This is a genomic window from Aequorivita antarctica, assembly GCF_007997155.1.
GTDB classification, from domain to species: Bacteria; Bacteroidota; Bacteroidia; order Flavobacteriales; family Flavobacteriaceae; genus Aequorivita; species Aequorivita antarctica.
Genome location: NZ_VORT01000009.1, coordinates 1 through 57,671, shown reverse-complemented (window position 1 = coordinate 57,671; position 57,671 = coordinate 1). Strand labels below are relative to the sequence as shown.

55 protein-coding genes (1 of these 55 running past the window's edge) are annotated in these 57,671 nt (G+C 37.2%); 27 read left to right on the top strand and 28 right to left on the bottom strand.

Going from position 1 to position 57,671, the window contains the following annotated elements:
• The 4 genes in view from arsM to ESU54_RS12680 are tightly spaced (at most 51 nt apart) and all read left to right on the top strand, a layout consistent with a single transcriptional unit that may run on beyond the window.
• Positions 1-783: the 3' portion of an arsenosugar biosynthesis arsenite methyltransferase ArsM gene (gene arsM / locus ESU54_RS12695; RefSeq protein ID WP_111844038.1), read on the top strand. It extends 186 nt beyond the left edge of the window; the window shows 783 of its 969 coding nt (coding positions 187-969); its start codon lies off the left edge, out of view; the stop codon is at positions 781-783.
• Between the two features lie 50 nt (positions 784-833).
• Entirely contained in the window at positions 834-1,718 is an 885-nt protein-coding gene (locus tag ESU54_RS12690; RefSeq protein WP_111844160.1) for a sterol desaturase family protein, read from the top strand.
• Positions 1,719-1,747: 29 nt separating this feature from the next.
• Complete coding sequence (locus ESU54_RS12685; protein WP_111844037.1) at positions 1,748-2,551, top strand: DUF547 domain-containing protein; 804 nt, start codon at positions 1,748-1,750, stop codon at positions 2,549-2,551.
• A 51-nt stretch (positions 2,552-2,602) separates the two neighbouring features.
• The gene (locus tag ESU54_RS12680) at positions 2,603-3,331 is read left to right on the top strand and encodes a TIGR04283 family arsenosugar biosynthesis glycosyltransferase (protein WP_111844036.1); all 729 of its coding nucleotides are present in this window, start codon (positions 2,603-2,605) and stop codon (positions 3,329-3,331) included.
• 14 nt (positions 3,332-3,345) lie between these two features.
• Here ESU54_RS12680 and ESU54_RS12675 read toward each other — a convergent pair whose 3' ends face one another.
• On the bottom strand, positions 3,346-4,395 hold the full coding sequence (locus ESU54_RS12675) for a glycoside hydrolase family 113 (RefSeq protein ID WP_235004559.1): 1,050 nt from the start codon (positions 4,393-4,395) through the stop codon (positions 3,346-3,348).
• A 131-nt stretch (positions 4,396-4,526) separates the two neighbouring features.
• On the opposite strand from ESU54_RS12675, the gene ESU54_RS12670 reads away from it, so the two are divergent.
• From ESU54_RS12670 to ESU54_RS12655, 4 genes are all read left to right on the top strand, one after another.
• Positions 4,527-5,828 carry an NAD(P)/FAD-dependent oxidoreductase gene (locus tag ESU54_RS12670; RefSeq protein WP_111844034.1) on the top strand — a complete coding sequence of 434 codons (1,302 nt, stop codon included), beginning with the start codon at positions 4,527-4,529 and terminating at the stop codon, positions 5,826-5,828.
• 3 nt (positions 5,829-5,831) lie between these two features.
• On the top strand, positions 5,832-7,418 hold the full coding sequence (locus ESU54_RS12665; RefSeq protein ID WP_111844033.1) for a 4Fe-4S binding protein: 1,587 nt from the start codon (positions 5,832-5,834) through the stop codon (positions 7,416-7,418).
• A 105-nt stretch (positions 7,419-7,523) separates the two neighbouring features.
• Complete coding sequence (locus ESU54_RS12660) at positions 7,524-8,222, top strand: glycosyltransferase family 2 protein (protein ID WP_394348875.1); 699 nt, start codon at positions 7,524-7,526, stop codon at positions 8,220-8,222.
• Positions 8,219-9,709: a cellulose synthase family protein gene (locus ESU54_RS12655; protein ID WP_111844031.1), complete on the top strand. Its 1,491-nt coding sequence runs from the start codon at positions 8,219-8,221 to the stop codon at positions 9,707-9,709. The genes ESU54_RS12660 and ESU54_RS12655 overlap by 4 nt, the downstream gene beginning before the upstream one ends.
• Position 9,710: 1 nt before the next feature.
• Here ESU54_RS12655 and ESU54_RS12650 read toward each other — a convergent pair whose 3' ends face one another.
• The gene (locus ESU54_RS12650; protein WP_111844030.1) at positions 9,711-10,631 is read right to left on the bottom strand and encodes an AraC family transcriptional regulator; all 921 of its coding nucleotides are present in this window, start codon (positions 10,629-10,631) and stop codon (positions 9,711-9,713) included.
• Positions 10,632-10,779: 148 nt separating this feature from the next.
• Here ESU54_RS12650 and ESU54_RS12645 point away from each other — a divergent pair, with 148 nt between their 5' ends.
• The 3 genes from ESU54_RS12645 (at position 10,780) to ESU54_RS12635 (ending at position 13,426) form a co-directional block, all read left to right on the top strand.
• Positions 10,780-12,303, top strand: a complete 1,524-nt coding sequence (locus tag ESU54_RS12645; RefSeq protein WP_111844029.1) for an aldehyde dehydrogenase family protein — start codon at positions 10,780-10,782, stop codon at positions 12,301-12,303.
• Positions 12,304-12,391: 88 nt separating this feature from the next.
• Positions 12,392-12,763, top strand: a complete 372-nt coding sequence (locus tag ESU54_RS12640) for a DUF779 domain-containing protein (protein WP_111844028.1) — start codon at positions 12,392-12,394, stop codon at positions 12,761-12,763.
• Positions 12,764-12,823: 60 nt separating this feature from the next.
• Positions 12,824-13,426 (top strand): FMN-binding negative transcriptional regulator, encoded by a 603-nt coding sequence (locus tag ESU54_RS12635; protein WP_111844027.1) that lies wholly within the window; start codon positions 12,824-12,826, stop codon positions 13,424-13,426.
• 33 nt (positions 13,427-13,459) lie between these two features.
• Here the strand turns inward: ESU54_RS12635 and ESU54_RS12630 are convergent, their stop codons facing one another.
• From ESU54_RS12630 to ESU54_RS12605, 6 genes are all read right to left on the bottom strand, one after another.
• Positions 13,460-14,815 carry a UDP-N-acetylmuramate--L-alanine ligase gene (locus tag ESU54_RS12630; protein ID WP_111844026.1) on the bottom strand — a complete coding sequence of 452 codons (1,356 nt, stop codon included), beginning with the start codon at positions 14,813-14,815 and terminating at the stop codon, positions 13,460-13,462.
• A gap of 122 nt (positions 14,816-14,937) precedes the next feature.
• Entirely contained in the window at positions 14,938-15,966 is a 1,029-nt protein-coding gene (locus tag ESU54_RS12625) for a tetratricopeptide repeat protein (RefSeq protein ID WP_235004558.1), read from the bottom strand.
• Between the two features lie 27 nt (positions 15,967-15,993).
• On the bottom strand, positions 15,994-16,512 hold the full coding sequence (locus ESU54_RS12620) for a DUF4136 domain-containing protein (protein WP_111844024.1): 519 nt from the start codon (positions 16,510-16,512) through the stop codon (positions 15,994-15,996).
• A 55-nt stretch (positions 16,513-16,567) separates the two neighbouring features.
• Positions 16,568-20,062 carry a T9SS type A sorting domain-containing protein gene (locus ESU54_RS12615; RefSeq protein ID WP_111844023.1) on the bottom strand — a complete coding sequence of 1,165 codons (3,495 nt, stop codon included), beginning with the start codon at positions 20,060-20,062 and terminating at the stop codon, positions 16,568-16,570.
• A gap of 189 nt (positions 20,063-20,251) precedes the next feature.
• Positions 20,252-21,250, bottom strand: coding sequence for a GTPase ObgE (obgE, locus tag ESU54_RS12610; RefSeq protein ID WP_111844022.1), 999 nt, complete (start codon positions 21,248-21,250; stop codon positions 20,252-20,254).
• 140 nt (positions 21,251-21,390) lie between these two features.
• Positions 21,391-21,963 (bottom strand): adenylate kinase, encoded by a 573-nt coding sequence (locus tag ESU54_RS12605; protein ID WP_111844021.1) that lies wholly within the window; start codon positions 21,961-21,963, stop codon positions 21,391-21,393.
• A gap of 268 nt (positions 21,964-22,231) precedes the next feature.
• On the opposite strand from ESU54_RS12605, the gene ESU54_RS12600 reads away from it, so the two are divergent.
• Positions 22,232-23,005 (top strand): GEVED domain-containing protein, encoded by a 774-nt coding sequence (locus ESU54_RS12600; RefSeq protein WP_111844020.1) that lies wholly within the window; start codon positions 22,232-22,234, stop codon positions 23,003-23,005.
• A gap of 132 nt (positions 23,006-23,137) precedes the next feature.
• Here the strand turns inward: ESU54_RS12600 and ESU54_RS12595 are convergent, their stop codons facing one another.
• The 6 genes from ESU54_RS12595 to ESU54_RS12570 all read right to left on the bottom strand — a co-directional run bounded on the left by ESU54_RS12595 (position 23,138) and on the right by ESU54_RS12570 (position 28,133).
• On the bottom strand, positions 23,138-23,452 hold the full coding sequence (locus ESU54_RS12595; protein ID WP_111844019.1) for a hypothetical protein: 315 nt from the start codon (positions 23,450-23,452) through the stop codon (positions 23,138-23,140).
• Between the two features lie 4 nt (positions 23,453-23,456).
• The gene (locus tag ESU54_RS12590) at positions 23,457-23,927 is read right to left on the bottom strand and encodes a hypothetical protein (RefSeq protein WP_146743980.1); all 471 of its coding nucleotides are present in this window, start codon (positions 23,925-23,927) and stop codon (positions 23,457-23,459) included.
• 178 nt (positions 23,928-24,105) lie between these two features.
• Positions 24,106-25,671 (bottom strand): phage tail sheath family protein, encoded by a 1,566-nt coding sequence (locus ESU54_RS12585; RefSeq protein ID WP_111844017.1) that lies wholly within the window; start codon positions 25,669-25,671, stop codon positions 24,106-24,108.
• A gap of 124 nt (positions 25,672-25,795) precedes the next feature.
• Positions 25,796-26,338: a GNAT family N-acetyltransferase gene (locus ESU54_RS12580; protein ID WP_111844016.1), complete on the bottom strand. Its 543-nt coding sequence runs from the start codon at positions 26,336-26,338 to the stop codon at positions 25,796-25,798.
• A 111-nt stretch (positions 26,339-26,449) separates the two neighbouring features.
• Positions 26,450-27,130 (bottom strand): LytR/AlgR family response regulator transcription factor, encoded by a 681-nt coding sequence (locus tag ESU54_RS12575; RefSeq protein ID WP_111844015.1) that lies wholly within the window; start codon positions 27,128-27,130, stop codon positions 26,450-26,452.
• Positions 27,123-28,133, bottom strand: a complete 1,011-nt coding sequence (locus tag ESU54_RS12570) for a sensor histidine kinase (protein ID WP_235004557.1) — start codon at positions 28,131-28,133, stop codon at positions 27,123-27,125. Before ESU54_RS12570 ends, ESU54_RS12575 begins: the two co-directional genes overlap by 8 nt.
• Positions 28,134-28,428: 295 nt before the next feature.
• On the opposite strand from ESU54_RS12570, the gene ESU54_RS12565 reads away from it, so the two are divergent.
• The 5 genes from ESU54_RS12565 (at position 28,429) to ESU54_RS12545 (ending at position 33,374) form a co-directional block, all read left to right on the top strand.
• Positions 28,429-30,696, top strand: a complete 2,268-nt coding sequence (locus ESU54_RS12565) for a CotH kinase family protein (protein ID WP_200830098.1) — start codon at positions 28,429-28,431, stop codon at positions 30,694-30,696.
• Positions 30,697-30,905: 209 nt separating this feature from the next.
• Positions 30,906-31,181, top strand: coding sequence for an EF-hand domain-containing protein (locus ESU54_RS12560; protein WP_146848136.1), 276 nt, complete (start codon positions 30,906-30,908; stop codon positions 31,179-31,181).
• A 140-nt stretch (positions 31,182-31,321) separates the two neighbouring features.
• Positions 31,322-32,083, top strand: coding sequence for a YHYH protein (locus ESU54_RS12555; protein ID WP_111844013.1), 762 nt, complete (start codon positions 31,322-31,324; stop codon positions 32,081-32,083).
• A 6-nt stretch (positions 32,084-32,089) separates the two neighbouring features.
• Positions 32,090-32,716, top strand: coding sequence for a toxin-antitoxin system YwqK family antitoxin (locus tag ESU54_RS12550; RefSeq protein WP_111844012.1), 627 nt, complete (start codon positions 32,090-32,092; stop codon positions 32,714-32,716).
• A complete protein-coding gene (locus ESU54_RS12545; protein ID WP_111844011.1) occupies positions 32,685-33,374 on the top strand; it encodes an SCO family protein in 690 nt (229 codons plus the stop codon). The genes ESU54_RS12550 and ESU54_RS12545 overlap by 32 nt, the downstream gene beginning before the upstream one ends.
• 51 nt (positions 33,375-33,425) lie before the next feature.
• Here ESU54_RS12545 and ESU54_RS12540 read toward each other — a convergent pair whose 3' ends face one another.
• The 3 genes from ESU54_RS12540 to ESU54_RS12530 all read right to left on the bottom strand — a co-directional run bounded on the left by ESU54_RS12540 (position 33,426) and on the right by ESU54_RS12530 (position 36,563).
• Complete coding sequence (locus ESU54_RS12540) at positions 33,426-33,998, bottom strand: DUF3558 domain-containing protein (protein WP_111844010.1); 573 nt, start codon at positions 33,996-33,998, stop codon at positions 33,426-33,428.
• A 233-nt stretch (positions 33,999-34,231) separates the two neighbouring features.
• Complete coding sequence (locus ESU54_RS12535; RefSeq protein WP_111844009.1) at positions 34,232-35,989, bottom strand: serine hydrolase; 1,758 nt, start codon at positions 35,987-35,989, stop codon at positions 34,232-34,234.
• 226 nt (positions 35,990-36,215) lie between these two features.
• Entirely contained in the window at positions 36,216-36,563 is a 348-nt protein-coding gene (locus ESU54_RS12530; RefSeq protein WP_111844007.1) for a DUF6249 domain-containing protein, read from the bottom strand.
• Positions 36,564-36,708: 145 nt separating this feature from the next.
• Between ESU54_RS12530 and ESU54_RS12525 the strand changes: the two genes are divergently transcribed.
• Both ESU54_RS12525 and ESU54_RS12520 read left to right on the top strand, forming a co-directional pair.
• On the top strand, positions 36,709-37,299 hold the full coding sequence (locus ESU54_RS12525) for an RNA polymerase sigma factor (protein WP_111844006.1): 591 nt from the start codon (positions 36,709-36,711) through the stop codon (positions 37,297-37,299).
• Positions 37,280-37,690 carry a hypothetical protein gene (locus ESU54_RS12520; RefSeq protein WP_111844005.1) on the top strand — a complete coding sequence of 137 codons (411 nt, stop codon included), beginning with the start codon at positions 37,280-37,282 and terminating at the stop codon, positions 37,688-37,690. Before ESU54_RS12525 ends, ESU54_RS12520 begins: the two co-directional genes overlap by 20 nt.
• 18 nt (positions 37,691-37,708) lie before the next feature.
• Here ESU54_RS12520 and ESU54_RS12515 read toward each other — a convergent pair whose 3' ends face one another.
• The 3 genes from ESU54_RS12515 to ESU54_RS12505 all read right to left on the bottom strand — a co-directional run bounded on the left by ESU54_RS12515 (position 37,709) and on the right by ESU54_RS12505 (position 40,833).
• Positions 37,709-38,113: an OsmC family protein gene (locus ESU54_RS12515; RefSeq protein WP_111844004.1), complete on the bottom strand. Its 405-nt coding sequence runs from the start codon at positions 38,111-38,113 to the stop codon at positions 37,709-37,711.
• Positions 38,114-38,193: 80 nt separating this feature from the next.
• On the bottom strand, positions 38,194-38,685 hold the full coding sequence (locus ESU54_RS12510) for a cytochrome c (protein ID WP_111844003.1): 492 nt from the start codon (positions 38,683-38,685) through the stop codon (positions 38,194-38,196).
• 66 nt (positions 38,686-38,751) lie between these two features.
• Positions 38,752-40,833 carry an amidohydrolase family protein gene (locus ESU54_RS12505; RefSeq protein WP_111844002.1) on the bottom strand — a complete coding sequence of 694 codons (2,082 nt, stop codon included), beginning with the start codon at positions 40,831-40,833 and terminating at the stop codon, positions 38,752-38,754.
• 249 nt (positions 40,834-41,082) lie between these two features.
• On the opposite strand from ESU54_RS12505, the gene ESU54_RS12500 reads away from it, so the two are divergent.
• On the top strand, positions 41,083-41,586 hold the full coding sequence (locus ESU54_RS12500; RefSeq protein ID WP_111844001.1) for a YybH family protein: 504 nt from the start codon (positions 41,083-41,085) through the stop codon (positions 41,584-41,586).
• Between the two features lie 106 nt (positions 41,587-41,692).
• Here ESU54_RS12500 and ESU54_RS12495 read toward each other — a convergent pair whose 3' ends face one another.
• From ESU54_RS12495 to ESU54_RS12465, 7 genes are all read right to left on the bottom strand, one after another.
• A complete protein-coding gene (locus ESU54_RS12495) occupies positions 41,693-43,003 on the bottom strand; it encodes a DUF2130 domain-containing protein (RefSeq protein ID WP_111844000.1) in 1,311 nt (436 codons plus the stop codon).
• A 59-nt stretch (positions 43,004-43,062) separates the two neighbouring features.
• Positions 43,063-43,944 carry a hypothetical protein gene (locus ESU54_RS12490; protein WP_111843999.1) on the bottom strand — a complete coding sequence of 294 codons (882 nt, stop codon included), beginning with the start codon at positions 43,942-43,944 and terminating at the stop codon, positions 43,063-43,065.
• Positions 43,944-44,660 (bottom strand): hypothetical protein, encoded by a 717-nt coding sequence (locus ESU54_RS12485; RefSeq protein WP_111843998.1) that lies wholly within the window; start codon positions 44,658-44,660, stop codon positions 43,944-43,946. The genes ESU54_RS12490 and ESU54_RS12485 overlap by 1 nt, the downstream gene beginning before the upstream one ends.
• A gap of 236 nt (positions 44,661-44,896) precedes the next feature.
• On the bottom strand, positions 44,897-45,958 hold the full coding sequence (locus ESU54_RS12480) for an RES domain-containing protein (protein WP_146848135.1): 1,062 nt from the start codon (positions 45,956-45,958) through the stop codon (positions 44,897-44,899).
• 2 nt (positions 45,959-45,960) lie between these two features.
• On the bottom strand, positions 45,961-46,896 hold the full coding sequence (locus tag ESU54_RS12475; RefSeq protein ID WP_111843996.1) for a sce7725 family protein: 936 nt from the start codon (positions 46,894-46,896) through the stop codon (positions 45,961-45,963).
• Positions 46,878-47,762 carry a sce7726 family protein gene (locus tag ESU54_RS12470; RefSeq protein WP_111843995.1) on the bottom strand — a complete coding sequence of 295 codons (885 nt, stop codon included), beginning with the start codon at positions 47,760-47,762 and terminating at the stop codon, positions 46,878-46,880. Before ESU54_RS12470 ends, ESU54_RS12475 begins: the two co-directional genes overlap by 19 nt.
• Before the next feature lie 406 nt (positions 47,763-48,168).
• Positions 48,169-49,782, bottom strand: a complete 1,614-nt coding sequence (locus ESU54_RS12465; RefSeq protein WP_111843994.1) for a T9SS type A sorting domain-containing protein — start codon at positions 49,780-49,782, stop codon at positions 48,169-48,171.
• A gap of 371 nt (positions 49,783-50,153) precedes the next feature.
• On the opposite strand from ESU54_RS12465, the gene ESU54_RS12460 reads away from it, so the two are divergent.
• The gene (locus ESU54_RS12460) at positions 50,154-50,834 is read left to right on the top strand and encodes a class I SAM-dependent methyltransferase (protein ID WP_235004556.1); all 681 of its coding nucleotides are present in this window, start codon (positions 50,154-50,156) and stop codon (positions 50,832-50,834) included.
• Here the strand turns inward: ESU54_RS12460 and ESU54_RS12455 are convergent.
• Entirely contained in the window at positions 50,809-51,687 is an 879-nt protein-coding gene (locus ESU54_RS12455) for an RluA family pseudouridine synthase (RefSeq protein ID WP_394348874.1), read from the bottom strand. The genes ESU54_RS12460 and ESU54_RS12455 overlap by 26 nt on opposite strands.
• A 205-nt stretch (positions 51,688-51,892) precedes the next feature.
• On the opposite strand from ESU54_RS12455, the gene ESU54_RS12450 reads away from it, so the two are divergent.
• The 6 genes from ESU54_RS12450 to ESU54_RS12425 all read left to right on the top strand — a co-directional run bounded on the left by ESU54_RS12450 (position 51,893) and on the right by ESU54_RS12425 (position 57,516).
• A complete protein-coding gene (locus ESU54_RS12450; protein WP_146743979.1) occupies positions 51,893-52,276 on the top strand; it encodes a DoxX protein in 384 nt (127 codons plus the stop codon).
• Positions 52,277-52,314: 38 nt separating this feature from the next.
• A complete protein-coding gene (locus ESU54_RS12445) occupies positions 52,315-53,982 on the top strand; it encodes a formate--tetrahydrofolate ligase (RefSeq protein WP_111843992.1) in 1,668 nt (555 codons plus the stop codon).
• Positions 53,983-54,107: 125 nt separating this feature from the next.
• Positions 54,108-54,557, top strand: a complete 450-nt coding sequence (locus tag ESU54_RS12440) for a YybH family protein (RefSeq protein ID WP_111843991.1) — start codon at positions 54,108-54,110, stop codon at positions 54,555-54,557.
• A gap of 286 nt (positions 54,558-54,843) precedes the next feature.
• Positions 54,844-55,998, top strand: a complete 1,155-nt coding sequence (gene purK / locus ESU54_RS12435; protein ID WP_111843990.1) for a 5-(carboxyamino)imidazole ribonucleotide synthase — start codon at positions 54,844-54,846, stop codon at positions 55,996-55,998.
• Between the two features lie 86 nt (positions 55,999-56,084).
• A complete protein-coding gene (gene rhuM, locus ESU54_RS12430; RefSeq protein WP_111843989.1) occupies positions 56,085-57,071 on the top strand; it encodes a virulence protein RhuM/Fic/DOC family protein in 987 nt (328 codons plus the stop codon).
• A gap of 61 nt (positions 57,072-57,132) precedes the next feature.
• On the top strand, positions 57,133-57,516 hold the full coding sequence (locus ESU54_RS12425) for a transposase (protein WP_235004555.1): 384 nt from the start codon (positions 57,133-57,135) through the stop codon (positions 57,514-57,516).
• Positions 57,517-57,671: the final 155 nt, after the last annotated feature.

The following is a 57,671-nucleotide window of genomic DNA, read 5'->3' as shown; positions in this document are numbered from 1 at the left end:
ATACTATATGTAGGTGTTGGCGGTGGCATGGAACTGCTTCAGTTTTCCTATTTCAACAGAAATAAAAGCGGTGTAATTGGTGTTGATACCGTTGATGAAATGTTGGAAGCCTCCCGTAAAAACTTTAAGGAAGCTGAGAATGTAAACCCGTGGTTTAAAAGCGAATTTGTCGACCTAAAAAAAGGCGATGCACTAAACCTTCCCGTGGAAGATAATAGTATAGATGTTGCAGCCCAGAACTGTCTTTTCAATATTTTCAAAGCCGAAGACTTAAAAAAAGCAATTGAGGAAATGTACCGCGTTCTAAAGCCACACGGACGATTAGTAATGAGCGATCCAACTTGTGAGCAGCAGATGAACCAAACGCTTAGAGACGATGCGCGACTGCGTGCCCTATGCCTTAGCGGCAGCTTGCCAATTGCCGAATATGTAAAAGCGCTAACAGATGTTGGCTTTGGAACCATCGAAATCCGCGCGCGTAAACCCTACCGCATCCTCGACCCAAAAAACTACCCTACGAATGAATTGATTTATATTGAATCTATTGAAGTCGCGGCAATAAAAGACCCAATGCCCAAAGATGGTCCTTGCATTTTTACAGGCAAGGCGGCTATCTTTTATGGTACTGAAGATTATTTTGATGATAAAAAGGGTCACGTATTACTTAAAAATCAACCGTTGGCAATTTGCGATAAAACTGCAAAAGCTATAGCCAGCCTGGGTCGTGATGACATATTTATTAGCGAGTCCACCTTTCATTACGACGGTGGCGGCTGCTGCTAATTGGTGTAATTATGATAATGAAACTCCGTCTAACGTTTTAAAACTTGGTGTTGGAAAAGTATTTTGAGATTTTCAAAAATTCCTACTACGGCTACTTTAATTATCTGTGGCAAGAAATTACCCACTTCCATTGGGAAAACTATTTCTATGGATTAATAATCGTTTCTTTGGTAGTTTGGGGCTTGGAATTGTTATTCCCTTGGCGGAAAAACCAAAAAATATTCAGGAAAGATTTTTGGTTGGATACCTTTTATATGTTCTTCAACTTTTTCCTGTTGAATTTAATTGTTCTAATTTTCCTCTCAAATGCAACGGCTGAGTTGTTCAATGATTTATTGCAGTTTGTTGGTCTAAAGATTTCAGATTTTCAACTTTTAGATCTAGATGCACTGCCCTTTGGCCTCGGACTTTTAATTTTTTTTTTGGTTACTGATTTTGTGCAATGGAACACACACCGATTGCTGCACTACTCCCCTTTTCTTTGGAATTTTCATAAACTGCATCATTCTGTAAAAGAAATGGCGTTCGCCGCACACCTTCGCTATCATTGGATGGAACCTGTGGTTTATAAATCTGTGCTTTACATTCCTCTTGCCATAATTGGGGGCTTTGATATAGAATCTGTAGCGATTGTTCATTTTTCAGCCCTTGCTATTGGCCATTTAAACCACGCAAACTTGGGCTGGGACTATGGTTTTTTGAAATATATTTTCAACAACCCAAAAATGCACATTTGGCATCACGCTAAAGTTTTACCAGAACACGCTCAATACGGTGTTAACTTCGGAATAAGTTTAAGTATTTGGGACTACCTTTTTAAAACCAATCATATACCGCATGACGGCAGAGACATTGAGCTAGGCTTTGATGGCGATGAAGAATTTCCATCGAGTTTTATTTCACAGGAATTATATCCCATTAAAACCAAAGAGTGAGTTATTTAAAAATATAAAACAAAACTAAAATGAAAACCATTTTCAATCTTGTCGCAATCCTTTTTATTGCATTTTCTTTACAAAGTTGCAATCTAATTTCAGCCGCAGGCTTTAGTAGTCAAGGGCAACCAACAAAAGAAGTGGGAGCTAATCTAGCTTCAACCACTGCAAATTCAGCAGTAAACGTAGATCATTCAGAATGGAACAACCTTCTAAAAAAATACGTAAACAAAGAAGGTTTGGTAGATTACAAAGGTTTTAAAAGCGATAGCGCCAAACTAAATGCATATTTAAAATTGCTTTCGGAACAAAATCCTACAAACGATTGGAGCGTACAAGAGCTACTAGCTTATTATATCAATCTTTACAATGCGGCAACTGTAAAACTAATAGTAGAAAACTATCCTGTAAAAAGCATCAAAGACATTGACGGCCCTTGGACCAAAGGACGTGTGGCCGTTGGCGATAACAACCTATCACTCGGCGGAATTGAAAACGGAATCCTTCGAAAGATGAATGAACCTAGAATTCACTTTGCCATAAATTGTGCGTCCATTTCCTGCCCAAAACTTTTGGACGAAGCATATACCGCAGCAAAAATCAACGAACAATTGGACCGCGTTACAAAATCATTCATTAATAGTGCTGAAAACGATATTTCTGCCAACAATCCTAAATTGTCCTCCATTTTTGATTGGTACCAAAAAGATTTTACGGTAAATGGAAAGACGGACGTGATTGGCTACATAAACCAATATTCAAAAACCAAAATCAACTCTGGTGTAGCTTTAACCTATAAAAACTACGATTGGAACCTGAACGAACAGAAGTAACCAAAGTATTTTTTAACTTAGAATCTGAAACTTGAAATCTGAAATCTAAAAATGCTCTCCATCGTCATCCCGGTTTTAAATGAAGCTGCAACTATTAAATATCTGTTGACCTTTCTTTCAGAAAATAGCTCTGAGGAAAACGAAGTAGAAATTATTGTGGTAGATGGCGGAAGCAGCGATGGAACACAGAAAATCATCAAAACTTTTATTGAAACGGCAATAGTCTCCGTTCGCTTGCTCACTTCAGCAAAAGGACGCGCAAAGCAAATGAACAAAGGCTCAAGCGAGGCTTCAGGCGAAATACTTTACTTTTTACACGCTGATTCTTTTCCTCCAAAAAATTTCGACAAATACATTATTTCCGAAGTAAAAAAAGGAAACCCCGCAGGCTGTTTCAAGATGAAATTTGACAGTAACCATTGGTGGCTCCAACTTGCGGGATGGCTTACGCAATTCCGCTGGAGGGCCTGTCGTGGGGGCGATCAAAGCCAGTTTATTACAAAAATACTTTTTGATGAAATTGGCGGTTTTGATGAAACCTACACTGTTTACGAAGACAATATTTTAATCAACGAGCTTTACAAACGAAAAAAGTTTGTGGTGATTCAACAATGGATTACAACTTCTGCGAGGCTTTATAGGCAAAAAGGAGTTTGGAATTTACAATACCATTTTTGGACTATATATGTGAAGCGTTGGCTGGGCGCTGATGCAGACAAGTTGCATAATTATTATTTAAAACATATTAAACCTTCAAAGAAAGAAGCGCCTCAAAAATAGAACAGCAGTTTTAATTATTGTTGTGAATAAAACGCTGTAACAACCTTCTGTGCTGGTTTGTTTTGTGGTGTAAACTGATTGTTTTCTAGTCCTCCCACGCTTTTGTGTTCAATAAACCATTTCCAAAGAAAACCTCCCGCAAACCAATCTTCTTGCCACAAAGCTTTGTATAAACCTTCCAAGGAATTGGATTGCGCCTCTAAGTTTACTGAATTCATTGACCTGTCGCTCTTCCAGGGTTCTTTGCCACTAAAATCCACACTGCGATAACCGTATTCCGCAAAGAGAATTTTTTTGTTTTCTTTTTCTGAAACAGATTTCAATTCAACTTTCCATCGCTCCCAGCCAGTTTTTACTTCATCAATTGTTGGAGTTTGACTCTCCGAAACTGGAAAATACGCATCAACGCCTATAAAATCTAGCGCATCCCAAAAGGGTATGCGCTTGTATTCGTCCCAGTTGGCGGCATAAGTCAGTTTTCCTTTATAAACATTTCTCACTTCGGCAATCAACGTTCGCCAATACTCGGGACGGTGTTCAATAAATTTTTCCAGCTCAGTCCCAATACAGAATATTTCTACCTTTTCTTCTTCAGCAACTTTCGCGAAATCTAAAATAAAATTGCGATAGGAATCTTCAAGTTGAAGCCACTCGGCTTCAGAAGCCATCTCTACCAGTCCAGTAAACTCTCCGTTCCAAACCCAGATTTGGGGTTTCATCATTATATTTATTTCGTTTTTGTGAAGCAATTCTACATACTGCCTAACCCCAACAGTAGTCTCTCCAAACCATTGGCGTTGCTGGTTGTATATTATTTCAGGATGGTCTAGACTCTTAATAAAACCGAAGGGCATAATAGTCGCGTAATTTGCTCCAATTTCTTTTAAGGGCATTACATTTTGCTGCAGAAGTGTATCTCCAGAAGCAACAAGGCTTACTCCGTTTATCTTTAGAACTTTCTCCTCTTTCATCACTTTCGCTTTGGAAGCATCCTTCTTTTGTGCACAGGCTGTGATGAAGAAAAAAAGAAAAAAGCAAACCACAAAGCGGTATAGCAACATCATTTTCGGTATATATTATGGATGAATTTAAAGCTTTATTTTAAAATTCATTAAAAAAATAACTGTTTTAAATCTGTCTAAGTCGTAATTGTGTAAATTTATAAACGACTGAAGAAATCAACCACCAAAAAAACATGGAGCACATCGTTATTATAGGCAACGGAATTGCAGGCATAACCGCAGCGCGACACATCCGAAAACTTTCCGACAAAAAGATAACCATAGTTTCCGCTGAAACAGACCACTTTTTCTCTCGTACCGCACTAATGTATGTGTATATGGGCCATATGCGTTGGAGAGATATTGAACCCTATGAAAGTTGGTTTTGGGAAAAGAACCGATTGGAACTAAAAAATGCCTACGTTGAAACAGTGGATACTAATAATAAAACACTTTATTTTAAGAAAGGTGGCTCATTAACTTATGATAAACTTATTATTGCAACAGGCTCAGTAACAAATACATTTGGTTGGGAGGGGTTGGAACTCAACGGCGTGCAAGGCTTGGTCTCTAAACAGGATTTAGAAAAGCTCGAAAAAAATGCACCCAACAACAAAGAATGTCCAAGAGCAGTAATTATTGGAGGTGGATTAATAGGTGTTGAAATGGCCGAAATGCTCCGCACCCGAAACATTGAAGTAACAATGCTCGTACGCGAAAATGCTTTTTGGACCAATGTACTTCCAAAATCGGAGGCTGAAATGCTTTCGCGCCACATAATTTCACACGGCGTAGATCTTCGACATAACTCAGAACTCGATAAAATAATAGGCGATAAAGACGGAAACGTAAAATCGGTTATAACAAAAAGCGGCGAAGAAATTCCCTGTAGCGTTGTAGGTATCACAACAGGTGTAAAACCGCAAATTTCTTTTCTTAAAAATTCAAAAATTGAAACCGACCGAGGCGTTTTGGTGAATAGAAAGCTAGAAACAAACATAGAAGACGTTTATGCCATTGGCGATTGCGCACAACAACGCGAGCCTATTGGCAACAGACCGCCAATAGAAGCTGTTTGGTACACTGGTAGAATGATGGGCGAAGCATTGGCACAGACCATCTGCGGAAAACCCTTTGAATACAATCCAGGAAACTGGTTTAATAGCGCTAAATTTTTTGATATTGAATATCAAACCTACGGTTGGGTTTTTTCAGAAAGCAGAAAAAAGAATTATGAAGGTCAATTTCATTGGAAATGCAAGAGTGATTTGCGTTGTGTGACTATTTCATATAATGAAAATTCAAATGAATTTCTGGGAATAAACACTTTCGGAATCCGTATGGAACAGGAAGTTTTTGATAAATGGCTGAATGAAAAAAGAAGTGTGGATTACGTAATCCAAAACCTAAAACAAGCCAATTTTGATCCTGAATTCTTCAAAAAGTATGAAAAGGAAATTCAAACGGCATATGCCGGTCAATCCATAACTATATAATTTATGAGCACCGTTCAAAGAAATATGTCACTAACTGGCGAGCCGCCAAAAACTATCAATACACAACAAAAAATTGCATCTTTTATCGGATTGTTGGGATTGATGGTATTGGTTCTGGCTTTTTTCAACCTAAATTTTCCAAACAAAGGTTTGTGGCTTACCGCCTCTTTGATTGCCATTGGAGGGGGGACGGTTTGGTTTTCTATTGCTGCTTATACCAACAAGCACGACGGAATTAAAAACGACGGCGTATATTTTAAATCTCTCACCTCTAAAGGATTTTGGGCTTGGATTGTCGGTATGGCCCTAACCTTATTCTATGTATTGCTTTATTGGTTTCCTCAATATTTGGGATTGGCCCAGGATGGAAATAACAAAGGTGTTGTTGCTCTTTTTGATCCGTTGAGCAGATTATTAAATGGTGGCCCAGCTAGTCAATGGTTTGTTTATGGAACTTTGTATACGCTGGCTATTTTGGCTTTCGGAATAAAATTCATTTTAAAATACCGTCATAATAAATACGAAAAACTTCGTACGTTTTCAGTGATGTTTTTTCAGCTGGGTTTCGCTTTTTTGATTCCCGAGCTTATGTCCAGATTGAATAGTGACACTTTTTCACTTCCTTACTACGACTTAAAAAATATATGGCCACTCAATTATTACAATTTTGAACAATATAGAGTAGATGACTTACTTTCCGCAGGGGATGTTGGTTTGGGATTATTAATTTTCGGACTTGCATCTATCTTTATAATTACACCAATTTTAACCTACAAGTACGGTAAACGATGGTATTGCTCATGGGTATGTGGTTGTGGCGGCTTGGCCGAAACTGCTGGCGATCCCTTCCGTCATTTAAGCGATAAAAGCCAAATGGCTTGGAAAGTGGAACGCTGGGTGATTCACAGCGTCTTAGTTTTTGTCGTTTTGATGACCACAGCCGTTGTATATTCCTATTTGGGCGATGATAGTTCAAAATATTGGCTTACAAAAAATACTTTCCTAATATCGGTTGCCCTGCTCTTAACTGTGGTTTTTGCAGGAACTTGGATTTTTAAAAGAGAAGAGTTGAAAAAAGATGCACGCTTGGGAGCAATTGGTTATTTCGTAATTATAATTTCATTAATAGGCTTTCACTACTTTTCAGGAAAAAACTTATTTCTTTTTGAAGCAGAAACCCTTCGTCAGACCTACGGTTTTCTTATTGGCGCTGTATTTAGCGGCGTAATTGGCGTAGGCTTCTACCCTATTTTTGGTAGCCGTGTTTGGTGCCGTTTTGGTTGCCCAATGGCTGCAATTTTAGGTTTTCAACAACGTTTGTTTTCAAAATTTAGAATTACCACCAATGGCGGCCAATGTATTAGCTGTGGCAATTGTTCCACCTACTGCGAAATGGGTATCGACGTGCGCGCTTACGCCCAAAAGGGTGAAAACATTGTGCGCTCCAGTTGTGTGGGTTGCGGAATCTGTTCAGCAGTTTGCCCACGTGGGGTTTTAAAACTAGAAAATGGTCCTTTGGAAAAACGCATCAGTAGCAACGAAATCCTACTTGGGAATGATGTGGATTTGATGAATTACGTGAATAATTAAAACCTAGCAGATCTAGATTTGTTAGGTTTTGAAGTAGGTTTCGTCCAATGGATTGTCATATATTTTTCTGAAATTCGCAGTCCATAAATCCCGAAGTTTTTAATGATAAAAAATATTAAAGTAATCATTCCCGCATATAACGAAGAGGGTTCTATCGGGAAAGTGATTGCCGAAATTCCCGATATCGTTTCAGAAGTCATTGTGGTCAACAACAATTCTACTGACAATACCGCGGCCGTGGCTAAAGAAGCTGGTGCAACCGTGCTTTTTCAACCAAAAGCTGGCTATGGGAACGCTTGCTTGAAAGGAATGGAATATGTAGCTCGTTTCAACTCCACTGAACGACCCGATATAATTGTTTTTCTGGATGGAGATTACAGTGATTATCCTTCGGAATTGACAAAAATCGCAGCGCCAATTATTGAAGATAATATTGACTTTGTAGTAGGCGCACGAGTTAAAGAACTACGTGAAGCTGGGTCAATGACTTTTCCGCAACGCTTCGGCAATGGATTGGCTACCAAATTAATGAAGCTTTTTTTCAATTCAAAATTTACAGATCTCGGGCCTTTTCGCGCCATTAAATATGAAAAGTTGCTCGCTCTGAATATGGAGGACAAAACCTATGGCTGGACAGTAGAAATGCAATTGAAAGTACTGAAAAAGAAATTCACTTACGTTGAAGTGCCAGTAAACTACAAAAACCGCATCGGTGTTTCAAAGGTTTCGGGTACGGTAAAAGGTGCTATCTTTGCAGGCATAAAAATCCTAAGCTGGATATTTAAATATAGTTTCAAAAAATGATTCTTGAATCAATAATCATTACAGTTTATTCCATTGCCCTGCTCCTCATATTTATGTATGCTTTAGCACAGTTGAACCTGCTATTCAACTATTTAAGAGCTAGAAAAAAACATATAAATTCTCCAACTTTCGATTTTTCCAAAGAAGAAGAAATTCCATATGTAACCATCCAACTTCCAGTATATAATGAACTGTATGTGATGGACCGTTTGCTGAACAATATTGCCGAAATTGATTATCCCAAAGAAAAGCTGGAAATACAAGTACTGGATGATAGCACGGACGAGTCTTTTGAAGAAACGGCCAAACATATTCAAGAACTTCAGAAAACAGGTTTAGATATTCAACACCTAACTCGTGAAAACCGTGAAGGTTTCAAAGCTGGTGCGCTAAAGGAAGGCTTAAAAACCGCCAAAGGTGAATACATTGCAATATTTGACGCAGATTTCCTTCCGAAGAAAGACTGGTTGAAAAATACAATTCCATATTTTAAAAATCCTGAAATTGGTGTAGTTCAAACCCGTTGGGGTCATTTAAATCGCGATTATTCAATCCTTACCCGCGTTCAGGCTTTTGCGCTCGATGCACACTTCACTTTGGAACAAGTGGGCCGAAACAGTCAAGGTCATTTCATAAATTTCAACGGAACGGCTGGAGTTTGGAGAAAAGCGTGTATTCTCGATGCAGGTAATTGGGAAGGCGATACGCTCACAGAAGATTTGGACCTCAGCTACCGCGCACAACTTAAAAAGTGGAAATTCAAATATCTGGAAGAAGTAGAAACCCCCGCAGAACTTCCAATTGTTATTAGTGCAGCCCGTTCGCAACAATTTAGATGGAACAAAGGTGGTGCCGAAAACTTTCAGAAAATGGGTTGGCGTGTATTTAAAAGCCGTGATATTTCACTCAAAACTAAAATACACAGCTTTCTGCATTTGCTGAACAGCACTATGTTTTTAAACATTTTTTTAGTGGCTATTCTAAGTATTCCGATGCTTTACATAAAAAATGAGTACGAACATTTGAAAATGTATTTTTATGTAATGAGCTTCTTCGTAATAAGCACTATCATCTTTTTTATATGTTATTGGTTTACATACAAAGTTATTTATGGTGGTGGCTTTAAACATTTTCTGAAATACACCGTAATGTTTTTTACATTTTTTTCAGTGGCGATGGGCTTTTCGCTGCACAATTCCATTGCAGTTTTGGAAGGACATTTCGGGAAGAAAAGTGAATTTATCCGCACTCCAAAATTCAACATTGGTGGTTTGAAGGAGGGTTGGAAAGGCAATAAATACCTCACCAAAAACATTTCTCCCAACGTAATTTTTGAAGGTATATTGATGCTTTATTTCGCTTTTGGAATGTACAGCGCCTTTGTTGTAGGAGATCAAGGAGGTGATTTTGGATTGTTTCCTTTTCACCTAATGCTTTTCTTAGGGTTTGGGTTTGTGTTCTTTTCCTCTTTAAAATCTTCCCATTAACTTATTTTCTTACTGAAAAAATAAATTGTTGGGGCGTCATCAGTTCCAGCTTTTTAAACTGGCGGTTGAAATAGCTCACGTTGTTAAACCCAGACTTAAAAGCAATTTCAGAAATAAGTATGTTTTTGTTTTCTTTCATCAATTTCTTGGCGAACTTTATTTTTTCAGAGTTCATAAAATCAATAGGCGAAATTCCCAAAGTGTTTTTAAACTTTTTGTGAAAACTGGACGAGCTCATATAAGCCTTTTCTGCCAGCTGATCCACACTTATGCTACGGTCCGTTAAATTTTCTTTTATATACTTAACCACCGTTCCGATCCGCGTATCGCTAAAAATATTCAAACTATCATTGAGTATACTTTGCTTTGCTTTTGTTTGCAATAAACGAACAATCAATTCCTGAATCATGAGATCCAGCAGAACATCCTTTGAAGTTGAATTATGGGTAAAGGTTGTAACAAGTCGCTCAATAAGATAATTTACTTCTATTTGGTTGGTTAAATGGGAAGCAGCTCCTTTATCCAAATTCCAATTGTTATTTTCTTCTTCAATTGAAACCAATTGATTGAATTTAGAGGCAACTTCACTGATTTTTTCAGGATCAATGCCCAAGGCCAAACATTGTGTGGGACTGTCTTTGCGCGCAATGGGGAAATCAATTATCATTTCTTCATTGGCTGGCATTACTACAGATTCCCCTGGAAGAAATTCAAAATCGGGCAGGTTTTTTAAATGCATGATTTTCTTTCCGGTAAGCATGCTGGCAATTACTGGAAAATCAAAAGTAAGGGAGACTTTTTCAGCAGGGCGGTGGGTTTCAAAAATATTTAACTCAGCATACTCCGCATTATAGGTCGTCCGGTTTTCCACCAACGTATAAATTTTTCGGCTTTCCCTATGTTTTCGCAATGAGTGCTCCATACTCAATATTACGAAAAAAACACATAATCTGGGCATAAATACTGAAATGTGTTATCCTTTAATAGAATTGTTCAATTGATTGATATAATATCAAAATATCTTTAGGGAAATTATATAATTCACAGTTTAACATTCTAAAATTATTATTATGAGCGATATTCAAACAGATACAGGAAAAACATTTGAAAAACCAAAATTCAAGGATACCTATGACAATTTTATAGGTGGAAAATGGGTGGCACCTAAAAAGGGTGGATATTTTGAAAGCATCTCCCCTGTTGATGGCAAAACTTTTACAAAAGTAGCGTGTTCCACACAAGAAGATATAGATTTAGCGCTGGATGCTGCCTGGGAAGCTGCCGAAAGCTGGAACAATACTTCCGCAACCGAAAGAAGCAATATGCTTCTTAAAATTGCTGATGTAATAGAAAAAAATATAGAGGTGCTTGCAAGAGCCGAAACGTGGGATAATGGAAAACCTATTCGTGAAACTACCGCTGCAGATCTTCCTTTGGCGGTAGATCATTTTAGATATTTTGCAGGTGCTATCAGAGCTGAAGAAGGTGGTGCCAGCGAACTTGATGGCAACACCTTGTCACTTAATATTTGGGAACCTCTAGGAGTTGTTGGACAAATAATTCCGTGGAATTTTCCCCTTTTAATGGCTACTTGGAAACTTGCCCCAGCCCTCGCTGCCGGAAATTGTGTGATACTAAAACCAGCTGAGCAAACTCCAGTAAGCATTATGATTCTTGCAGAATTAATACAGGATATTGTGCCAGCAGGTGTTTTGAATATTGTGAATGGTTTCGGTTTGGAAGCAGGAAAACCATTGGCTTCTAGTTCTAGAATCAATAAGATTGCATTTACGGGTGAAACTACTACTGGTCAACTTATTATGCAATATGCCTCAAAAAATATAATTCCAGTTACTTTGGAACTCGGTGGAAAATCACCTAATATTTTCTTTAAAAGCATTATGGATGCCGATGACGATTTCTTTGACAAAGCAATTGAAGGCGCTGTACTCTTCGCTTTTAATCAAGGTGAGGTTTGTACCTGTCCCTCGCGTATATTGGTAGAGGAAAGCATTTATGATGATTTTATGGCTCGTGTAGTGGAACGCACCAAAGCAATAAAGATAGGTCATCCCTTAGATCCAGAAACTATGATGGGTGCTCAGGCTTCCAATGATCAATATGAAAAAATCCTGAACTACCTAAAAATAGGAAAAGAAGAAGGATGTGAAGTGCTCACAGGTGGTGAGCCAGCATACAATGAAGGCTTGGAAGGTGGTTTCTATATTCAACCCACAATTTTTAAAGGCAATAACAAAATGAGGGTTTTTCAAGAAGAAATTTTTGGACCCGTAGTTTGTGTTACAACATTCAAAGATGAGGAAGAAGCTATTGAAATAGCAAACGATACCCTTTACGGCCTCGGTGCTGGTGTTTGGACTCGCGATATGCACCAAGCCTATCAAGTTGCCAGAAAAGTGAAAGCCGGACGTGTTTGGGTAAACAACTATCATTCCTATCCAGCACACGCTCCTTTTGGAGGCTATAAAAAATCTGGAATCGGTCGTGAAAACCATAAAATGATGCTCGACCATTACAGACAAACTAAAAACATGTTGATTTCTTACGACAAACAGAAACTAGGCTTCTTTTGATTGTTTATTTAATTAAGCAGGGTGCCTTCAACTAATCCCCAAGTTAAGGCACCTTTTTTTAAAATGAAATGGAATCAACTTCAAAAAAATGTCAAATAAAAAAGTGGAAATAACAGAACGAGCAGCTGAAATAGTTAGAAGCTTAAAAGAAAAATACGGCGCATTGATATTTCATCAAAGCGGCGGTTGTTGTGATGGCTCCGCTCCTATGCTATTGGAAAAAGGCGATTTGTATTTAGACGAAAGCGATATCCTTTTAGGCGAAGTGGAAGGCGTGAATTTTTATATGAACAAAGACCAATATGAATATTGGAAACACACCCACTTAACAGTAGATATTACCAAAGGCAGGGGCGCCAGCTTTTCCCTTGAAATTCCTTTGGGACTTCGTTTTATAATTCTTTCCCGGCTTTTTTCAGAAGAAGAACGAAAGCATTTCGCAAGTAATTCAAAAGAATAAATAACGCATTTCAAAATTTGGGGCACAGTTTAGTATCTTAGTGTTTTCAACAAAACACTCATGTATCCACCTCCACATCACCAATCAGATGAAATTGGCAAAATGATTTCTGTAGTCAAACATTTTCCTTTGGGAATGTTAGTTACCGCAAAAGATGGGAAACCATTTGTTACCCACATTCCATTTATTTACAACGAGACCTCCAAAAAACTGGTTGGACATATAGACCGAAACAACCCACAACTGCATACGCTAACTGAAAACGCAGAAGTCACAATCGTCTTTAAAGGGCCAGACACCTATATTTCCCCTAGTATTTATAAAACGCCACAATTACCAACGTGGAATTACATCATTGTTCACGTTACTGGAAACATTCACCTTTTAAATGAACCGCAATCTATTAAAAAAACAATGATTGATATGACGGAGTTTTTGGAAGACGAAGCACAAAAATTTACTCTAAAAAATGACGATCCAAGAATGGATCGGCTCATTAATTACATTCAAGCTTTTGACGTTGAAATCACGGATTGGGAAGGGAAATTTAAACTTTCACAGGATAAAAATGCAACTGATTTTGAAAATGCAAAACAGGAATTAAAAAATAAATCCGAAAACGATATTTCCAGATTTATTGACGAAATTTATAATTCTAACTAAAAGTCTTTTTTTTTGAGCAAAGCGGTGTTAAGTCTATTTCAAATACCCCTTCACCTCCTCAAAATCCAATCCACCATAATTCCCACTACTCATCAACAGCAAACACGTATTGTCGTAATCCTGCGAAAAAAGATAGGTTTTAAAATCTGCGGGATTTGTAAAAACTATCAAATCTTCCCGGTCAAAGGCTTCGTCAATCTGTTCGCCTTTTATTTTTTCCAGTTGCTTTATCAATACTGCATGTGGAGAGTAAAAAACCACTGCACTGTCAGCCGCATCCATTGTTCCTTTGTATTCCTTCAAAAACTCAGGACTTAGACTGCTATAGGTATGAAGTTCCAAACAGGCTATCAGTTTCCTGTCTGGATATTGAGCTTTTACCGCTTCAGTAGTTGCTCTTACTTTGCTAGGGGAATGTGCGTAATCCTTATATGCTACTGCCGTTTTGGTTTCGGCTATCTTTTCCAAACGTTTGCTAGCGCCTTTAAAAGTTGCGATGGCTTCGTAAAAATCATCGGCATCCACGCCCATCAATTGGCAAATCCAGCGTGCACCTTCTAGATTGTTTAAATTGTGTTTTCCAAATATTTCAATTGGCATAGGTCCTTCGGGAGTTTCCAAAAGGGTAGTTCCGTCTTCCACAGCATATTCGGGAGTTTGATACGGATATTTTTTTATGTGATTTGTAGAGGCTTCAACAACGCGTTTTACTTCTGAATCCTCTTCATTGTATATAATTGCTCCGCCGTTTGTTATTTCATTTAGAAATATTTCAAATTGCTCCACGTAATTTTCATAGGTAGGAAAAACGTTGATGTGATCCCAAGCAATACCGCTCAACAATGCAATGTTAGGTTTATAAAGATGAAACTTGGGTCTGCGATCTATAGGTGAGGAAAGATATTCATCGCCCTCAATGACAATAAAGTCATTGCCGTCCGTTATTTTCACCATGGTATCAAACCCCTCCAATTGGGCGCCCACCATATAATCTACATCCTTTCCGTGGTAATTCATCACGTGAAGAATCATCGAGGTTATTGTGGTTTTTCCGTGTGAACCGCCAATTACTACTCGAGTTTTGTTTTTTGACTGTTCGTACAGAAATTCTGGGTAACTGTAGATTTTTAAGCCGAGTTTCTTCGCTTTTAAAAGTTCGGGGTTATCTGCTTTGGCGTGCATTCCGAGAATAACGGCATCAATTTCTGAACTCAATTTTTCAGGAAACCAACCTTCTTTTTCGGGTAAAAGGCCTTTGTTTTTCAGTCTACTTTTAGACGGTTCAAAAACCTCATCGTCGCTTCCTGTTACGATATCTCCTTTTTGGTGTAATGCCAATGCAAGATTGTGCATCGCGCTGCCTCCTATGGCTATGAAGTGGATTCTCATGTGGGATTTAATATTTAACCCTTCGACACTTCGACTGCGCTCAGTGCAGGCATGCTCAGGGTGACATTTAGTTTTGTAAAGATACTTTTTCTAATTCTGAATTTAGAATTCAGAATTCAGAATTAGAGTGCCAAGATGAGTGATTTTTCTTTTCGTGCTTCATCAAAATCATTACGGTCTGCCAAGGCTTTATTTATCCAAGTAAGGGCAATTTCTTTTTTGCCGAGGTTTTTATAAATCTGTGCCAAGCGATAATAGGCCCAGTCCTTTGGCACACCGTCTTTTATAGAATAGTCAGCCAAATATTGGCTAAGGCACTCAATACCGTATTCTGGTTCTAGGTTGTACTGTGCGGAGATTTTTCCTATTTGGTAATTTAGCTGATTGCGTTTATGCTTTTTTAAAGATTCTGCAGTAGTCTTCAAAGCCTCCTTTGGCTGATTGTTTTTTTCGTAGAGACCTGAAAGCTTTTCGTAGGTATGTGGTGAGCCACCCACTTCAATTGCTTTTTTATAAAAGCGTTCCGCATCTTTAGATCTATCTGTATATTCAGCAATGTAGCCATTGGCAAGATAACCGTCCACCTTTGAGATCGTTCCCAATTCATTTGCATAATCAATTGCTTTTTTTTCACTTCCACCAATAATACTAGGCAACTGAATGTAAAATTCCACCAAAGCCCAGCGAGCCTCAATATGCTTTGGTTCAAGCTTAGCAGCACGTTCCAAGTGATGTTTTATATCGCCAATGTATGAAACCGCTCGCAGACGGCTAATGGACAAGGCTTTCATTCCTAGGGCACCTCCATACTTAAAGTTGTAATTGGCATTGGTTTCCTCCTCGTTTACCAAGGCTTCGTAATAAGCCACGGCAATGTCCCAATTTTTCGCATAACCAGCAATATCACCCAAATACTCGCGCGTTTTTTTGTCGCCTGGATGTTTTTTCAGATGATTTTCAAAAACAGGTTTCGCTTTACTGAAGTTTTCTTGTTTAAAATATTCCTCAGCCTGCTGGTAGTTATTTTGAGCACTTAAAAAGAATGGCAAGAATAAAAGGAAAACTTGTACTATAACAAGACCCCCTCTGCCTGCGGCATCTCCTCCGAAGGGAGAGATGTTAGTTATTTTATTATGTCGTGGAATATGCAAATTTGATTATTACTGATTGCTGAACACTTATTTCTTTGGTGGATATTTGGCAAGAATTTTCTGAAGTACAGAAAAGTAATACGCTTCCTTCTGTTGCGGTGTTGTTCGTTCTTTCATTTCGCCTTCTGCCACGGCTTGCCATACAAGATCGTCTTTCTCAGTGTCTATAAAATCCATTGTTAACTGTTGGTTGAGTACATTTCCACCTATAGGAATTCCGCCGCTAACGCCGACGCCAACATTACCACCACCGCTACCAATACCGATACCGATAGTGTTTCGCGAACTTGAAATACTTTCACGCGCATAAAAATTAATGTATAATTGCGGAGTTTCACTCTGTACAAAACCGCGTTGCTGCAAGAGGCTATCCGTAATTTGTATAATGCGGTTGTCGTCAAGTTCGTTAAGGCCAGAGTCTATTGTTGGAAAATAATTGTAAGTAGTGTATTTCGAAAAATCTACTTGCTTGTCATAATCAACGGCCACTGTAGCTCCGCAGGATACAAGGAATATGGAGAGTATAAAAAATGGGAGGGACTTCATTGCATTTTCTTTTCAATAAAAATACGCAAAAAAGCCTCCTTTAGTTTTGGCTTTGCTATTCTTTAACAATTTTCTTTATAACATTACCTTTATTCGTAACAACTTCCACAAAATAAATGCCTGCGGAAAGGGTTTCGAGGTTGATTTGGTTTTCTGAAGTTTCAAGGATTAATTTGCCAAGCGTAGAATAAACGGTTGCTTTTTCGAAAGTAATTATGTTTGATGTTTTTATTTGAAGTATCGAAGTTACGGGATTGGGATATAGTTGAACCATTCCATCCAAATCAAATTCTTCTACGCTAAGATTCTCAACAACAGTTGTAGAAGCAGTATTTGTAACGATGGCTGAATTAAAGTCGAAATAAATGTCTGCTGTGTTCTGTATCACATCACCTAATGCAATGTTTTGAATAGGTTTTATTTGAAAAGCTACAAAGCCATTGCTGGCTTCGGGGTCTGAAACTTCTGGTGGTAAGTTGATGTTGTCAAAAATGAAGGAAACATTGTTGCCGTTAAGAATTTCCACTCTGTATTCGTGGCTCGCAGACAAAGGGCGGAATGTGTTCCAGTCCAATTTACCGCTCAGCACATCTTCAATACGAACATTTATTGCATCAGCCGTTCCAGTGTTTTGAAAACGCACTATATAATCCAAATAATTAGCTGTTTCGCTTTCGTAAATTTCTTCGCCTTGGTTTACTTGTTTGTCGTTGGGATCGTAAGAGTTTATAATTATCTGTTCAAGATTATAGGTATTGTCTTCGGGGTTTGTGTCATTTGAAATAGGATTTATAATGGCTTGGAACGCTAAAATGTCTCCTGAATTATTTATTGGAGGTAATAAAGTGTTGAAATTAACATTTATTGTTTTGGACTGAAATGGCAAAAGGCCTGTATAATCCCAAGTAATTGTGTTTCCGTTTACATTGTCTGCATTTGGAACTGAATTTAGATATGTTTGTCTGGTGTTGTCAAATTGTAATGTGATTTCACTATTTAAAACTGTAGTGCCAATATTTTCATATACTAATTGATATTTCGCATCAAAACCGGGACGTGGTTGATTAATAGCAATTAAAGTAATCTTTAAATCGTCTTGAATACTAATTGGTGTCAAACAAAAATCTGCTATTTCATTATTTCCTAAATCAACAAAAATTGTTTCATAAGACTCCGGATTTACGGTGAAATTATTATTTCCGGACAGTTCAACACGGGTAATAAACTCCCCTTCGTTCATATAATTTACAAAACTCCCATCTTCTCTAGTAAAGGTGGAAACTGTATTCAAACCACTCTCAGAAATTACCATAAGGTTTGAAGCTGCAATATCAAGAGGATCACAACCATCCAGATTTAAATCTAATTTTATAATCCCACTTATGGAATTCTGTGCTCCGCGATTTTCCAACCAAAAAATCTTATTATCATCAGAGTTTAATGCTAACAAATCCAATTGACCATCACCGTTAATATCGCCAGTATTTATAAAATTTCCAGCATTTTCGAGACCACCCAATATAATTGCCGGTCCAAAATCTCCCTGCCCATTTAAGTTTTCATTCCAAGTAAGATTAGCTCCTATAGCAATAATATCATTATCGCCATCATTATCTACATCGCCATAATAAACATCTCCATCAGCATCCACTATTTTTGACGTGGAAAAATTGCCATTGCCATCAAGATTTTCAAACCAAGCAACTCTAGCTTGATACCTTACTAAAACATCATTATCTCCATCTCCGTCTAGATCCACTAAATATGCAGTTTTTGCACCGTAAGTATCGTCAGCGATTATATTTTGAGAGCCAAATGTACCATTGCCGTCCATATTTTTAAACCAAGAAAAAGTTTTATCAAATCTGGAAGAGGTTAGTACATCCAAATCACCGTCGCCATCAATGTCTCCTGCAACTACACTTCCAGCCCCATCTAAATTAGAACTTATAGTCTGTCGGGAACCAAAATTCCCAAGTCCATCAAGGTTTTTATACCAATTAACAGTGTCGTTATAAGGTTCGGCAGATAATACATCCATGTCCCCATCACCGTCTATATCTGCTGCATATACCCATCTGTGATCGCGGAGAGCTTCATCTATTACATTCGCAGAAGAAAAGTCCCCCAAACCATTTATGTTTTTAAACCAATAAATCTTGCCTCCGAATGCTGCTATAAAATCAATTTTATCATCGGAGTCAATATCTACGGGAAAAATTTGCTCAGCACTTACCTCAAGACTTATTTCTTTCTGTTCTCCATAATTGCCTAAACCGTCCAAATTTTCATACCATAAAATTTCGTTATCTCCTTTTGATGAAATAAGTATATCTAAATCCATATCTCCATCAATATCTACTGCATATGAAGTAGTAGGATTGGTTACATTTTTGGTAATATTTTTTCTTAACCCAAAGGAATTTCCGTCAATATTTTCAAACCAAACCAGCGACCCATAATCATAGCCAGCCAAAACATCCTTTTTCCCATCGCCATTTATGTCACCCACAAATAAGCTAGTTGAAGAACCAATATCACCCAACATCTCTTCATAATTTCCAAAAGTACCTTGACCATCTAAATTATTCAGAAATAATATTCTATAACTGGCTGATACTATATCTATATCTCCATCATTGTCAAGATCACTTATTTGGATTTCATCGAGACTTGACAAGGCAGCGTTACCTAACATAATAGGAGCTCCGAATGTTCCCAAACCATCGAGATTTTCATACCAGGAAATACCACCAACTGGTCCAAATGTTCCAAAAACTATATCATTATCCCCATCTCCGTTTATATCAGTAATTTTAATATCGATGATAATACTATAGGTATCTGAAATTATATTTTGAGGTCCGAAATTTCCGAAACCATCTAGATTTTCATACCACGCAATTTTCTTATCTCCTCTAGAACCCGATACTACATCCATATCGCCATCATTGTCAATGTCGCCCAAGGTAACAACCATGGCTTCTAAGGTAGAATTTGTGATAATGTGTTCTTCAGAAAAATTGCCTAGACCATCAGTGTTCTCAAGCCAAGAAATTTTATTATCGGTTCTGGAAGCAAAGAAAAGATCAATATCGCCATCTAAATCTATATCATTTCCGAAAATGTACTCTGGATAATTAGTTTGGATAGGTATTATATTCGCTTCTCCAAAAGTTCCTTGGGAATCGGTATTTTCATACCAAACTATTTGATCCTGCAATTTTAAAACAGCAAATAGATCAAGATCACCATCTCCATCAATATCCAAAACTTCTAATTTAGCTACACTAGTTGCGCTTCCACTTATTAAAATTTGGTCACTAAAATTTCCTAGTCCATCAATATTTTTATACAAGACAATTTTATTCTGTTCTGAAGAACTTGCTATAACATCATTGTCGCCGTCTCCATCAATATCTGCCAATAACGTATCCTTACAGCCAATTACTGAATGGGAACTGTCAACAATAGTATGGGAATCATAAGCTATTTGTGCACTTAAAAAAAGAGTGTTTAATAATAAAAGAAGTAAGACAATATTTTTCATCGAGAACTATATTTTAGTTCTACAAGAACAAAGAAATAAACGACTTATGAAAGATTATTTAAGGAAATTTTAAGAAAAAATGGTTTAATCAAGATATGGTTTGATAGCAGTTGAATTAGAACAAAATAAGAGGTCTCGACCTTAGTTTATCCTGAGCGAGGCCGAAGGGCTCGACCTGACAATTGAGTTTTAATTCAACATCGCCCAAAGTTTATCCTTCAGCTCAGTCAATCCCTGATGGGCTACGGAAGAAATAAACAAATATGAGATTTCCTTAAACTCTTTATCTAAAATTTTCTTCATTTCGGTTTTAAGCTCGTCGTCCAGCATATCGCTTTTGCTGATAGCTACCAAACGTTCTTTATCTAACAATTGTGGATTGTAACGGCGCAATTCATCAACCAACACTTCATATTGTTCTTTAATATCCGGCGCATCGGCAGGAACTAAAAATAACAATGTGGAATTTCGTTCGATATGACGTAGAAAACGGTGACCAATTCCTTTGCCTTCTGCTGCACCTTCAATAATACCGGGAATATCAGCGACTACAAAAGTTTTAAAATCGCGGTATTCTACTATCCCTAAATTGGGTTTTAGGGTGGTAAATTCGTAATTGGCAATCTTCGGTTTGGCTGCAGTGATTACAGAAAGTAAAGTAGATTTTCCAGCATTTGGGAAGCCTACCAAACCTACATCGGCAAGTATCTTAAGTTCAAGAATTATGTCTGCTTCCAAACCTTCTTCACCTGGTTGTGAGTAGCGCGGGGTTTGGTTGGTAGCAGTTTTAAAATGGGCATTCCCAAGTCCACCACGACCGCCTTGAGCAACTATTTTTTCTTCGCCATCTTCGGTGAGTTCAAAAAGTATTTCTTCGGTTTCTTTATCGCGGACTACCGTGCCCAGCGGCACTTCAATATACACATCGGCTCCATCGGCACCGGTACTGGTCTGTTTGCTGCCATGCAGACCGTGTTCGGCTTTAAAGTGTCTTTTAAATTTAAGGTGATAGAGCGTCCAAAGGTTTTTGTTCGCTTTCACAATTACGTGTCCTCCACGGCCACCATCACCCCCATCGGGCCCACCTTTTGGAATATACTTTTCCCGCCGCATGTGCTTGCTACCCTGCCCTCCCTTACCGGAAGTAACATGAACCTTTACGTAATCTACAAAATTGCCTTCAGTCACTGAAAAAAGTTATTAGTTATTGGTTAATCGTTATTAGTTTGGGTTTCGATACATTTTAAAAGCCAAAATATATCTTTCTATTTATAAATAAAATGGTCAAGCTTTCAATATACTCAACCGCCTTACAAAGAAAGTTTCAATTATAAGTTATCTATTACCTTACTCAATCTTTCGGTAATATCCTCAATGCTTCCCACACCATCAACGCCGTAGTATTTATTCTGCTTTTCGTAATAACTTTTCAAAATAGCGGTTTCGTTGTAATAAACCTTAATACGGTTTCGGATAATGCTTTCATCGGCATCGTCTGCTCTTCCACTTGTTTTGCCACGTTCAAGCAAACGTTTCAATAGAACCTCATCGTCTACTTCTAAAGCAACCATTGCGTTAATTTGGGTGTCTTTATCGTCCATTAAGTGACCCAGTGCTTCCGCCTGTGCTTCTGTTCTTGGGAACCCGTCAAATATAAATCCATTGGCATCACTATGTTTGTCAACCTCGTTGCTCAACATATCAATGGTAAGTTCGTCTGGCACCAGTTTCCCTTTCGCCATAAAGGATTTGGCAAGATTGCCAAGTTCAGTTTCATTTTTAATGTTATATCGAAAAACGTCTCCGGTAGAGATATGCACCAAGTTATATTTTTCTTTCAAAAAAGTGGCTTGTGTGCCTTTTCCAGCACCGGGAGGGCCAAAGAGAATTATATTAGTCATGATTATGGTTTAATAAATACAAAAATGAAGGTGCAAATTTACGAAATATAAGGCAGTTGGGCTTAAAACCAATTAGAAATAAATTGGCGCCAATAATGTCGCTATAAAATCCATCCACCAATAATATGGTTTATTTATATTTAATGTTAATCCCAAGATAAATAAGACCTATCTTAAATTTAATCTTAAAGTTAAATTTTATCTATTATTCAAGAATGTTAGTTAAATTTGTATACATATCATTACTAATCTCTAAAACTTATCCATTATGACTAAAAAAACTACTTTTTCTTTTTTTAATCTAAAAACAGTTGCATTACTGGTTGCATTTTTTGGATTTACTGCGGCCAATGCTCAGTATTGCATTCCGGTCGATGACTGTACCGATGGCGATTTAATTCTAAATGTAGAATTTGCGGGCATTGCAAACCCCACTGATTGTAGTCCCGGTGGATATGGCGATTTCACCGCCAGTGTTGATCCCGCTGAAGTGGAAATAGGTGGAGTTTATACAATGTCAGTTGAAGTAGGCGCAGGTTGGTCCGTTGAAACCGTTGGCCTATGGATTGATTTTGACAATAATGAAACTTTTGACCCTAGTGAATTCTATCTTGTAGGAACAGGTTCAGGGAGCGTTGTAGAAGCAGATCTAGCTATCCCTGGAGATGCCCTTGTAGGCACCTATAGAATGAGAATATGTGTAAAGGCAGATTCAGTTCCTTATGATGATCCTTGTAATCCCGCAGCAGGATTTGGTGAATGGGAAGACTACTTAGTGAACGTTACTGATCCGCTAAGCACTCCTGATCTTGACTTTTCAAACAGTGTAACTGTATTTAAATCTGGTGAAAACTTAAATATCACCTCTGGAAGCATTCTTGGAAAAGTTGAAGTTTTTGACCTTAGCGGTAAATTGATTGCTGCGCAAAATAATATTGCCTCAAGTAATGTAACTATTAATCTTTCAGCTGCAAACCAAGTTCTTTTGGTAAAAGTACAATCTGAAGAAGGTTATACAACAACTAAGAAAGTCATTTTCTAAGAACAAATTTTAATGGAAAATAAAAAAGCTTTGGGGTCTCCCAAAGCTTTTTTTATATGCAGTAATTTATTATTTCTCTTTCAATTTTCATGCTAACGGAAATTACAAATATTGTTCTTCTGCAATATTACCTTATAAAACAACCCCTACCGCTTTATAAAGAAAGTTAACCAAAGCATTCCAAAGCTTTTCCAAAGTCACCATTAATATTCCTTTCAACGTATTGACGAAGTTGAGCGCCATGGCTTCCAGTCCGTCCAAAAAGAACTCTCGGAGATCTTCATCAATATCACCGCTGGCCACTCCCTTTTGGATAAGTGCTGTTTGTTTGGCAATGGCTTCCACCTGCCGCTCACTAAAACCACGCACTGTGGAAATATCTTTCTCCAAGATACCAGAGGCAATATCTTTTATATCTGTAATAATTGTTGTTACATCTTCAGCCATAATTTTATCGTTTTAGGAAACTTTCATATGTTATTGCTTGGTCCAGAAAGATTTCAACCTGACCTTTAAAAGCTTGCAGTGCTAAAGGCTTTATCCCTCTTTCACTATCGGTTTGCTTCATTTTTTTAAACGTTGCCGCTATCTGTTCAAAAGCAAAGGCGCTGGGATACTCACCCGAAATGGCGCTGCTTCCCTTGGATTGAAGCAGTTCGTTTATTTTTTCCAAAGCAACATTATTCGGTACGGGCCTGGCTTTGGCCTGTAGTTTTAACGACTCAAAGGCACCAATCAGCGTATTATAAATAGGCTCCCGAACTGCAAAACTCTCACTGTTTGTACCGCCATCAACCTCAGCGAAAAAGCGCATAGCCAAATCGCTGCTTTTTGTTACCTTTTCAACAATGGCTTGGTCGTAGGCAGGTGCCAGCGTAACTTGACAGCCACTAACGACAAGAAGAGCCAATAAAATTGGCAATGGGAAGAAATTCCTTCGTAAAAAACTCAAATACATCATGCTATTAATGAATCAGTTAGCACTAAAGTAATAAATATCTGTGTATAATTTCACAAAAAAGAGAATAGTATAAAGAGTAAAGAATACTGTGCTTTTATATTTTTTCTCTCCTCTCTTATTCTTTTCTCTAATTTATATCTTACGGAGAAACCATTTGCTGGCTAAAAGAGATGATAATAAATTCCGCTGGTCTCGTTACGGCGACACCAATATTTACGATAAGCCGTCCATCTAAAATATCATTGGTGGTCATTGTAGTTCCTAAGCCACATCCAACAAAATATGCATCTTTTGGGACCGCTCCAATCAATCCTCCTTGTCTCCATAGACTGTTCAAAAAGTTTTCAATCATCGAAGTTATTCGCACCCATGTATTGGCATCGTTGGGTTCAAAAACAAAGCTTTTACAGGCATTTTTACAAGATTGGTCAATACAAATCATTGTTCTTCTCACATTAATATACCGCCAATCAAGACTATTGCCGTCCAGCGTTCTAACTCCCCACACCATAACCCCCATTCCCGGAAAGATTCTAAGTGCGTTTATAGATTTTCCACTTAGGGCATCTACATTTAAGGTCTCTTGTGCTCTATTGTCAATTTTTATAGGCAAACTATCTACCCCAGACATAGAAACATTTGCAGGAGCTTTCCACACCCCCTGCATATTATCTACCATCGTAATAACACCAGCCATACCACCGCTCGCAGGCAATGTGTTTGCAACTTGCAAAACAGCCGAAATAATAGCGTTATATGTTGGGTTTATGGAAAGTAGATCACGATGATTTTCATTTACTGACTGCGGATTGCTAGAATTATAAATAGATTTTAATAAATCTAAAACTCTTTCCTCTACCCCAGGTTCCGAACTTATAATTTTAGCTAAAGCCTTTACATCTCCATTAAGTAGATTGGTATAATTCAAATCCCGCTCACCCATAATAGTCGTGCCCACAAAAGGATAATATGCTGCTCCATAATTTAAGCCCACCGTTCCGGTATGACTTCTAAATGCTTCTATGTCCACATTTCTACCAAGCTGGTTTTCTCGATTTCCGCCTATAATATCAAAAATACTTATCGCGGTCTGCATTTCGCTATTCTGCAAAAGCATCTGCTGCATCAGCGTTCCATTCTCAGCAATAGAGAGCAAGGTGGCTTCAGGGCAAATATACATAGTAGGCTCTTCCTCCTTCTTCAATGCCTCCAATCCTTTCAACAAATCTGCAAGCTGAACATTTGGATTCACTAAAGGCGCTCCAAGAAGTAAAGGCACTCCTGAAGCTTTTCCATAACCACCAACCGAAACTATATAAGCGTTCTGCCCACCATTTTGATAAAATAACTTCACGCTGTTATACAGGTAGTAAATAGTATGTGGATCGGGAACTATTGAGTAATAGTCATTTCCAATTAAAAGAAAATCCCCAAGACTAGGCTTTGAACTTTGATGAACCAAATAGTACTGCGGACTATATTGCTGAACAGGGTCAAGACTATTTGGAAAACAAAAAATACGTTCAAATTCTAAAAAGGAACTTATTTTGGTGGGCACAAAAGTACAGTCGTTCCCTCTGTGGTTTGCTTGTGGTGTGTATCCAATAAATGCAGGAATGGCAGTTTCAACTTGAGCCACCGAATTTGGAAAAGCAGAAACTTCTTCAATATAAACTCCTGGTGTTTTGTATGTTTTTTTACTCATTTTGTAATCTTTTTTGCAAACCCTTAATAGCAGTTCAACTTTAATAAATAGCTGATACTAAGATAACAAAAAGATTAACAGTAGTTGCTAAACTAAAAAAACCGGGTTAATAGCCCACAAAAAATTATTTAGCAACATCCAGCCATTCCTCTTTGTTGAGCGAATAGAAATTAAGAAGGATTCCTTCATGAATAAATTCGTTCCTTTTAATTAAACCGATTTTTTGCAAAATAATATTAGAGGCCGTATTTGCTACATCGGCAATACCTACAATTTCGCCATAGTCAAGTTCTGCAAAACCATGATGCAAAGAAGCCACAGCGGTTTCTGTAGCATACCCCTTTCCCCAATATTTTTTTTTCAATCGATAGCCAATATCGTAATAATTTGTTCTGCCGTTTAAAACTTCGGTATTATACTTAAACCCACTCCAACCAATAAAATCGCCACTTTCCTTTTCAACAACCGCCCATCTGCCAATGCCATTTTCAACGTATTGCTGTTTTATAAAGTCAATATACTTTTGGGCTTCAGCTATAGTAGCAATAGGTTTGTTTCCCAAAAATTTATGCACCTCAGCATCAGAATCCATCGCAAACATGCCGTGCACGTCTTCGTCCATTAAATCGCGCATAAGGAGTCGGTCTGTTTCTAGGTGGATTTTCATTTTAGTATTTGTTTAAAAGAAAAAACTTATGGATTAAAAAATAAACCCATAAGCTAATATAACAAATTACAGATCAAGAGTAAGACACTGAAAACAAAAGAAAACCGATGCTTAATTATTGAACAGGTCTTTTTTAACAGCGTTATAGTAACTATCACTCACAGGTATTTTTTCCTTAGAAAGCAACAATTCTCTATTCTTTAAACCAGTTACTTTTTCTTTGTTCACTATATAAGACCTGTGGACTCTTAAAAAGGTATTTGGCAATATAGATTCCAACTTGCCCAACGATTGGTTGGCCATTATTTTTTTTCCGTTTTCAAGATGATAATTTACATATTCACTATCACTTTCTATAAAAATAATATCTTGATATAATACTTTATGAAGGTCATACCCAGATTTTATAATGATGTAATTTTCTTCACTACTTTCTTGTTTTGGCAATCTTTCCACGGCGCTCAAAAACCGTTTGAAGGTTATGGGTTTCACCAAATAATCCAGTGCATTTAATTCAAATCCTTTCAGCGCATATTCTGAATAGGCGGTGGTGAAAATAATACGGGTATCGGTAGTATTTATAAGTTCGGCAAAATCGGTGCCTTTTATGTCTGGCATTTGAATATCCAAAAACAACAGGTCAATCTTGGAAGATTTCAATAGCGAAAGTGCTTCTAGCGGATTTTCAAAGGTTGCCACACATTCAAGGGAATCTACTTTTTGGATATAGGTTTTTATCAACTTTCTCGCTAATTCCTCATCATCAACAACTATACATTTTATTTTATGCATCTGCGTAAAGTTTTAAATCAACTTTAAAAGTCGATCCATTTTCAATATTTAAATCATGTTGGCTTGGATAGCTTATCTCCAAACGCTTCTTTGCGTTTTGTAGCCCGATTCCGCTACTTTTATCCTTAACTATTTTTACTTTAGGCAAACTGTTTTCAACACTAAAGGTAATTGTATTGTTTGATGATTGCAGTTTAATATCCACAAAAGCTTCGCCCCCTTTTTCTATTCCGCTGTGCTTAAAGGCATTTTCAATAAAGATAATGAAAAGCATAGGCGCTACCTCCACAGAAGTGTTTTCCAATTGATTTGTGAAGTTTATATTGAAGGATTTGCTGCTTCTCAACTTAAATAATTCAATAAAATTTTCAATATAATGTATCTCTTTTTCAATAGGCACCTTAGGTCTTTCGCAATCATAAATTACATAACGCAGCATTTCAGAAAGCGAATGTATGCTTTCTGGAGTTTTTTCTGAATTTGAAATTGAAAGCGCATAAATATTGTTTAGTGAATTGAACAGAAAGTGTGGATTGATCTGCATTTTCAAAAATTTAAGTTCACTTTCCGCAAGTGCCGCTGTTTGTTTGGCAATAGCCTCTTCTTTCTTTTGGGCAAAGAGAAAGGTTTCGGCTAAAACACTTAAAATATAACTTACCGAAATAAGCAGCAAGTGTATCAAATAAGCAGAGGGCGGACGAGGTCCATTGGGGCCAAGAGGCCCTCCCCGCCGCGGGGGTGGATTTATGGTTAATTCAGAAGAAAGGTAGGCGCTCAAAGCTACAACCGCCAATGAAACCACCAGGAAAATTGCATATTTCTTCTGAAACAACAATTTTGGAGCTATAAAGTAGGATGCCGCTAATATCAACAAAACCTGAAACCCAAAGGCGCTCAAGTTTGCCATTAAAAACCGAGTGATATTTTGTTGGTTTAAGCCCATAATAAGCCAAACAACAGCCCATAAAAGTATTTGGGCAAGGATGTGATATCGAATTTTCATCTGTATAAAATATTTGATAAAGCGGAAGATGGAATGCCTAAATTATTAATCTTCGGTTGGTTTATAATTGTTAATGGGCATTTCATACCACAAATAAAACACATTTTTTTTCATACTGTTTCAATTTAGCCTGTTTTGGAGAGGCTAAATTGAATGGTTGAACTGTTTAAAAAGCCTATTCGCTGAAAACCGATGGCATTTCACTTAATATTTAAATTCAATATTTGCATTTACAGCACCTTTGTTCCTGAAATTCAATTAATACTCAGGAAAAATGAACCAAAAAAAACTAAGAATGAAACAATTAGGAACACTTATGTTAACCGCGGTTGTTAGCATTTTTGCAAGCCAGAAATCCTTCTCCCAGGATTTATATGACATCAATACCATACAAACTATTGAAATTGTTTTTACACAATCTAATTGGGATGAGCTTTTAGATCTTGAAATGGCAGGCGATAATAATTATACACAAGCCGAATCTGTTACAATCAACGGGGAGCTTTTTGAAACAGTAGGTGTAAAATATAAGGGCAACAGTTCTTATAACCCAAATTATAACAAGAACCCTTTTCACATAGAATTGGATACGTATGTAGACCAAGACTACCAAGGTTATAAAGATTTAAAGTTGGCAAACGTAATTTTTGATCCCTCTTTCGTTCGCGAAACTGTTTCATACAATATTGCTGGACAATATATGGATGCCCCAAAAGCAAATTATGCAAATATATATGTGAACGGTGTATTGATAGGTTTGTACACAAATACCGAAGCCATTACCAAAAGGTTTGTGGATGATACGTTTGGATCAAAAACCAATGCTTTTTTTAGCTGTAGCCCTCCAGATGGAGCTGGCCCGGGCTCAAATGCTTATCCTAGTTTAGAATATTTAGGACCTAACAGCAGCAGCTATGAAATTAAATCTGATGGTGCCGACGATTGGGATGAGTTGATTGAATTAACGAACATACTTAATAACGATGTTACAAACATAGAGACTGTTCTTGATGTTGACAGAGCTCTGTGGATGTTGGCTTTTGATAATGTTATGGTAAATCTAGATAGTTATATTGGGCAGTTTAAGCAAAATTATTACCTATATAAAACTGATGCCGGCGTATTCAACTCCGTTGTTTGGGATTTAAATATGTCATTTGGCGTATTTAGTATGACTGGTGAAGGTCCTCCATTAAATTCAACTACCCAAAAAGCGCAAATAAGTCATTTGTTACACATTAATAATACGAGCTTTCCGCTTATATCAAAGTTATTGGCAATTCCAAGGTACAAAAAAATGTACTTGGCCCATTTCAAAACTATCTTAACTGAGAATATTACCAATTCAAATTACTTGACCTTGGCCAACGACTATCAAGATATTATTGATGCCGCCGTACAAGCCGATAATAACAAGTTTTACACCTACGCACAATTTGTTGGGAACATTAATACAGATTATAATCTTGGCCAGAATACAGCTCCGGGTTTAACCAATTTAATGAACGCACGCGGAAGCTATTTGTCGGCTTTATCAGATTTCACAGTAACCCAGCCTACAATTTCAAACGTAGCTCCATCAAATAATGACCCTGATGTTGGGGATGCCGTTTCATTTACCGCTACCGTAACAAATAGCAATGCCGTATTTCTTGGGTATAGAACAAATCAATACGCCCCTTTCACAAAAATCCAAATGTATGACGATGGCGCCCATAATGACGGAGCGGCAGGTGATAATGTTTTCGGAATTGATTTAACCATTACCAATGATTATACTCACTACTATGTTTATGCAGAAAACACCAACATAGGCGCCTTTTCCCCAGCACGGGCACAGCACGAATTTTACACGCTTAACGCAAACTATATTCCGTTGCCCGTAGGCGCTTTGGTGATAAACGAATTGATGGCCGATAATGAAACCATCGTTACAGACCAAGATGGCGAATATGATGATTGGATAGAATTATACAATAACACTAACGAAACATTAAGCCTTGACGGTCTATATCTTTCTGACGACCCAACTGATTTATTGCAATGGGAATTCCCTGACGGACTTACAATAGCTCCAGATAGTTATTTAATTGTGTGGTGTGATAAAGACTTAGATCAAGATGGATTGCACGCCGATATTAAGTTCTCTGCTGGGGGCGAAAGCGCCATTCTATCCTATGCAGATGGAACCATCATTGAGAATATTGAGTTTGGCCAACAGGAAACAGATTTGAGCTATTCAAGAATACCAAACGGAACGGGCGATTTTATTATTAAACAAGCCACTTTTGGAATTGATAATGAAATAATCCTTGGGACGGATTCTTTTGATGCTGAGTCGGCATTAAATTACTATCCCAATCCAACAAAATCGGTATTAAATATAACCAATTCAGATGGTGGCATAACTTCAGTAAAGGTCATTTCAATATTAGGACAAGTATTGTTTTCTCAAGCCTATAATAACTCCTCATTGGTGGAGGTAGATTTTTCAGACTTTGCAAAAGGAACCTATTTTGTTTCCGTAAATGAAAATACCGTGATTAAGATTCTTAAAGATTAAGTTTTAAAGGTTAAATTAAGAGGAATAAAACGGTTTTGTAAAAAGCTTCACGGGTTATCGTGAAGCTTTTTTGTTCCTCTTTTAAAATTAAAATTGATTAAAAACACTCGTTCACTTAAAAGCGGGGCGAGTTCGCTGAAAACGCGACATTCGCTTTAATCTATTGCAGACCTTTGAGGTCATAAGTATGAATTTAAAACAATTATATTATGAAAAAGATAGTATTCACAGCAGTAATAATGTTCTTCGGAATAACATTTTCAAACGCACAACAAAAAGGTGAAAAACCCCAAAAACCACCAACATTTAGCGAGATGCTAAAAGAGATGGACAAAGATGACGATGGAAAACTTTCTAAAGCCGAATTGAAAGGCCCCTTAAAAGATGACTTCACAAAGATTGACACAGATGAAGACGGATTCCTTTCAAAAGAAGAATTGGAGAAAGCTCCAAAACCAGAAAGGAAAGAACGAAAAAGAGATTAAATAATAAAAGATTTTGTTTGGTTGGTTAGCAGTTTGTTTAGAGAAAGTTTCGTGAGCGATTGCGGGACTTTCTTTAATAACTACCCAAATAAGATAGAAGTGAAGATCACAAAAACGTAATTAATCTAAAAGCAAAAATCATGAAAAGAAAATCAAAATTACCATTTTATTCAATTCCTTCTTTAATCGCGCTGATAGCTGTTTCATACATTTCATGTAGCAGTGACGATTCCAGTACACAGGAAGAAGAAGAAGAAGAAGTTGTAACAGAACTACACGCTGCCTTCGCGGCATTTAATCCCGAAGCGGTAACTATCTATTTGGATGGATCCAATGTGGTTATAGAAACTACAGGACTGCCCAATCACGAAACGGTGTATTGGGGTGAAGGTCATCCATTATATAGAGAAGAGCCAGGTGTTCAAGTAACGCCTTCCATTATGTCCAGCAACAATAATGCAACAACTATTACTGTGGATGCTACACCCAATTTATCGGGAAGTACTGTTTCCACTCAGTTAAATACTATTGGTATTGCGGTTAGCGGCGCCTCCATATTTAATGACCAAGAAGGCGGCGGGCCTTTAAATCAAGCAGCAGCCAGTCTAGATTGGACAGGTGCACACATTGGACCAGGAGTGTATCACTACCATTTAGAGCCAAAAGCATTTACAGATGATGACGATAAACTAGTTGGAATCTTACTCGATGGTGTATTTTTATATGGAAGAAAATGCAATGCTACCGGCACCTATCCTTCGGACTTGGATGCTTCCGGTGGTCACACAACCACCACGCAATATACAAATGGCGCACAGGAATACCATTACCATATTATCAATGAATTATATTCTAATACTGGGTCTTATATAGCATTCTCAGGTCCTTACCAAGGTTATTAATCCAATATGAAAACTCTTTTTCTTATACCCTTTGCGCTTTTCTTATTTACTAATTGCAATGACGCTTTAGTAGATAATAAAGACCATGGCATGGCCGTTGTCGCTGAAAAAGACTTGGCTATTGAAAATGTTGAGGTATTAAAAAAAGAATTGACTCTCAATCAAATAGAAGGAAAATGGTATTATAAAAACGCACCCTTTTCTGGTTATTCTCTTGTGTTTTACCCGAATGATACTTTAGCTGAAAAAATTGGTTTTATCAATGGCAAAAGAGAAGGGATTGCAAGAAAATGGTCAGAAAAAGGTGTGCTTCGGGTAGAATCTTATTATAAACACAACCGATTAAATAGCGTTTATAAAACTTGGTGGGATAATGGTGCACTATCTGCTCAATCCAATTATGTAGACGGTATAAAACAAGGTTTTGAAAAAGAATGGTATCCTAATGGACAGCTTGCAAAAGAAAGGCAACTTGTCAACGGGAGTGAAAATGGCCTGCAAAAAGCCTGGTTAGAAAATGGAAAATTGTATGTTAATTACGAAGCTAAAAACGGACGTATTTTTGGAATGCGCAGAGCAAATTCGTGTTATAAATTGGAAGATGAAAAAGTTATTAGAGATAAAAAGATATAGCCAAGTGTTTTTACTGTTTATACTCTGTACGGGGTGTGAAAATGAAACTAAAAAAGAAAACATTAAAGTTGTTGAAACAAGTAGAACAGAACACCTGCCCTATTACAACGAGGAATCGTTTACCCCAAATTGGTTGACTCCGGGATCTCAGGAAGAAAAGGATTTTCATAAGATTCCAGATTTTAAATTGATTAATCAATTAGGCGATACGGTTACACAGAAGACTTTTGAAGATAAAATCTATGTCACCGATTTCTTCTTTACCATTTGCCCCGGAATTTGTCCGCAGTTGGCCGAAAGTATGATTAAGTTACAGGAAGAATTTAAAAATGATGATGATATTCTTCTGCTATCGCATTCAGTAATGCCGTCGACAGATTCGGTTCCGGTTTTAAAAGAATACGCTGAAACCCATGGGGTAATTGATAACAAATGGCATCTCGTAACTGGTGATAAAAAAGAAATTTATTCGTTGGGCAGAGATCAATATTTTGTTGAAAATGATTTGGGAGTACCAAAAAGTATAGAAGATTTTCTCCACACCGAAAACTTTTTACTCATTGATAAAAACAAACATATTAGAGGTATCTATAACGGCCTAAACAGAGCTTCGATTGCGCAATTGATTACAGATATCAAGAACCTGAAAATAGAGTAAAAAATCTTATTTATACAAAAACGCTAATACAGTCTTTTTTCAAAGTTCCTCTTACAGCTTCTGAATAATTAAAGCTGCCAATGCAAGTGCCTTTGCTTTATTAGCAGCTGCATCGCCAGAAACTTTTACATGTAAATGAATCATCGTGCCTTTTGCCAAAAAGGTAAGTTGCGACCTTGTTGAGCCCCAAATTGCCATGTCGGCAAGTCCTTCTATTGCCTCTCCATCTTTATAAACCTTCGTTGAAGTTTCAAACATTTGTGGCGTAGCATCTTTAACCAATATTATAGCTACTTCTGCGGGAAAATCAAGACTTACTTCTTTGCCCGCAATAGTTCGTTTGGTTGAAAACATAACAGACTCCCATTTGTAAAAACAAGTGGGATAGGTGCGCATCACGTCCCTCATTTCGGTGGTCGCATCAGCTGCTATGCCCAAAACTTCTTTGATTTTTGTTTCAGTAACGAAACCACAGGGCGACGAAGCGCTTTCGGTTGCAGTAGGCTCCACTGCTTTTTCAGTTGCTACAGCTTCAGTTTGTGGGTTTTCACTTTTGGAAGTTTCAGAGTTGCCACAAGCTATTGCTAAAATACAAGCAGTAATTAATAATAATGCTTTCTTCATACTGTTGGGGTTAGTTTTAGGTAGCGTAAGATTTTAAATGATTGGTCACTAATCATTAAATGTACAAAATGACATCCAATTATAAACTACCTATCATCAGAAACAAAATAGCCTACAGATTTCCTTAAGAAACCTATAAGCTATTTTAAAAAGTTATTTGTCAATTTTTAGATTGATAGCATCCTGATTCTATCGGATTCACGACTCACGACTCACTACTCACTACTCACAAACTACTCCATCCGCTTCCCAACAATCTCCTTCCCACGCTGAAAAAGGGTTAAGCTTTCAACAGCTCCAGCACCATTTACATTAAAAACAATTTGTGCTGAAATCGCATTCACATAAAACTCAGTCTCAGATTTTGGAAGGATATCATAAGCTGACTGGCCCGTTGCTTGCGCATTCAGTTGACTTCCAGTTTTCGCAATAGTAAGAACAAACCCTGGCTTTAGTTCATAGCTACCCACATAACTTTCCAAAACAGCATCCGGCACGGTCACTTCTTTCACTATGGCATCAACTTCAACACCCAACTTTTTCAACATATCAATGCCATTTTGGTTTTCAGGATTCATTTCAATAGATTTCTTATAATTGGTAATCGCCAACTCATTCTTGCCCTGCTCCATCAAAGCCTCGGCATAACTGTCATACACATTGAAAGATTTTGGAAACGCTTCTATGTTCAGTTTAAAAACCGCTTCTGCCTCTTGCTTCTTTCCAGCTTGCAGCAAACGATAGCCTATAGCATTCATTTCACTTTCGTCAAAGGAATATTCTTTTGCACCTTTATTCTTTTCATAAAAGGAAAGACCAGCTTTTAAATCCTTATCTATAATTTCGTTGTAAACTGCATCGGCTATTGATTTCTTTGGAAAATCATAGGACTTCCCATAAAGAATTCCGGAGATTGCAATGGTTATCTTATCCAAGGGGGCACTTCCAGTATTGTTCAACAAAATAATGGAAGATTTATCTTGTGGCATACGGGTAATAAGCGTGTTAAACCCATTGATCCCGCCGCCATGACCAATAATTTCTTTTTTGTCTTCAGTATTTCCAATAGGCATGGTGCCAATAGACCATCCATAACCATAATGTTGCCCAAAGGCGGAGACGTACTTTTCAAATAGCATATCCCTGTATTTCTTCGGAAGCAACTTTTCTGTGTACAATGCCTGGTCCCACAAAAACAAGTCTTCCACCGTGGAATAAAGAGAACCCGCCGCATAAGGTGTGGACATATCTATATAGGGTGCGTTTTCAAGGTTACTTCTATTCATTTCGTAACCAGCAGCCCGTTTCTTAAGTATTTTGTTGTGGTGATCAAAGCCTGTACTATTCATTTTCAAAGGGTCGAATATATTCTCCTGCAATACCTCCTCATAAGGTTTTCCAGTAACTTTTTCAATTATGGCACCCAAGGTAATATAACCCGAATTGCTATAAGCAAACCGCTCCCCAGGTGTAAAGGTTAAGGTAGAATCAGCATACAGCTTCATCATCTCCGTTGGCGTGTATGGATCACGGCTCAGCTTCTTAAAAAAGTCTGGAAACGATGTATAATTGGGCGTGCCCGAAGTATGCGTCAATAATTGGTGGATGGTGATTTTATCACCATTCACTTTTGAATAATCCGGTAGATATTTGGAAATAGTTGCCTGTAAGTCCAGCTTCCCTTCAGCCACCAACTGCATAATGAGCATAGACGTAAATTGTTTGGTAATGCTCCCCAAACGATGCTTATTATCTGGCGTGTTGGGAATTTCCCATTCCATATTCGCCGAGCCAAACCCTTTTTTATAGATGATCTTCCCGTGGTCTGCCACCAGTACCGAACCGTTAAATTGGCCGTATTCGGTGTATTTATTTAGAAGCGCATCTAGTTGCTTCGTTTTGGTTTGCGCAAAGCTAACCGTAAGTGTTGCCACAAAGGCAATAACCACAAGATAGGTGGTTCTGCGCAAGCTGTTTTTCTGTAATTTCATGTTTTGATTGATTTTGATTGATGATAATCTTTTTGATTAAAAATAAGACGACACATAAGTGTTTCTGTTACAAAAGAATATTAGCTTTCCTTCGCTTACCCTTGCCAAAATACAACTGGAAAAAGAAAACAGGAAGAGCAATAATCTATTACTATTTAATAACAAAGCGCACCCAATGGAAAAGGAGCGCTTTGCAACTTTAAGTAGAAATAGCAATGTTTCTAACTTACTCTTTATCTAATTTCTTGGTCATGCTAAAGCCAGTAAACAAGCCAATACCCGCCATTAGAAAAATAGTTCCCGGATAGGCCACTTCTTCTTCCACGCCCATATTGTAATGAAGTAAAGAGGCTATAAAAATACCCACACCTATGCCCATTAATAATAGCGCCAAGTTCAAAATAAGGATTTTCCATATAGGTCCTGTTTTCGATTTCCCTTTAACAAAAATACTGGCATCCGCCCCTTTTTCTATAAGCGCCATGCGCTCTTTGTTACGTGTGGAATAATGTAAATAAAAGATTCCGAAGAAGGCTGCGATAAGCAACGGCATGATAACAAATTCTGCTCCCATAATAGTTCGTTTTTAATTGATTGATTGATGAAATTTAATGCGTTCATAGCCTATGACGACATCTTTTTAGTTTAGGTTACACTCTTTGCCATTTTTTTTTCAAACCCCTGTAACCTATCTTTAGTTCCCGTCGTCTTATCATCAAATGACCACTGACCAAGAAACCATTATCATCAATCAAATCATTGGGGGAGATACCCAGGCCTTTGCCGTTTTGGTGGACCGTTATAAGGACTTGGTGTTTACATTGGCAATACGAATGTTGAAAAACCGTGAAGAGGCAGAAGAGGTTTCCCAAGACACTTTTATAAAGGTTTTTAAAGCTTTGCCGAAGTTTAAAGGCGATTCCAAATTGTCAACTTGGGTTTACAAAGTGGCTTACAATACGTGTTTGGACAGAATAAAAAAGAACAAAAAGCATTATAATGATGTAGCCATAGATTCCTTTACGGAACATCAAATAAAAACCGTGGACAATGCGCTGGATGCTTTGGAAGAAAAAGAACAACAACAGACCATTCAAGACTGTTTGCAACAATTAGCGAGCAAGGACAGTTTTTTGCTTAGTTTATTTTATTTTGAAGAACTATCTTTAGAAGAGATTTCACACATTGTGAATATGGAGACAAACACTGTAAAGGTAAATATACACCGAGCCAGAAAAAGACTGGCAATCATATTAAAACAACAGCTGGAACCAGAAACAATACAACGTTATGAAAGAGAACGAAGCTAAACAGTTAGAACATTTGGTAGCCAAGGCGATGCAGAAATCTACTTTGGAAAGCCCTTCCTTACAGTTTACCAACAAGGTAATGGCTGCGATAAACGCTGAACAACATAGTGTCGCAGTGCGTTACAGACCCTTGATCCCGATATATATCTGGATTGCTATTGCTGCGCTTGTTGTTGGCTTCACGAGCTATATCTGGTTCGTGGTACAACCCACGCCCTTAGACTTGCCCACCTTTTCGTTTAATTTCATGGAAAACAATCTCCTTTCCAAGAAAGTTGCGGCAATGAGCATTCCAAAAATAACGGGTTATGCAGTTATGTTATTGGCGCTTATGCTATGCATACAAATCCCAATGCTTAAACGTTATTTTGATAAACGACAGTTTGTTTAAAATGAAATAATAAACTTTTTATTCCGCTATCTTTATAATAGTACCCGTGATAGTGCAGGAAATCTTAACCGTATTGTATATAGTACCAAACTTTTCGATATTCTTTTTTAGCAGATCGAGATTCAAATTACTGTCTTGGCTATAAATCCGCAGCTCATAATTTATTTCATCCATTCGCGGCGGTTTCTCTAATCGGGTAGCATTAATAGTTATTTCGGCACGGGAGTATTCAAAATTCATAAAAGTGGAAAACCGTTCTACGTTTTTAAGAATACAGGACGAAAGGGAACCCAAAAACAGCTCGGCTGGATTTGCCAACGTATCTGCAGTCTCGGGAGTAATGCCAAAACTTATCTCCGATTGCTTAATGTGAATGGAAGCCTTGCTTTTTGAGGATGCTTCCGCTTTTACAGCGTAGTTCATGAATGAATATTGTATTAGGGTTTTAGCCCTTTTGGAAGTGAAGTGTAAAATTTCATTTTTAGATTTTTTCTACACTGTTTTTATTGACGATATGTTGCGTGACATTGCACGCAAAAATTCATTGTATTTGACAATGCTTTTAATGATTTGTTTTTATCGCCACTTTTAAAAACTTCACTCATTTTGTCTGCACTTTCATGGAATTTTAATCCTAAATTTTCAAACTCCTTATCGCCAAAGGATGCACACATTAATTTCATTTCTGTGGTTGAACCTAATCTAGTATAGGCAATTTTTGAAGCTTCATTATATTTTTCTTCAGATAAAAGAGTAACAATATTTTGGACTGCATCTAAATGATCTCTCATATTCATCAATTGATGATTCTTTTGCATTGGGTTTAACTTTAAAGATACTCTATTATCGTCTCCCATAGTGGAATTTTCCATCATTTGAAAATCTACTTCTTTCTTTACTACTTCCTTTTCTTTGGACTTGTGTTCATTGCAAGAAGAAAAAAAACTTGCTGAAATTATTGATAGTAGAAGTACTATTTTTTTTGATGATTTCATATTATAATTATTCGTATTTATCAAAAGCTAGAAGTAGAGTTCCTTTAGGTATAATATATATAGGCTCTAATTCCCTTTAACCACTGGCTTTTCAACAAACGGCGTAATACCAAATTCGGGATATATCTCACTCGGGAAATACAGCACTCCGCCGCGAGACACCATGGAGATTGTTTTTATTGCCTTAATATCTTTTGTTGGATCATTAGGAATAAGAAAAAAATCAGCCAGCATCCCCGGTTCAATGGCACCTCTATCTTTTTGTCCAAGATATTGGGCCATATCATAACTACCCAATTTCAATAATTCTGCTGGAGTGTAACCAATTTGTTGGTAGAGTTCCAATTCCCTATGTAGGGTAAAAGCGCCACCCAAATCGGTGCCTGGCACGATTAAAAGACCACGCGCTTTCATCATTTTTAAAGTTTCTACAATTTTATCATACGCCCCTCGGTAAGCCTTATCTTCCTTGTCATCGGCTATACTTGCCATAGCCTCTTTAGCATCCCGTTGTCTACTAGCGGGCATATGGTCTATATAGTCTAAAGTACCCACCTGCGTCTCCCCATTGCGGGAAAGCAATAAAAGCTCGTGAATGGCCAGCGTTGGATCCATCGCTACTTTATTTTTCACCATTAAATCCAAGGTTTTTTGAACGGGTGCACTGTTCAAGTCTAAATCTGGCAAACGTTGCAAGGCCGTTAATCGCAATAAAGAACGGGTATCTTCCCCAGGTTCCAGCACCCAACCCAACATCGTTTGGTTAATGTGGGTCAATTCATCAAAACCCGCATTCAGCATATCGTTTGCAGTGGAAAAAGCAGGCACGTGACCCATAACAGGCATATTCAATTCGTGCGCTTTTTTAACAATGGCAGGCGCCCAAGCCCCAGTCATACTGTTGTATAATTTTATCCCGTAAAACCCTTTATCGGCATAGGTCTGAACCGCTGCAATTGCTTCTTCTTCGCTATCCACAAGAATCCCCAGATTGGCGCTAAACGGACTTTTGCCCTCTATAAAGCCCATTCGCGTGATGTTTGGGCCTGCTAAAGTTCCAGATTTTATCTTTTGAACAAGACTATCCAGCACTTCGTTGTTGTTCCCCATATCGCGAACTGAAGTAACCCCCGCCAAAACATTTAGAATGGCATCATCTTCGCCCATATGGCCGTGCATATCATAAAGTCCTGCCACTATGGTTCCACCAGCGCCATCTATTTCAATCTCGTTTTCGCCAGTAGCATCTGCCGCATCTATGCTTACTATCTTGTTGCCACTTACCAATACAGAAGCTAAATCAGTAAGTGCTAAAGTTTTTGGATCGAATATCTTAACGTTGCGAATGCGAATATTTTTATCGTAGTTGTGTGCAAATCGCTTTTGCAAATCTTCAAAACGTTCTGCCGAATACTTCTCGGCAAGCATCCGCATTTCTTTTTCTTCGCTCTCATAACCCTCTCTTATTATGATAAACCGAGCATCAATCATAGCAAAAAACTGGTTGTTAGCATCCAAAATAAAATAAGAAGGATTAAGGTTTACGCCAGACAAAGCATAGGTTTTCAGCTTTAATGGACTATCGCCTGTCTTTGTTTCTATACTTTCCAGCTCCGTCAGCTTCAAATCTCCCGCAGGAAGTGCCGATACAGATTTGTCTTTTGAATTTAACAGCACTCGCGCCGTCATAAACAGCGAATACGGACTGCCTGACTGGTTTACATAAAAGGAAGGTTTTTCCACAGTTGCAGTAGCTTCTCCAGAAGCGTCTTTCCAACTTGCGTTTTTGCCGTCCAGCTTATAATGTTCGTCTATGGTGTTGCCAAAAGTAGAACTCCCTGCAATATCCCATTGCACGGGAAACCCATCGGCGTTAAGCACTACGGTTTCCTTTATAGTTGGGCCCCTGCCATTGTTTTTATAATCATAATCGATAGCAACCGAATCACCAGCACGCGTAACGTTTAAATGCCCCACTTTTATACCCCCAGTAATCACGGAAAAAGTTTCTTTTTCGGGCAAATCTGCTTGCGAAGATACCTTCTCTGTTTTTTCTTTACAGCCTTGGTTTGCTAGTAGGAGTAACGCAAAAAGGAGATAGTACGGTTTTAGTTTTTGGAGGGTTGGGGTTTTGAATGTGAAAGACATACTTGTAGCGATTTTGGTTAGTGTGTTAGTTGTTTAATAGACATAAAACTACACTATAGTTTGTTTATCTACAAGCTTTTATATTTTCGATAAAATAATGAGGTTAGAATCAATCAAAAAACAAGTATGATTGGAATCACGAGCGAGACGTTCGCGATAGCAGGGATACTTCAAATCATAGCTGCGTAATGTGTTGATTATCTGGGTATTTGTTGTACATTTAAAGTTCAAACTAAAACCAATTAATTTATGAAAAAATTCATTCAATTTGCCAGTTTTATAACAATTCTGGCTATTACTCTTTCTGGTTGTAATAACCAGCAAAAAGAAGAATCTACCGAGGTAGAACCGATGGATATGGCCAATCTTAAAGTTGAGATTCAGGCTATGGAAGACGCTTACTCCGCTGGGGAAAAGGCGAAGGATGCCGATGCAGTTGTAGCTTATTACAGCGAAGATGCAGTAAGTTATAGTCGTAATAAACAACCCATTTCGGGTAAAGCTGCCATTCGGGAAAGTGTTGCAAAAAGTATTGCTAATGACACCTTGGGCGAATATAATGTATACAAGGTAGTTGACCTTTTTGCTGATGGCGATCTTGCTACGGAAATTGGTTCCTGGACTCAATTTGATGCCTCTGGCACAGAAACTGAAAATGGATATTATATGTCTGTTTTCGAAAAACGAGACGGTAAATATGTATGCGTTCGTGATATGAGCGTCTCAACAAAGCCTTTGAAGGAAGGGATGTAATCAAACCTAGTACAATAAAAAAAGGGAGCCTACACATTGCAGGCTCCCTTTTTTTGGATGTTTTAGAACAAGCAATTACTTATAGCGATTGTTGTGGTGGTGTTTATTATTCAGATTCATTTTCAAGCTCATCAAACTTAGCCTTCATCGTAGGATTGCCATACGTTAATTTCTGAATGGTTAAATCATCTGCTTTATTATTTGCCAGTCGCAAATTGTTTTCCGAGGATAACAAAGCATCTTTTGTTTTTTGCAGATGACTAATGGTCTTATCTATTTCGTCAATCGCAGTTTTAAACTTACGGCTCGCTAAATCATAATTATATGCAAACCCTTTTCTAAAGGCATCAATCTTATCTTCAAAATTGGTAATATCAATATTTTGGTTCCGCATCAAATTCAGTTCCGCCTTGTATTTCATGGAATTCATCGCTGCGTTTCTAAGAAGCGTGATAATAGGAATAAAAAACTGAGGCCGCACCACGTACATTTTTTGAAACTTATGCGAAACATCAACGATCCCCGTATTGTAAAACTCACTTTCCGACTCCAACAGCGAAACCAAAACAGCGTATTCACATTTCTTGTCTTTCCGGTCCTTGTCCAGTTTGGCAAAGAAATCCTCATTTCTTTTTTTAGTAGCGGTTTCGTCATTTTCGTTTTTCATTTCAAACATGATTGAAATGATTTCATTGCCCGCTTCATCTGTTTCCCTATAAACAAAATCGCCTTTGCTCCCACCGCTTGAGTCGTTGTCTTTTTCAAAATAGGCATTTTGAAAAGCTGTTGCCCGCAGTTTATTAAACTCAGATTCACAATGTTGCTCCAAGGTTTCCCCAACCATTTTTGTGGAGAGTTTTTGCTTATAATCTTTTAGACGCGCAATTTCATCGTCTTTCATTTTAATGGTTTCCTCCTTCACCATCAGGGTATTATTAAATTGCTCTTTTATGGATTTTTCGAGCAACTGCGTTTCAGTCTCTTTTACTCTTAAATTATTTGCAAGCGTATCGCGCTCCTTTTCAATTAGCTTCACCGCCTCTGAGACCGACAGCTTTTTATCCATTTCCGCATTTTGGATTTTGGATTTCATTTCTGCTAGCTCCGCTTCTTTCTTGGATTTTAGTTCAGCAAGTTCCGCTTCTTTTTTTGATAACTTATCGGCAAGATCGGCGGCGCTGTTCGCTTTTAATTGCGTTAGCTCATTATCTTTTTTGGCAAGTTGTTCTTGTAGTGAGTTTCTAATGTTAGCCTCTGCAAGCTTAACGGCACTATCCTTTTCCCGCTCCGCAAGAGTAAGCCTATTGTTAAGCTCTTCCTCAAATTGATGGTCGCGAACTTGCTTAAGTATAGCTGCAAAGCCAGCTTCATCTACTTTAAAGGCTTTTTTGCAGTTTGGACATATTATTTCGTTCATAGTATTTATGTTTTTGCACCTCACCGTTTCAAGTTTAGGCTGTGGCGGCCCGAAGGGTGCTATTGCTTATAGGTTATGCTGTGTGTATTTTTCTTTATAATATAATTAAACTCTAACACTTTTAAATTCCACAATAATAAAGTCTGTTTTGCTGTGATTCTCTCATCTTTGGAGCTAACAACTAGCTCATCTTTAAAAGACCTTATAAATTTAGTCCATAAATTACCTTTAGTATCTTTTAATAAAAAGTAAAAGCCACTATCACCAATTTTTTTACCTGAAGATGTTAAAATGAGTTCTCCATTTTCACCAACACTTGGATTTAAAATAACTGTTGCATTTCCATTTGGAAGAGGAAAGATTGCTTTTAGACAAGTTTGGCCAGAAGGGATTTCGCAACTTTCGTAAACACCTGAATACACAACTTGTTTTGAATCAATAAAAGTTCTTAGCCATATAGTGCGTTTAATTTTATTTGTCTTTTCGTCTATCAGTTGAATTATTTCACTTTTTAATGCTTTGGAATTTTCATTAGTATCCAATGGAATATTTAATTGTTCAATTCGTTTGCTAAACAATACCTTTAGCAAAACACCAAATACTCTAAAGAAAGGATTCCATTTTACTTTTAAATCAAAATTGTAATTGCTTGTATTTTCGTAGAAGTCAATTACCTCCTTAGATAATCTTTTCAATTCTTTTTCTGTGAAGTGAAGCTGACTTATAGATTGCAATAAACCTTTGTTCTTTTCACTTTTGTCTATTACTAAATGTTCTTTTTCTACTAATTGCTTAATGAATTTTTCGCCAATTCCGTTGGTTTCACCGAAAGGGCCTAATAACCATTCCCCTTGCTTTGTATTAATTTTTTCACCAAATAGTATAACCCATTGTTGTGTTAACCAGTCTTGAAAATTTTGTTTTAAAAGTGCTGTTCCCATTATGAGTTGTCTTTTCCATTAATAGGAATAAAGTTCTTTTGTCCTTTCCAAGTGCCAAATTCTGAAATAGGTTTAAAACGTAAAGTTGTGAATTCAAAATGAAAGTCTTTTCTTTCTCTTTCTTTCATTGCATTTGAATGTCTTTTTGGTTTAGGCACAGCACTATGACCGTGAACCATATCAGTCATTTCTTTTTCGGTTTTCCAGATAGAAAAAGTGGAAACTGTGTTTGGCAATCTAATAGATGCTAAGGAGAGTATAGTGCCCGGATGATCACGAACTAATTTCTCAACAGGTCTTCCCCAACGTAAAAACCTTGGCACTGCAAAAGGCTTCATTCTTGCAATCGTTACGGCAACAACTGGAGATAATGGACTTTCTAATTCAGCTTTAAATTCTGGTGTTTTAAAACCACTTATTCTACCCCATTGTCTCATAAACGCTAATCGAACACACCAACCCTTATTTAAAATTTCACCAAATTTTTCATTCTTCAAGTAGTTATCTAGCGCTTCTTCGTTTTCCCATTGTGCAAAAATCGCCACTTGTCGTATTAAAAATCGTGAAGAGGATATAATAGGAGAACCTAATGTCATTGCAGTCATACATTCAGAATAGATAAGACCTTTAGTTTTCTTATTAATTGGGTCTGAGAATAATCCTTTTACTGCCAATAAAAACGGTATTTTGACAAGATGATAAGAGAAAATGCTCATATAGTTTTATTGTAAAATGGTGTTTTAATATATTTCCAAATGTAATAAAAACTAAATTCCATTAAATACGGAAAACCTTAAAGAGCGCAAATTTATGGGTGTTCCGTCGCATATTACTAGCGAAGAGAAATGGGACTATACGAGTTTTTTAAATAATAAAGATGCTGAATGTAGGTGTGTGGTTTTAATGAGGACGTTGGACACGAGCGGGATGCTCACGCCAGCTGGGGCAATAGTTATTTTATTTTTCCATGCGTTAATTTAATATCCTTAATTTCATAAACATTGGTTTTAAAGCATTCCAATTTTTCAGGATTAAAAATGGCAATATTATAACCTTCCGAATTTAAAGAACTTTGATACTCTACACCATCAAAAAACAACTCATCTTCTTTTTTTATTGATTTTATAAATTCAGATATATATTGAGTAGGAATATAGTCCAATTCTTTGTCTCGTTTTCTGATTGGTAAAGACAATTCTTTTTGTAACGTTTGTATGAAAGGAATGTATGTTAAATAATTTTCAACCACTTCGTTTTCAGCCCAAAAAATTGGATCATCTTTTGTATTTCTTAGGTTCAATATTCTAATATCCTCTTTAACCTTAAACTCTCCAACCGTAACATAATCAAATAATGATGCTCTAGTTTCATACAATGAAGTTTCAAGGCTGTCAGCAACGTATAAATAAGAAATTCCTTTAGGGTTTGCTCTTCCACTTGAAGCTAATTCTGGAGTTGGAGGGTTCCCCATATTTTCGCAAGGAAAACCATTTTTATCTGAAACTCTGCATCTAAAAAGAATTCTTCCTTTTTTAATTTCCCTATAAAAACCTTCTTGTAGAAAAAACGACTCTAATTCTTTTAAATCTATTGTATTTTGAATATGATAACGATTGCTAAATTTGATTTCTTTTTTAAAAGCACTCCATACATTATGTAAGTTATTTGACTCAGCTTCTAAAAGTGATTTGTTTTGGAATGAAACATTATTTTTAAATATTTCTTTTAAATCATCCATTTCATCTGAAAAAATTGACTTTAATAATTCCAAAGGATTTTGAACTTGCGCTGTGAATAGATTAAAATCTTTTTCTAATGATTTAACTAATGAAAGATTTGAATTTTCGTCGGTTACATATAATGAGATTATATTCCTGAAAAAATCTGCTAATTCCCTTGCTGAATAAATCGACGTGTTTTTAGTTTTGCAGAAATCACATTTTCCTGTTCTATCATCACCATTAATAATACTAATTAGATAAGAACTAGTAAAGCAATTAATACAACAGTTCATAATTAAATATTATTAATTATTAACTCAATGTGATTCATTATAGAAAGTTTTTTTAGAGTTCCGAGTCCTGGGAAATGCCCTCTTTCTTGTAAATCTCTAAATTCAATTATTGCAGCAGTATTGAGATTTTTTTCGTTACACCAAATGACCAATTTATTTATTGCTTCTGAAAATTTACCCCCAATATCAGAAACATCTTCATTTGAGTCAGAAACGAAATGCTTTATTTTAATTTGATCATTTTCCAAATAACTCAAATGAATGGCTACTGCTCTTGGTAAAAATCCTGATTCTGAATAATTATCACCAATTGTTAAAAAGTCAGAGAATCCAACAAAGCCATCTAGAATATAAAACCTATATTCTTTCGAAAAATCACTTTCTTGGTTCAAATAATCCGCATTTCTAGATTGCTCTTCAAAATAATCATCTAAACTGACAAGGGTATTAGCCTCAAATTCACGATAATATCTACGACTAGTTTTTGAAAAATAAATTACATTATAAACGATGTTCAATTGATTATTTAATAACTCAATATTTTGACTATTTAACTCTGTTTTATGTATTAATGATATTCCTTTATAATTTAAGTCTAAAGCATTTAAAAACTCAATTAAAGCAGCAATGCTTCCTTCAGTTTTAGAATCGACTATAACAGCTAGTTGGTAGTTGCTATAGTCTGCCGGAATTGAAGAAGTAATTATTTGAATAATTTTTTCATATTGTCCTTCTAAATCTCCAACTCTTGGATTTATAATTAAGTTAAAATTTGCATTTCGATTTGCTAATTCAGCTAAAGTAGAATTTAAAGTGCTTGAAGCTTTGACAGGCTCAATTATTGGCGAAATTTTACTTAAATCTTGTGGAAATAAGGCACACAATTCTCTTAAGGCAATTAATTCAAATTGTTTGCCTCTTAAATATGGGAAATACATATTTTGCTGTTTTTATTAAGAAATGAATCTAATTTGGCATACTCATTTTTTGAAAAATCCAATGTGTAACAAATATGTTTTAAACTCTCAGGAATAGATTTTTCTTGGATTTTTTTTGGATTAGAAATATTTCTAGATTTGATTTTGTTAACCACCAATTTTTGAAACAATGAAATTTCAATTTTTTTTGCTAGGGCTAAACATTCTTTGAAAATTCTTGTATTAGAAACATCTGGAACAAAGTGGAAGTGTTCATCAATTATCTCTATATATTCCTGCTTTCTTAAGGTTTTAAATAATTTTTCACAACTAAAAGTAGCAATATTGCTAGTTGCCTCTTTAATTGTTTTCAAGGAGTTCCTTGATGTTAATTCGATAATTCCAATTGTAGAATCATTATAAAGTTCAATTAATTTATTTACGTGTTTTGAACATGTTACAATATAAACTTTGTCTCCAAACTGACAATAATCTACAATTTGCTTATCTAATTTTTCAAGATTGTCAAGTTCAGTTTTTATTTCATAAACTCTTGCTTCTCCATTTAACAATACAAAATCCGCAATAGATTTCCCAATATTAAATTCATTCAAAGCAATTGTATTTTTTAAACTATATTTTTTTAGAAATAATTTATTAGTAAGTATATTTTTATATACATATTCATTTTTATAATTTTTTAAAAGTGAATTGTAAATAAGATTGATTGCATCAAGATTTGTGGTAGAGTCTGAAACTGTTGTATACTTTTTCAACTTGTAAAATGTAGAGTGATAGTCATCTTCTCGCACAATCTTTTTGAAGTTAGAAGGCGAAATAATTTGAGATAAACTACGTATTTTCTTTAAGTCAGTTACAATTTCCATTTAAAACAAAGTTACAAATTTTCAATTACGGCCATATACTAACTTTCTTGTTATTTATTTTGAATTTGCCATAATTATTTCAACAAGCAAATGTGTTTCCAAATGTAACAAAAACTAAACCCCACCACTTACGGAAAACCGTAAAGGGGGTTTATTTAATCGGGGAGAGTTTCAAATATAGGGTTTATTTTTTAATAGCTCTAGGCTGTAGGCTGTAGGCTTTAGGCTTTAGGCTTTTGTGAATGGGTGAATGAGGGAGTTCTCAGTTTTGGGTTCTCAGTTTCTGGGTTGTGGGCGGAACCGTCCGCCCCACGGTTAGTCGCATTGCAAATGCTGGAATTAAATAGACACGCTTTTTAAAAGCGCGCCAGAGGGAGAAATATTTTAGCGATCGTGAACGTCCTTCTTAAATTAGAATCACTTTTTTTGTGACTGTTCCCTTAGTATTTTTAACTTTAATAAAATAAACTCCTCTTGCATAGGATGTAAAATCTATTTCTTTTTTATTAGTTGTTTTTAAAAGCACACCGCTAACATTATAAATCTCAATATTTTCAATAGTTTTACCCTTAACCCTCAATACATCTTTTGTTGGATTAGGGTATAAGACAATAAAATCATCTGAAAATGATTCCGTAGATAATGTGGCATCTGTCATTTCCGCGAATAGCCCATCCCCTCGATCAGGGGTTATTATATTTTGCCCATTATTATAAGTGAAATCATCGTCAATTCTACCTGCATACATTAGTTTACCATAACCATAGGATATACTATTTTGAAAATAACTAGCAGTGAATTCCGAAGCCCATTTTACTTGTTGAAATTCATCAAGTTTTACAATAAATCCCGTGTTGGAAGAAATCGTGACTGTTGCAGGAGCTATCCCTATAACGGCACCCGAATTACTCCATCCTGAAAGATAGGCCCTATTAAATTCATTAAATGAAATGGAAAAAATCCTCACACCATCGGTAGCTGGATGTTCATGCTCAGTAATTACAGAACCATCACTATTATAAAAACCAACTAATCCGTCCCCTCCATTTCTATATCCACAAATTCCAATAACACCTACAGAGCTAATATCTAAAGAAATACCATTGCTAGAAAAATTGGACGGAAGCTCTAAAATTTGTTTTACCCAATTTTGAGTTCCATCAGGATCATAGGATAATAAAATTATTCCTTCATCATCATTACCATTATAGGCAGGTGAGAGCTCTCCATCGTAGTATACTGGTCCGTCACTGCGACCCAAAACAATAATCTCATTTGTTTGAGGATGTATCTTAATATCGTTACCACTGGCAAACGTATTATGGGGGGTACCGCCTGCACGTTTTGCCCAGATAATGTTACCGTCTGGTTGATACTTAGCGACGAGCATATCCATCGTAGTACCAGTAGATGGGTTTGTAAGTGTTATTGTTCCACCTAATGTAACCGATTTCCTAAACAAACCTACTATGTAAAGGTTTCCGTCCGAATCGGTAGTTAGTCCGAGAAATGAATTGTTATCTCCCAATAAGGTAGTGCCGGATTCATGCCATATGTATTCACCATCTGAATTTACTTTGATAATGACACCTTCACCTCCGGTCTGACCGGGAGCTTCTACACCGCTTAAGATTTGCCCATCATACTCAAAGTTTTGGCCAACTGATTGAATTGCAAGGTAAACATCACCAAATGGATCGATGTGAATATTTACAGCCCTATCATTATAAATTGCGTCATTCCCTCCAATTGTTTTTAACCATACTAAATTTTTTTGAGAATCGAGCTTGATGAAAAATGCATCACTACGACCATTTGTATAATATTCATTACCTTCATATACAAAAGGATTGCCAGTAGAATATCCAATAAGGTATGTTTCTCCTAGGCTATTTCTTATTGCTTTTACCCCATGTTCATGATCACCTCCCGTTACGCTATTTGCCCAATCAAACTCTTGCGCGTTCAATCCGAATACCTGTAAAATGGTTAATAGAAAGAGAATTTTTTTGATTCGCATTATACTTTCATTTTTAATTTTATTGAAATCTAAGTGAACAATAGATGTTTCTATTTTAATTTTTAAATGACCTACAACATGTGAATAAACACTATATAGTGTTTATTCCAATTATATAATTAGGTTAATATTTCCAAATGTAACAAAAACAAAACCCCACCAAGTACGGAAAACCGTAAAGGGGGCTTATTTAATCGGGGAGAGTTTCAAATATAGGGTTTTTTCTAATGGCTGTAGGCTTTGTGAATCTGTGAATAGGTGAATTTGTGAGTATGTGAATTAGTTAGTGGAGGGTGTGAGTTGAGATGGCTGGCTGTTGAACGTCAGCGGTTTTATATTTATAGTACATTTGAATATCGATACCTTTAACCGTGAACAAAAAAGAAAACCAATCCAAAAAAACAAAAACCCCCTGGCCCACAAAGGCTGCAATGGAGCAGGTTTATGAAAAAAAACTTTGGGGTGGCAACAAAACTGATTTCTTTTCAGGGGAAGGGTCGCACCGTCCAGAAATAGTAAATCCATACCTAACCGCAGTGACAGCATTTTTAACTTCGTTTGAAAATCCCCTAACGGTTTGCGATTTAGGTTGTGGCGATTTTAATGTTGGCAACACATTGGTAACTCATACTGCAAAATATGTTGCTGTAGATATAGTGCCAAGCCTGATAGCCCGTAATAAAGAAACTTTTAACGCACCCAATTTAGAATTCCAGTGTTTGGACATTGCAGTAGCCGATTTGCCAACTGGGGATTGTGCCATACTGCGGCAGGTGCTCCAACATTTATCTAATGCCGAAATAGAAAGCATCGTAAACAAGTTGGCTGCTTACAAATACATTATTCTAACAGAACATATACCTGAAGGGGATTTTACACCCAATAAAGACATTATTTCCGGACAGGGAAATAGACTAAAAGTACAAAGTGGCGTAAACCTACTAGCGCCACCCTTTAATTTTAAGGTTGCAGAAGCAATACAGTTATCGGCTGTTGTTTTGGAGGATGGGAAAGGGGTTATTGTAACTACGCTTTATCAAATATCTTTTTAAACCGTTGTGGAAGTTCATCTTTTAAAAAAACTTCTTCCTTTGTAAAGGGATGCTTAAATTCTAAAGAATAGGCGTGCAGATACAAGCCTTTCCCGTTTAAAACTAGATTTTCAATTCCGTATTCTTTATCGCCTAATATTGGGTTTCCAATAGCAGCGAGGTGTTTACGCAACTGATGTCTTCTTCCGGTTTGGGGTTCTAATTTTACCAAATTGAGTTTCTCGAATCTTTCTGAATGCACGGATTCGCAAACTGTATAATTTGATTTTGCTTCTTTGTCATCAACTTCTGAAGTGATTTCCCCTTGCTCGTCCATTTCCCCAATAGTTACGGCGTAATAGGTTTTGGTAACGCCTCTATTTTCAAATAATTTATTTAATTCACGAATGCAACTGCTGGTTTTTCCAACCAATAAAATTCCTGTGGTAGCATAGTCCAATCGGTGCACAGGTTGTGGGATTGTTGCATCGGGAAGCTTACTTTGTTTTAGGTTTTGAGCTAACGCATTTGCAATAGTTTTAAAACTATTGCCGCTAACCAAAATACCGGCAGGTTTATGAATTGCAGCTAAATACTCGTCTTCAAAAAATACTTTCAGCGGAAAGACAAGTTTTCTTTTCGGAATCACTTCTTCTGAAATGGATAGACAAATGCGTTCTCCCCCATTTATAAACGTAGCTGAAGTAGCAATAACTCCATTAACCGTAATATAGTTTTTCTTCAGCGCTTTTTTTAGAGCAGATTTTGTTGGAGCTGCCTGAAAAATACCTACCCCATATTCTTGAAGTCGAATAGGGGTTTCTAGCTTGGGAACAATATGGGTTTCGGTGGGTGTGATGTTGTTTTTATATATCTTCAAATGTAAATATAAATCAGACGTTAGTTGGTGAGTTCGTGAATTTGTGAATTTGTGAGTTTGTGAGTTTGTGAGTTCGTGAGTTCGTGAGTTTGTGAATTTGTGAATTTGTGAATTTTTGCAGCTTATGACCATTGTCATATATATTCTTTTATTGAAGCCCTACTTTTATTTAAAATTAACCTTTTTAAAATTTAACAATATGAAAAACAACCAACTACCTAAAACTTGGCTTAGAATTTTCCTAGGCCTGTTCTTAATAGTATATGCATTAAATCAATATTTCCATTTTCTGCCTACTAGCTATGGCGCCATGCCTGATAATGCAAGGGAGTTTATAGATGCGGCGGTAATATACCTTCCCATACTCTACATCTTTGAAATCATTCTAGGGTTATTATTAGTACTCAATAAGTGGACTCCTTTTTTATTGCTTGTACTTTTCCCATTATCAGTAGCATTTTTAATTTTTAGTATTTCAAACCAAGATTTTTTAGATGCTATTCCTGCATTGGTTGTTGCCTTCCTAAATTTTACTTTAATACTATTTGAAAAAGAAAAATACCAACCCCTTTTCCAGAAATAGAACTTTTTTATTCCATTTCTAAAAAGAAATTAAATATTATGACAGAAATACAGATCGCGCAAAGCGTTACCCCTAAGCATATTAAAGAAATAGCGGCAAAACTGGGAATTCCTGAAGAAAAACTGGAGTACTACGGTAATGACAAGGCAAAAATTCCTTTGGCTATTATTGATGATGAAAAAGTAAAAGAGAGCAATCTCATATTAGTGACTGCAATTACGCCTACTCCTCCTGGCGAAGGAAAAACAACAACTTCCATTGGGCTGGCAGACGCGCTCAATATTTTAAAAAAGAAAGCTGTTGCGGTAATTCGGGAACCTAGTTTAGGCCCCGTATTTGGCATTAAAGGTGGCGCAGCCGGTGGCGGGTGGAGCCAGGTTATTCCTATGGTGGACATTAACCTGCATTTTACTGGCGATTTTCACGCTATTGAAAAAGCCAACAACCTTCTTTCTGCCCTTATTGAAAACAACATTCAAAGTAAATCGAGAAGCCTTGGTATTGATCCTAGAACTGTTGTCTGGAAACGATGTATGGATATGAATGATCGCGGCTTGCGGAATATTGTGGCAGCCCTTGGCGGAAAGGCTGGCGGCGTTCCCCGAGAAACGGGTTTTAATATTACGGCAGCATCCGAGATTATGGCAATTCTGTGTATGGCATCAGATTTAGAAGATCTAAAAGAAAGATGCGGGAATATCTATGTGGGCGATACTTGGGACGGAAAAGCTGTATTCGCAAAAGATTTAAATGCAGAGGGTGCCATGGCTGTGCTGTTAAAAGATGCTATAAAACCCAATTTAGTTCAAACTCTGGAAGGAAATCCCGCCATTATCCACGGGGGACCTTTTGCCAATATTGCACAAGGAACTAATTCTATTTTAGCGACAAAAATGGGGATGACCCTAAGTGATTTTACCATAACTGAAGCGGGATTCGGATCGGATCTAGGTGCAGAAAAATTTATGAATATTAAGTGTCGCGCGGCTGGAATTTCTCCTAAAACCATTGTCTTGGTGGCTACCATAAGAGCCTTAAAATACCACGGTGGCAAATCGTTAAAAGAAATTACACAAGAAGACGTAGAAGCGCTTAAAAAAGGACTTCCCAATTTGGAAGGGCATATTGCCAGTCTAAAGAGTTTTGGAATTCCTATTGTAGTTTCCATAAACGCCTTTAAATCTGACACCGAAGCTGAAATACAAGTCGTGGAAGACCATTGTAAAAAATTGGGCGTTCCCGTAGCCTTGAGCTATGGTTGGGAGAAAGGTGGAAACGGGTGTTTAGCTTTGGCTGGAGAAGTTATTAAGGCAACGAATTCTTGTACTGACGAATTTCATCCTACTTACAGTCTCGATGACAATGTGCAAACCAAATTGGAAAAGATTTGCAAAACTATTTATGGTGGAGAAAACGTTGTGTTAAGTGATATCGCTAAATCGCAATTGCGAAAATACGAAGCAATGGGTTATGGAAATCTACCTGTCTGCATGGCAAAAACAGAAAAAAGTTTTAGCGATGACCAGAAGCGATTGGGCCGTCCGGAGCACTTTGATATTCATATTAGGGAGTTTGAGATTGCAACTGGTGCTGGGTTTATTGTTCCTATTGCGGGTAATATGTTGCGTATGCCCGGATTACCAGCTACCCCTGCTGCCGAAATGATTACTATTGATAAGGATGGTACAATTGAAGGCTTGTTTTAGATAGTGCTGTAAGCAAAATAACAATTCGCAATTTGCCAACCCCTACGTAACTTATTCAACGTTAAGGCGTCTCTTATTGTACTGTTTGTTTAATTAAGCAAGCTATAACATTCAAAGAGCCGTCTATGAAACTAAAATATTTCCTTGTTTTTGCAATCTTTTGGGCTTGCAATGAACAAAATCAGAATAGCACAAACGAATCCCTGCAACAGATTATAAAAGCAGATAAAGATGCTAGTAGTTTGGCAACAGAAATAGGCTTTAATAGTGCGCTATTATCGGTTGCCGATAGCAGTTTTGTAAAACTTGGCAACGGACAATTACCAATAGTGGGGAAAACGGCTTTTGCCAATTCCTATGATAAAAATACCGACATCAAAACCATCACTTGGGACCCAATAAGCGCAGAGGTGGCAAGGTCTGGGGAATTAGGCTATACCTGGGGCAATTGGCAGTTCAAAACTCAGGACACCACTTACTATGGCAATTACGTAACGATCTGGAAAAAGAAAGATGACGGTACTTGGAAAATGAGTTTAGATGGCGGTAACAGTACTCCTAATCCAAAACTATAATAAGGAAAATAAAATAAACAAACGTGTCCACCGATACTTTTTAGAGAAGTTGAAGATAACGGACAACAGGAAACAAACTTTTCACGATTCACGATTCACGTCTCACGATTCACAAATTCACTTACTCACAAATTCACACATTCACCTCTCCCCATTTTACTATCTTTGCATTCAAATTAAGCGACGAGCGACGAGCGACGAGCGACGAGCGACGAATGACGAGCGACGAGCGAAGAGCGAAGAGCCAAAAAAAACGACAACTGACAACCGACAACCCACAACTGATATGAACTACTTCTCCACCAACTTCACCCTCGGTATTCTAGGCGGCGGACAGTTGGGCAAAATGATGCTTTACGAAACCCGCAAATGGGACATCCGCACCAGCGTTCTAGACCCAAGCGCCGAAGCCCCTTGCCGCATCGCTACAGACAATTTTGTGCAAGGCGACCTGATGGATTATGAAACCGTTTACAATTTCGGAAAAAAGGTAGATGTGCTTACGTTTGAAATTGAAGGCGTAAACATAGAAGCATTAGAGAAGCTGGAAAACGAAGGCGTAAAAGTATATCCCAGCGCCGCAACGCTCAGAAATATTCAGGACAAAGGAATTCAAAAACAGTTTTATAAAGAACACCAAATACCTACTTCGCCCTTCAAGGTTTATAAAGATAAAAACGACCTCAACGAAGCCATTGTCCGCAAAGAGCTGCACTTCCCTTTTGTATGGAAAAGCTGCACCGGTGGTTATGACGGTAAAGGCGTAAGCATAATCCGCGAAGCCGAAGATGTAATTCCACTTTCCAATGGCGCTTGCATAGCTGAAAAACTAATTCCCTTTAAAAACGAATTGGCAGTAATAGTAGCCCGCAATCCAAAAGGAGAAGTAAAAACCTATCCCGTAGTGGAAATGGAATTCCACCCGGAAGCCAATCAAGTGGAATATGTAATCTGCCCTGCCAGAATAGACGAAGCAGTTGCAGCCAAAGCAAGAGCAGTAGCCACCAAAGTCTCCGAAGCATTTAAGCACGTAGGCCTTCTAGCCGTAGAAATGTTCCAAACCGAAAATGATGAAATCCTCGTAAACGAAGTAGCCCCCCGCCCCCACAACAGCGGCCATTACAGTATTGAAGCCAGCTACACCAACCAGTTTGAGCAGCAAATAAGAGCCATATTAGATTTACCTTTGGGCAATACAGACAGTAAAGTTGGCGGCATTATGGTTAACTTAGTTGGCGCTGAAGGTCACACAGGACCGGTAATCTATAAAAACATTGAAAAAATTCTAAAGATGGAAGGCGTAACGCCGCACATCTACGGCAAAAAAGAAACCCGTCCCTTTAGAAAAATGGGACACGTAACCATAGTAAACAAAGACTTAAGCAAAGCGAGAAAAATTGCCGAGGAGGTTAAGAAGACTATTGAAGTTATTTCAAAATAACGAACTGTTGCAAAAAATGCACAAGTTCAATTTTTGATATTATAAAAATTATCAGCCGATAAATCCTCGGTAATTAAAACAAACTAATGGAACCTCATAAAAACATATCCAATAGTGAAATTGTTGTTTATCAATCTGATGATAAATCTATTGCGTTTCAAGTTTTGTTGGATGAGAACGAAGACACTGTCTGGGCGACTGAACAACAAATTATGGAGCTTTTTGGAAAAGCAAGAAGAACCATAGGTGAACACATCAAGAAAATTTATGAGGAAAAAGAACTTGACAACAAAGCAACTTGGCGGGAATCCCGCCAAGTTCAAAAAGAAGGAAAAAGAAAGGTAGAAAGAAACATCTCATACTATAATCTGGATGTGATTATTTCTGTTGGCTATCGTGTAAAATCACAGCGAGGAATAGAATTTCGTAAATGGGCGACAAAAAAATTAAAGGAGCATTTAATAAAAGGTTACACTTTAAATGAAAAACGCCTAAAGCAATTGCAGCAAACCATTCAACTTGTAAATAGAACTTCAAAACAAATTTCAAATAAAGACGAGGCCCAGGGTTTGATGGAAGTGCTTTCCGATTATTCAAGAGCGCTTGACATATTGGATGATTTCGACCATCAAAAACTCTTAAAAACCGTTAAACACAAACCAGTAATATTTAGCATTGACTATAATGAAGCGAAAAAAGCTATCGAACAATTAAGGATAAAGTTTGGCGGCTCAAGTTTATTTGGCAATGAAAAAGATCAATCTTTTAAAAGTTCCATTGCTGTAATAGATCAAACTTTCGACGGCAATGATCTTTATCCAAGTTTAGAAGAAAAAGCTGCCAACCTATTATATTTGGTAGTGAAAAACCATTCATTTACCGACGGCAACAAAAGAATTGCTGCCTGGCTATTTATTTGGTATTTGGCAAAAAACAATTTTCTTTACAATGAAGACGGAACAAAAAAAATCGTCAATAATACATTAGTAGCCTTAACTTTGATGATTGCGGAAAGCAATCCCGCAGAAAAAGAAATGATGATAAACGTCGTTATAAACTTAATGAAAGAATAATCAGGTATATTAAATTTCAAACAATTTCCTTAAACTTGAAACTGATTAAGCCTAAAATAAGTTGCCTTTTTTCATCATTGAATTTAACATGAAAAAAGAGAATTTAAAACGTACTTTCGATTTGTCCTTAAAGCTTGATCTGATAAAGCAGATTGAACGCGGTGAATTACGGGTTTCCGAGGTAAGCAAAATTTATGGACTGAGTCCTACTGCCATTTATAAGTGGCTTCACAAGTACTCAGAGATGTATAAAAAACAGACACGTGTAATAGTGGAACAGAAAAGTCTATCAAAGAAAAACGCGGATCTCCAGAGCCGCATCGCAGCTTTGGAAAGGTCTCTCGGCCAAAAGCAACTCCGCATCGATTATTTGGAGAAGGTAGTTGAGGTGGCTTCAGAGGAACTCGGAATGGATATTGAAAAAAAGTCCAAACGGCTGTCATAGAGGTTTTCCGGATGAACAAGTCGTCACATTGCCATAAGATGAACGATATATATGCAATGGCAGGAATAACAAAACAAGGTTTTTATGGCCGTTTATCGCGGGCCAAGGACCTATTTGAAAAGGAAGGTACGATCATTGAAATGGCCAGAGAGATT

What these genes read in the sequence shown, in the direction of transcription:
- ESU54_RS12665 (WP_111844033.1), top strand. Translation starts at nt 5,832, where the DNA reads ATGAGCACCGTTCAAAGAAATATGTCACTAACTGGCGAGCCGCCAAAA.
- ESU54_RS12550 (WP_111844012.1), top strand. Translation starts at nt 32,090, where the DNA reads ATGAAAACTCTTTTTCTTATACCCTTTGCGCTTTTCTTATTTACTAAT.
- ESU54_RS12645 (WP_111844029.1), top strand. Translation starts at nt 10,780, where the DNA reads ATGAGCGATATTCAAACAGATACAGGAAAAACATTTGAAAAACCAAAA.
- ESU54_RS12570 (WP_235004557.1), bottom strand. Translation starts at nt 28,133, where the DNA reads ATGAAAATTCGATATCACATCCTTGCCCAAATACTTTTATGGGCTGTT.
- ESU54_RS12630 (WP_111844026.1), bottom strand. Translation starts at nt 14,815, where the DNA reads ATGAGAATCCACTTCATAGCCATAGGAGGCAGCGCGATGCACAATCTT.
- ESU54_RS12475 (WP_111843996.1), bottom strand. Translation starts at nt 46,896, where the DNA reads ATGTATTTCCCATATTTAAGAGGCAAACAATTTGAATTAATTGCCTTA.
- ESU54_RS12600 (WP_111844020.1), top strand. Translation starts at nt 22,232, where the DNA reads ATGACTAAAAAAACTACTTTTTCTTTTTTTAATCTAAAAACAGTTGCA.
- ESU54_RS12445 (WP_111843992.1), top strand. Translation starts at nt 52,315, where the DNA reads ATGACAGAAATACAGATCGCGCAAAGCGTTACCCCTAAGCATATTAAA.
- ESU54_RS12575 (WP_111844015.1), bottom strand. Translation starts at nt 27,130, where the DNA reads ATGCATAAAATAAAATGTATAGTTGTTGATGATGAGGAATTAGCGAGA.
- ESU54_RS12495 (WP_111844000.1), bottom strand. Translation starts at nt 43,003, where the DNA reads ATGAACGAAATAATATGTCCAAACTGCAAAAAAGCCTTTAAAGTAGAT.
- ESU54_RS12480 (WP_146848135.1), bottom strand. Translation starts at nt 45,958, where the DNA reads ATGAACTGTTGTATTAATTGCTTTACTAGTTCTTATCTAATTAGTATT.
- ESU54_RS12535 (WP_111844009.1), bottom strand. Translation starts at nt 35,989, where the DNA reads ATGAAATTACAGAAAAACAGCTTGCGCAGAACCACCTATCTTGTGGTT.
- ESU54_RS12605 (WP_111844021.1), bottom strand. Translation starts at nt 21,963, where the DNA reads ATGACTAATATAATTCTCTTTGGCCCTCCCGGTGCTGGAAAAGGCACA.
- ESU54_RS12530 (WP_111844007.1), bottom strand. Translation starts at nt 36,563, where the DNA reads ATGGGAGCAGAATTTGTTATCATGCCGTTGCTTATCGCAGCCTTCTTC.
- ESU54_RS12635 (WP_111844027.1), top strand. Translation starts at nt 12,824, where the DNA reads ATGTATCCACCTCCACATCACCAATCAGATGAAATTGGCAAAATGATT.
- ESU54_RS12505 (WP_111844002.1), bottom strand. Translation starts at nt 40,833, where the DNA reads ATGTCTTTCACATTCAAAACCCCAACCCTCCAAAAACTAAAACCGTAC.
- ESU54_RS12565 (WP_200830098.1), top strand. Translation starts at nt 28,429, where the DNA reads ATGAAACAATTAGGAACACTTATGTTAACCGCGGTTGTTAGCATTTTT.
- ESU54_RS12620 (WP_111844024.1), bottom strand. Translation starts at nt 16,512, where the DNA reads ATGAAGTCCCTCCCATTTTTTATACTCTCCATATTCCTTGTATCCTGC.
- ESU54_RS12580 (WP_111844016.1), bottom strand. Translation starts at nt 26,338, where the DNA reads ATGAAAATCCACCTAGAAACAGACCGACTCCTTATGCGCGATTTAATG.
- ESU54_RS12515 (WP_111844004.1), bottom strand. Translation starts at nt 38,113, where the DNA reads ATGAACTACGCTGTAAAAGCGGAAGCATCCTCAAAAAGCAAGGCTTCC.
- ESU54_RS12525 (WP_111844006.1), top strand. Translation starts at nt 36,709, where the DNA reads ATGACCACTGACCAAGAAACCATTATCATCAATCAAATCATTGGGGGA.
- ESU54_RS12655 (WP_111844031.1), top strand. Translation starts at nt 8,219, where the DNA reads ATGATTCTTGAATCAATAATCATTACAGTTTATTCCATTGCCCTGCTC.
- ESU54_RS12440 (WP_111843991.1), top strand. Translation starts at nt 54,108, where the DNA reads ATGAAACTAAAATATTTCCTTGTTTTTGCAATCTTTTGGGCTTGCAAT.
- ESU54_RS12560 (WP_146848136.1), top strand. Translation starts at nt 30,906, where the DNA reads ATGAAAAAGATAGTATTCACAGCAGTAATAATGTTCTTCGGAATAACA.
- ESU54_RS12500 (WP_111844001.1), top strand. Translation starts at nt 41,083, where the DNA reads ATGAAAAAATTCATTCAATTTGCCAGTTTTATAACAATTCTGGCTATT.
- purK (WP_111843990.1), top strand. Translation starts at nt 54,844, where the DNA reads ATGAACTACTTCTCCACCAACTTCACCCTCGGTATTCTAGGCGGCGGA.
- ESU54_RS12670 (WP_111844034.1), top strand. Translation starts at nt 4,527, where the DNA reads ATGGAGCACATCGTTATTATAGGCAACGGAATTGCAGGCATAACCGCA.
- ESU54_RS12650 (WP_111844030.1), bottom strand. Translation starts at nt 10,631, where the DNA reads ATGGAGCACTCATTGCGAAAACATAGGGAAAGCCGAAAAATTTATACG.
- ESU54_RS12595 (WP_111844019.1), bottom strand. Translation starts at nt 23,452, where the DNA reads ATGGCTGAAGATGTAACAACAATTATTACAGATATAAAAGATATTGCC.
- ESU54_RS12470 (WP_111843995.1), bottom strand. Translation starts at nt 47,762, where the DNA reads ATGGAAATTGTAACTGACTTAAAGAAAATACGTAGTTTATCTCAAATT.
- ESU54_RS12675 (WP_235004559.1), bottom strand. Translation starts at nt 4,395, where the DNA reads ATGATGTTGCTATACCGCTTTGTGGTTTGCTTTTTTCTTTTTTTCTTC.
- ESU54_RS12485 (WP_111843998.1), bottom strand. Translation starts at nt 44,660, where the DNA reads ATGAGCATTTTCTCTTATCATCTTGTCAAAATACCGTTTTTATTGGCA.
- ESU54_RS12545 (WP_111844011.1), top strand. Translation starts at nt 32,685, where the DNA reads ATGAAAAAGTTATTAGAGATAAAAAGATATAGCCAAGTGTTTTTACTG.
- ESU54_RS12680 (WP_111844036.1), top strand. Translation starts at nt 2,603, where the DNA reads ATGCTCTCCATCGTCATCCCGGTTTTAAATGAAGCTGCAACTATTAAA.
- ESU54_RS12555 (WP_111844013.1), top strand. Translation starts at nt 31,322, where the DNA reads ATGAAAAGAAAATCAAAATTACCATTTTATTCAATTCCTTCTTTAATC.
- ESU54_RS12615 (WP_111844023.1), bottom strand. Translation starts at nt 20,062, where the DNA reads ATGAAAAATATTGTCTTACTTCTTTTATTATTAAACACTCTTTTTTTA.
- ESU54_RS12540 (WP_111844010.1), bottom strand. Translation starts at nt 33,998, where the DNA reads ATGAAGAAAGCATTATTATTAATTACTGCTTGTATTTTAGCAATAGCT.
- ESU54_RS12520 (WP_111844005.1), top strand. Translation starts at nt 37,280, where the DNA reads ATGAAAGAGAACGAAGCTAAACAGTTAGAACATTTGGTAGCCAAGGCG.
- ESU54_RS12465 (WP_111843994.1), bottom strand. Translation starts at nt 49,782, where the DNA reads ATGCGAATCAAAAAAATTCTCTTTCTATTAACCATTTTACAGGTATTC.
- ESU54_RS12490 (WP_111843999.1), bottom strand. Translation starts at nt 43,944, where the DNA reads ATGGGAACAGCACTTTTAAAACAAAATTTTCAAGACTGGTTAACACAA.
- ESU54_RS12450 (WP_146743979.1), top strand. Translation starts at nt 51,893, where the DNA reads ATGAAAAACAACCAACTACCTAAAACTTGGCTTAGAATTTTCCTAGGC.
- ESU54_RS12510 (WP_111844003.1), bottom strand. Translation starts at nt 38,685, where the DNA reads ATGAAATCATCAAAAAAAATAGTACTTCTACTATCAATAATTTCAGCA.
- ESU54_RS12685 (WP_111844037.1), top strand. Translation starts at nt 1,748, where the DNA reads ATGAAAACCATTTTCAATCTTGTCGCAATCCTTTTTATTGCATTTTCT.
- rhuM (WP_111843989.1), top strand. Translation starts at nt 56,085, where the DNA reads ATGGAACCTCATAAAAACATATCCAATAGTGAAATTGTTGTTTATCAA.
- ESU54_RS12640 (WP_111844028.1), top strand. Translation starts at nt 12,392, where the DNA reads ATGTCAAATAAAAAAGTGGAAATAACAGAACGAGCAGCTGAAATAGTT.
- ESU54_RS12585 (WP_111844017.1), bottom strand. Translation starts at nt 25,671, where the DNA reads ATGAGTAAAAAAACATACAAAACACCAGGAGTTTATATTGAAGAAGTT.